This is a genomic window from Streptomyces kunmingensis (assembly GCF_039533535.1).
GTDB classification, from domain to species: domain Bacteria; phylum Actinomycetota; class Actinomycetes; order Streptomycetales; family Streptomycetaceae; genus Streptomyces; species Streptomyces kunmingensis.
In genome coordinates this window covers 1-55,933 of sequence record NZ_BAAATS010000016.1, presented here as the reverse complement: position 1 = coordinate 55,933, position 55,933 = coordinate 1, and the positions used below count along the sequence as shown (strand labels likewise).

Here is a 55,933-nt window from a genome sequence, read left to right as displayed (position 1 = left end):
GCGGCGGTCAGCAGCGAGCGGGTGGCCCTGGCCCCGGACTCGCCGGAGAAGTCCGTGTCCGTCTGCCGCCCCGCACCCAGCCCCAGTTCACCCATGGCCGCGGTGAACGCGGTGCGCCGGATCGCGCTGTGGCCCAGCTCCGGGGCGCCGCCGACCCGGGCGATGGCGCGGTGCCCGAGCGCCGCCAGATAGCGCACCGCCTCGCCGACGGCCGTGGCGTCGTCGGTCCACAGCGAGGGGAACGGCCCGGTCAGCGAGGGGTGGGCGACCGCGACGGCCGGGATGCCGATCCGGGCGAGCAGAGGTCCGCGCGGGTCGTGCTCGCGGAAGTCGACCAGGACCGAGCCGGCGATCCGCCGGGTCCGCCACCAGTGGCTCTGCAGGTCGATCTCCTCGTCCAAGGTCTTCACCAGGCGCAGGAGCAGTGCGCCGGAGTGGGCGGAGACGACGCTCTGGAGGCCGGAGACGAACTCCATGTAGAAGGGTTCCAGGCCGAGTTGGCGCGCGGGCCGGCGGATGACGAGGCCGATCGTGCCCGCCCCCTGCCGGTCGAGGGACCGGGCCGGACGGTGCGGCTGCCATCCCATGTCCCGGGCCGTCTCCAGAATGCGGGCACGCGTCTTCCCGGCCAGCCCCGGCTTGTCGTGGAATGCGAGCGACACGGCGGCTCGGGAGACCCCGGCGCGGGCCGCGACCTCCGCGATGGTCACCCGTTGCTCGTTCATGAGGCGCTCAGCATAGACCGGTCGAGCCCCCTGGGCCGCGTCACGCCCGCCCCAATCCGTCGCTTTACTGGCTCTTTACTTAACTTGCTCAACGTCTAGACAACGATGTCCACGGTGTGCAAAGTGTCCCGCCAGCACGGTTCCTCGGCATCTCACCCCCGACGGAAGGGAACTCTCCATGCACAGAACCCCCGTGTTCCGAGCGCGCGGTCTCGCGCTGCTCGCCGCACTGCTCACCGCCACGCTCGCGGCTCTGACCCTGACCCCCGACGCCGAGGCGTTCCCCAGCCGTTCCAAGCAGCAGGTGATCGACTACCTGCGCTCCATCAGCGGTTCGAACATCGTCTCCGGGCAGCACAACAAGGAGCCGGCGAGCAATCCGGGCCAGTACACCCAGCAGGTCAAGGACGTCACGGGGCAGTACCCGGGCCTGTGGGGCGGCGACCTGATGTTCAACGCCACGGACGTGGCCAATCGGCAGCGGGTGATCGACCAGGCCAAGACCGAGTGGACCAATGGCTCGCTGGTGGCGCTGACCTGGCATGTCTGCCCGCCGACCATGGGCAGCTCCTGCGCGTTCGAAGGCGGCGTCAAGTCGAGCGTCAGCGACACGCAGTTCAACCAGATCGTCACCGACGGCACGGCGCTGAACTCCGCGTGGAAGCGCCGCCTCGACGAAGCGGTGCCCTACCTCGACCAGTTGAAGACGGCGGGCGTGCCCGTCCTGTTCCGGCCGCTGCACGAGATGAACGAGACCTGGAACTGGTGGGGCCACCGCCCGGGGACGAACGGCAGCGCGAAGCTCTACCGCATCACCCACGACTACCTCGTCGCCAAGGGCCTGACCAACCTGATCTGGGTGTGGAACGTCCAGGACAACCCGGCGGGCGGCTGGTCCAGCTACTACCCCGGCGCGAGCTACGTCGACGTGGCGTCCCTCGACGTCTGGTACAAGAACTACCCGAGCAGCTCCGACTACCAGCAGTTGCAGAGCATCGCGGCCGGCAAGCCGATCGCGCTGGCCGAGATGGGCAAGGTCCCCAACGCCGCCCTGCTGGACAGCCAGACCCGCTGGGCCTACTTCATGATGTGGTCCGAGCAGCTACGGGGGAACAACAGCAACGCAGAGATCCAGTCCGGCTACTTCCACCCGCGCGTCCTCAACCAGGGTGAGGTGAAACTGCCGTAGCGGACAGCGATGTGGCCCGTCCCTTCCGGGGCGGGCCACATCCTCGTGCGCGCGGATCAGTCGCGCCGCGGGCGCGGCGCGGCCGTGGAGGCGCGCGGGGTCAGGGACGGCATGGGCACCGGGTGGGAGGTGACCGTCCGGCCCTCGATGAGGTCGAACAGGACCCGCGTCACGTCCGCGCCGAAACCGTGCACGTCATGACTCATCGCCGACAGGGTCGGATGCGTGAGACGGCACAGCTGTGAGTCGTCCCAGGCCAGCAGGGACAGCTCGTCCGGCACGGACACGCTCATCTCGGCGGCGACCCCGAGACCGGCCACCGCCATGATGTCGTTGTCGTAGACGATGGCGGTGGGCCGCTCCGCGCGCAGCAGCAGCGACCTGGTGGCCCTCGCCCCTTCCTCCCCGGCGAAACCGGAGGCGACCTGGAGCGTTCCGTCGAGCCCGAGCGACTCCAGCGTGCGCCGGAACGCCGCCTCGCGGATGGCGCTGTGCCCGAGCCCCGCGGGGCCGCCGACCCGTCCGATCCGGCGGTGGCCGAGGGCGGCCAGATAGCGGACGGCCTCGGCCATGGCGGTGGCGTCGTCCGTCCACACGGACGGGATGCCGCCGGTCAGGTCGGGATGGCCGACCGCCACGGCGGGCATGCCCAGCTCCTTGAGCGGACCGATCCGCGGATCGTCCTGGTCGAAGTCGACGAGGACGGACCCGCCGACCTGCCGCTCGCGCCACCAGGTCTGCTGCAGTGCGATCTCCTCCTCCCTGCTGCTGACCAGGCGCAGGAGCAGGGAGCACGAGCGCTCGGACAGCACGCTCTCGATGCCGGAGATGAACTCCATGTAGAACGGCTCAAGACCGAGGAGCCGGGCCGGGCGGCAGAGGGCGAGGCCGATCGTGTCCGTGGTCTGCCGGGAGAGGCTGCGGGCCGACGAGTTCGGCGCCCAGCCCATCTCGCGGGCCACCGCGAAGATTCTCTCCCGGGTCGACTCGGACAGCCCGGGTTTGTGGTTGAACGCGATCGAGACCGCGCCCTTGGACACTCCGGCGGCGGCGGCGACGTCCTTGATGGTGACGCGCTGCGGGGGTGCGCTCACGCGGGTTCCACGCAGAAGAGGGCGGCCCTGATGGTGTTGGCTCCGGCGCCCTGCGTGCCGTGCAGGCGGATGCGGGTGCTCTCGCCGGGCAGCAGAGTGGTCAGTCCGCGCTCGGCACGGGCGTGCGGTGCGATGCGGTCGGCCTGCAACAGCAGGTCGCGTACGAGAGTCTGGGCGGTTACCACGACGTCGACTGTATCCCGCTCCTGGCCGACGGTCTCGACGGCGATCTCGAAGCGGGGCTCCGGGTAGCCGAACTCGTGGTCACGCGTCTCGAAGTGGAGCGCGCGCAGACCGTCGGCGTCGGCGACCAGATACTCCTTGGCCGAACCGGTGGCCGGGGTCACCTCCGGCGGGACCGGCAGCCGTACGACCTCGCGGGCCGGTGCGGTGAGCCCCAGGGAGACACGCGCGGCGAGGGTGCCGTCGGCCCGCATCAGCCGCAGCGTCACATCACAGCTCCACGGCTCGGCGCCCTGGTTGGCCAGGACGAGTTCGGGGCCGTCGGCGCCGGGTTGCAGGGTGAGCAGGCGGTCGGCGTAGAGGCGGCGCAGTTCGTGGTAGAGGGGCTTGAGACGGCCGTCGCCGTCGATCGCCGCCCAGGAGCTGACGGGCCAGCAGTCGTTGATCTGCCAGACGATCGTGCCGGCGCAGCGCGGCCAGTTCGCGCGCCAGTGCTCGATCCCGGTGGCGACGGCGCGGGCCTGGACGACCTGGGTGAGGTAGTGCCAGCGGTCGAAGTCGCCCTCGGGCAGGGCGAAGTGGCGGGCGACGCCGCGGTTCAGCTTGCCGTTGCCGTCCTCGGCCTTCTGGTGGTGCAGCATGCCGGGCGAGTCGGGGGCGAGGTCCTCGCCGGGCAGGGCGCGGCGCAGTGTGGCCATCGCCGGGGGTGCCTGCCAGCCGAACTCGGAGACGAACCGCGGCACGTTCGAGCGGTACTCGGTGTAGTCCTGCCGGTTCCACACCTCCCACGAGTGGTAGGTGCCGTGGTCGGGGTCGTTGGGGTGGTGGTCCCAGGATCCGGACCAGGGGCTGCCCGCCATGTAGGGGCGCGTGGGGTCGAGTTCGGCGACGACGCGCGGCAGGAGTCCGAGGTAGTAGCCCTCGCCCCAGGAGTTTCCGTCCAGGGCCTCCTCCCAGTCCCAGTCGCGGAAGCCCCACAGGTTCTCGTTGTTGCCGTTCCACACGACGAGGCTGGGGTGCGGCATCAGGCGTACGACGTTGTCGCGGGCCTCGGCCTCGACCTCGCCGCGCAGCGGCTGCTCCTCGGGGTAGGCGGCGCAGGCGAAGAGGAAGTCCTGCCAGACCATGAGGCCGAGTTCGTCGCAGGCCGTGTAGAAGGCCTCGTCCTCGTAGATGCCGCCGCCCCAGACACGGACCAGGTCGACGTTGGCGGCGGCGGTCTGCTCGAGGCGGGTGCGGTAGCGCTCGGGGGTGATGCGGGAGGGCAGGACGTCGTCGGGGATCCAGTTCACTCCGCGGACGAAGATCCGCTCGCCGTTGACGACGAAGGTGAAGCCGGTGCCGTGCTCGTCGGCGTCGCGGTCGATCTCGACCGTCCGGAAGCCGACCCGCTGCTGCCAGGCGTCGAGGGGCCCGTCGTCGGCGGTCAGCGTCAACTCGACGTCGTACAGCGGCTGTTCGCCGTATCCGCGCGGCCACCAGAGTCGTACGTCGGGGACGTCGAGGACCAGGGTGACGGTGTCGCCGTCCGCTTCGGCGCGTGCCGTGGTCCCGGCCACCGTGGCCTGCGCGACGAGCCGTCGGTCCGCGCCGGTGGCGGTGCGCTCGAGATCGACGCGCAGTTCTACGCGTCCTCGCGTGCCGTCCACGGTGACCAGCGGGCGGACCTGCGCGATCCGCGCCGTCGACCAGCGTTCGAGCCGCACGGGGCGCCACATGCCGGCGGTCACGACCGTCGGGCCCCAGTCCCAGCCGAAGCTGGACGCCATCTTGCGGATGTACTGGAAGGGCTCGGGATAGGCGTTGGGCCTCTGCCCCGCCGACGCCTGTACCGCGGCGGCCTCGTCGTAGGCGGAGGCGAAGGTGACGCCCAGCTCGCCCGAACGGCCGGTGACGTCGAAACGGTAGGAGCGGTGCATGTTGCGCGTGCGGCCCAACTCGGCGCCGCCCAGCGTCACTTGGGCGGCGGTGTCGAGGCCGTCGAAGACCAGGTCCGTCCGCTCGTGGGCCTCGTCGGAGGTCTGTGCCGCCGGCAGGTCGCGGGTGTAGGTCCAGGCGCGACGGCCCACCCAGGCGATGTCCCGCTCGTTCCGCCCGATGAACGGGTCCGGAATCAGGTCGGCGGCGAGCAGGTCGGTGTGCACGCAGCCGGGGACCTGGGCGGGGAGATGCGTCCCGTCGTGCTCGAGACTCCATCCCTCGCCGATCTGGGCGGTGTGCTTCATAGTACGGCTCCAATCGGACGGACGCGGGCCCGGTTCGTATGAGACGCCCGCCAACCTAACCTCTGCTTCATGAACCGGTCTAGTCCTCGAAGCGCTTCCGACGTCAGCGACAACCAGCCTGGTGAGACGGCTACTTGTCTCTTCGCCCGCGAGAAGCCGGTAACGATTGAGTATCGCGGCGGAAATCGAGGCTTTACCGGTTCATTGATGGCTGACATAGTGCCGTCAGCCCGCTGGGCCTGAGCCGTAACCCTTGGAAGGAGTTGGGCACATGAGGACGAAGCCGCTGAGCGCGATGGTGCTTGCCGCCGCACTGCTGACCGTCGCGGGGTGCGGGGGCGGAGGGGACTCCTCGGGGGAGGCGGCCGGGTCTCCCTCCGACCCCGCCAAGGTGTCGGGCACCATCACCGTGCTCACCAACCGCACCGACCTCGTGCAGGACAGCACGATGAAGAAGTACGCGGCCCAGTTCAAGAAGACGTACCCCAAGGTGACCGTGAAGTTCCAGGGCATCACGGACTACGAAGGGGAGGTGAAGATCAGGATGAACACCGACAACTACGGTGACGTCCTGCTGATCCCCGGGGTCATCGCCAAGGGTGACTACCCGAAGTTCTTCGCACCGCTCGGCGCCACCAAGGAGATGGCCAGGACCTACCGATTCACCGGCAAGACCGACGTCGAGGGGAAGACCTACGGCATCGCCAACTTCGGTACCGCCAACGGCTTCGTCTACAACAAGGCCGTGTGGAAGAAGGCCGGCATCGACGACTGGCCCACCACCCCCGCGCAGTTCCTCGACGACCTGAAGCAGGTCAAGGAGAAGACCGGCGCGACGCCGTACTACACCAACTTCAAGGACGGCTGGCCGCTGAGCGGCGCCTGGACCAACAACGTCGGCTCGGTCAGCTGCGACGGCAAGGCGTGGGACGCGCTGGCCGCGAGCGAGAAGCCGTGGAAGTCCGGCAGCGAGCTCAACGTCAACGACACGCTCCTCTACGACATCGTCCACGAGAAGCTGTCGGAGAAGGACCCGACGACCACCAACTGGGAAGCGTCCAAGACCCAGCTGGCCAAGGGGAAGATCGGGAGCATGATGCTCGGCTCCTGGGCCGTCAACCAGATGAGGGGCGCCGCCACGGCGGCCGGTGAGAACCCGGACGACATCGGCTTCATGCCGTTCCCGGCCCAGAAGAACGGCCAGTTCTGCGCCACGCTGGTCTCCGACTACCAGCTGGCCGTCAACACGCACTCGGACCACAAGCCGGCCGCCCGCGCCTGGATCGACTGGTTCACCGAGAAGTCCGGCTTCGCCGCCAAGGAGGGCGGGGTCTCGGCCCTCACCTCCATGAGCTTCCCCGAGGTCCTGAAGCCCTTCCAGGACAACGATGTCAAGCTCGTCGAGCGCTCCGAGGCGACGACGGAGCAGGTCAACGCGATCGACAACGCCGCCGAGATCGGCCTCTCCAAGCCGGACTACCGGCAGAAGCTCATCGACATCGCCCGCGGAGCCCAGAAGGGTTCCCTGCAGGACTACTTCGCCGACCTCGACAAGCGCTGGGCCGAAGCGGCCTCGGTCGCCGGGAACTGACCGAGCGCCTGTGTACGGGGCCCGCGCCGCCCGCCGGGGCCGGGCCCCACGTCTGCCAGCCGCTCGTCGCGGACCACGAAAGGGCCGTCCCGCATGACTGACACCACCTCGAAAGCGCCACCGGCACCGGGCCGGCGCGCCTCGCCCGCCCGGAGCGGCGCGCGCCACGGCGCACCGCTCGCCCGGTCCTGGCGCGACCACCCGCTCCGCAAGATCACCCCGTGGCTGTTCCTGCTGGCGCCCCTCGCGTTGCTGATCACGTTCACCTACGTCCCCGTGGCCAACATGGTCTTCTACAGCTTCACGGACTGGGACGGCGTGAGCCCCGACCGGAACTTCACCGGGCTCGAGAACTACACACAGCTGTTCACCCGCCCCGAGCTGTTCCGGGTGTTCTTCGTCAGCTTCTACTATCTGGCCGCGTCGGCCGTACAGATCGTGGTCGCGCTGTACTTCGCGACGATCCTCAGCTTCGACCTGCGCTTCCGGAACTTCTTCAAGGGGATCCTCTTCTTCCCCTATCTGATCAACGGTGTCGCGATCGGGTTCGTCTTCCTCTACTTCTTCCAGGACGGCGGCACCCTGGACTCGATCCTGTCCTGGTTCGGCGCCGGCGGCGACCACGCCTGGCTCGGCGATCAGGACTCGGCCAACACCTCGCTGGCCGGGGTCTCCGTGTGGCGGTACACGGGCCTGAACTTCGTGCTCTTCCTCGGGGCCATCCAGTCGATCCCCGGTGAGCTGTACGAGGCCGCGCAGCTCGACGGCGCGAGCCGCTGGCAGCAGTTCCGGCACATCATCGCGCCGAGCATCCGGCCCGTCCTCAGCCTCAGCGTCATCCTGGCGATCTCCGGCTCGCTGGCCGTCTTCGAGATCCCGTACATCATGACCGGCGGCGCGACCGGCACCTCGACCTTCGTCATCCAGACGGTCAAGCTCGCCTTCCAGTTCAACAAGACGGGCCTGGCCTCGGCCTGCGCCGTGGTGCTGCTCCTGATCATCCTGCTCGTCACCTGGATCCAGCGGCGGCTCGTGCCCGACGACAAGGTGGACCTCGTATGACCACGCTCACCACCGCCGACGACCGGCCGGCCGCCGCCCGCGGCCGGCTGCGCATCGGCACGACGCTGACGTATCTCTCGCTCGTCGTCGCCTCCCTCGTGGTCCTCGTACCACTGGTCGTCATCTTCCTCACCTCTCTCAAGTCGTCCCGCGAAGTGGCCGACGGGAGCGGCGCGCTGCGCCTGCCCGACGACTGGTTCAACCTGTCCAACTACGCCACCGCCTTCAGCGACGGCCATATGCTGACGGCGTTCGGGAACACGGCGTTCATCCTGCTGTTCTCCATCACCGGCACCGTGCTCATCGGCTCCATGACGGCGTACGCCATCGACCGGTTCGAGTTCCGGTTCAAGAAGACCGTGATGGCGCTGTTCCTGATCGCGACGCTCGTGCCCGGCGTGACGACGCAGGTCGCGACCTTCCAGGTGGTCAACAGCTTCGGTCTGGTGGACTCCCGATGGGCCCCGATTTTGCTGTACATGGGCACCGACATCGTGTCGGTCTACATCTTCCTGCAGTTCATCCGCGGGATCCCGACCTCGCTGGACGAGGCCGCACGGCTCGACGGGGCGAACACCTTCACCATCTACCGCAAGATCATCCTGCCGCTGCTCAAGCCGGCCATCGCCACCGTCGTCATCGTCAAGGGCATCACGACGTACAACGACTTCTACATCCCGTTCCTCTATATGCCTTCCGAGGACAAGGGGACGATCTCCACCGCCCTGTTCCGCTTCAAGGGGCCGTTCGGCGCGCACTGGGAGGCGATCTCCGCCGGAGCGATCCTGGTGATCCTGCCGACCCTGCTCGTCTTCCTCTTCCTTCAGCGCTACATCTACAACGGCTTCGCCCAGGGGGCCACCAAGTAGGCGTCCGGTCGCGGGGGCGGTGCGGCGCCCGAGCCGGGCTCGGGCGCCGCCGGGTTCGGGGCGAGGCGGTCAGGCGCCCGGCCGGTACCGCCGCTCGATGTGGCCCTTGAGGTCCTCCGGGTAGAAGTAGACCGGGCGCAGGTCACCCCTGGCGTAGCGGCCGGCCTGGTCGTTGAAGTGCGGGGAGCCGGGATGCCCGCTCGCGCCGCCGGCGGTCACCGCCCAGGCACGCAGGCGCGGCCCGAACTCCACCACGGCGACGAAGCTGTTGCCGCTGGTGCCGTAGTAGCGCTTCGTGCCCGGGTACGCCTTGGCCCCGAACGAGGCGAGGGAGCCCCAGCGCGAGGACGCGAAGGGCACGGGGATGCTCGGCTCGGCGTCGTCGAAGTGCTGGACGATGGCTCCGTCGTTGCGCTGGTAGCGGTTGATGGAGCCCCAGGGCACTTTCCAGCTCCCGAAGTCCCGTGTCAGGCGCCGGACCGCTGTCTCGAGTGCGTCGAGCCGCTGAGTGTCGCTCGCGCGGCCGGCTATGTAGTCCCATCCCGACATACGTGCTTTCGCCGCCGCTTCGGAGGTGAGCGCCCAGATGTCCTCACCCCAGAACACGGCCAGCGACGTGGCGGTCGACTTCGCGGCCCAGCGATGGTCCCAGTAGCGCAGCAGGCCGACGGGAGCGGCCAGTCGCGCCTTCTGCCCGTCGCCGTGCGGGAGTTGGTCCCACGCGGCGACGAGCCCCGGCAGCAGTCGCGCGAAGGCGGTGAGATACGTGTCGAACGCGGCCTCGATCAGTGTCCGCGGTGTGAAGTCGTCACGCGCGCTCAGCACCCGCTCCGCCTGCGGTCCGCGCGGGTTCTCGCCCACCTTGTCGAAGTAGCGCGGATAGTCGGCCGCTTCGGGGCTGTCCTTGCCGGCGGCGGTCCAGGGCCAGTTGTTCGTGTTGAACGCCCAGCCGTTCTTCGGGTTCACGACGTGCGGCATGCTCTCCAGACTGTGCAGACCGTGCCAGTCGGTCGCCGGATCGCTGCCGTCGACGGGCTTGAGGTAGTCGAACCGGTCGTCGCGCACCGGCATGAACTGCGGCATCAGGAAGGCGGTCTCGCCCTTCGAGTCCGCGAAGAGCGTGTTGTTGGAGCTGTTCGCCTTCAGGCCCGCCACTCGCAGGTACTGCGCGTAATCGGACGTCGTGGTGCGCAGGAAGCTCTGCTTGAGTGCCTCGACCGGCTTGTTCATCAGCGCGCACGCGATCCACTTGCCGTCCGCCGCACGCACGATGGGGCCGTGGTGCGTGGCGAACGTCGTGAAGCTGCGCTTCTCCTGTCCGCCGTCCTCGGTGCGGAAGGACAGGGTGATCTTCTTGGTGGTGACGGGGCGCAGTGCGTTGCCGTAGCGGTAGGAACGGGTGCCGTCCGCCCGGGTCACGATGGTCTCGGCGAACTCGTCGATGTTGTCGACGCCGCTCGTCGTGTGCATCCAGCCGGTGTGTGCGTTGAAGCCCTGATAGATGAAGAACTGGCCCCAGGTGGCGGCGCCGTAGACGTCGAGCCCCTCTTTGCTCGTCACATGTTGTTCCGAACGGAAGAAGAAGCTGGTGTGCGGGTTGATCAGGAGCAGGGCGTGGCCGTCCCGGGTGTGGCTCGGGGCGATGGCGAAGCCGTTGGATCCCGTGGGTTCGCGCAGGACGAGGCCGCGCTCCTCGTCGGTGACCGGCACGGAGCGGCCCGTGTAGAAGGCTTCCAGCTGGGTGAGCAGCACCGACTCGATGTCCCCGCCGATGCTGCCCTCCGAGAAGCTCAGCGGCATCCAGGGTTCGAACCGGTCCAGGACGCGTGGCCGTACTTCGGGGTGGGTCGCGAGGTAGTAGTTGAGCCCGTCCGCCCAGGCCCTCGTCAACTCGCGCAGCCAGGAGGGGCACTTCGCGTAGTCCTTCTTCAGCGCCGCCGGGTCGAGGAAGAGCCGCTGCCGCAGGTCCTGCCAGATCGCGCTCTCCCCCTCGGCCTCGGCCAGGCGGCCCAGGGCGACGAGGTAGTTGTGCTCGACCCGGTCGAAGTCGTCCTCGGCCTGGGCGTACATCATTCCGAACACCGCGTCGGCGTTGGTCTCGCCCATGATGTGCGCAACGCCCCAGTCGTCCCGCGTGATCGTGACCCGGGCTGCGTGCCTGCGCCAGCGGGCCTGCTCGGGCAGTGTCCGCTGCGGTGCCGCGAACGCGGCGGCCGGCGGTACGGCCGCCGCCGCGGACACCGCGGCTGCCGTGCCCAGAACGTGCCGCCGGCTGACCGGCGTCCTGCGCGCCTGACTCATGAGCTGCTCCACCTTCCATCGGGACATCAACGGATCGTGCGGTGCACGCGCCGGCCGGTCCGGTCCCACAGTGATGCCGTCCGGCGGCGCAAGATCTCGGCCGAAAAAATGTACATGGGTCATCAACTCGGCGTAGGTCGAGACCAGTTGCGGCACTCACCGCTTGCGGATGGGTTGTGCAGAAAGTGTGAGCGAATCAGTATGGGGTTCAACGTCTCGCAGACGCTTTTCGACCGATCCAGGTCGCATTCCGATCGCTTTCCCTTTACTCCTCTCCCTGCCTCCTCCCTGAAGGGGTTCGACATGCCGGAAGCTCCGCCCCCGCTCTGGCTCCAGGGCCGATCCGCGGTGATCGCCGCCGCGGACGCGGCCGACTGGCGCGAGGGCGTACCGGACTACCACCTGTCCCACACGGTCATGCCCGGACAGCGCACCACCGAGCACGCTCCCGGGTCCCTCGAGGCGATCGTCGAGGGAGTCGTCCAGGTCTTCGAGATGGAGGTCTCGCACAAACACGACCCCGCCACCTGGGTGTCCATGGTCACGGACCGGTTCCGTACGCGGATCAACGGCGGGCCGTGGGCGGACGCCGGCGAGATCATAGAGCGCGGCAGCTACAACGTACTCATCGGCGACAGCGTCTTCTACGGCGCGGAGTCCTTCGAATCCTCGCACCACGTCTTCCACCAGGCCTTCCCCGGCGGCTTCTACTGGGAGGTCACCGAGGTGGTGTCCGGGCCGCCGACGATCGCGTTCAAGTGGCGGCACTGGGGGGCGTTCGAAGGGGAGTACAAGGGGTTCGCGGCGAGCGGCGAACAGGTCGAGATGTTCGGGATGAGCATCGCCCGGGTCGACGACGAGCTGCGGCTGCTGGAGGTGGAGCACTACTACGACCCGAACGCGTTCCTGGGCAAGCTGACCGGTGGCTGCCCGGTCAGCGGTGCGGCGGGGAGCGCGGGCGCGTGAGGTGTGACCTGCCGGGCGGAGCGGCCCCCGCCCGGCAGGTGTGACCGGCGTATCAGTCGTTGCGGCGGCTCAGCAGCCCGGGCCACCAGGCCTTCGGGCCGATGTCCCTCACGAGCGCGGGAACCAGCAGCGACCGGACGACCAGCGTGTCGAGCAGCACGCCGAACGCCACGATGAACGCGATCTGCACGAGGAACGCGAGCGGGATGACCCCCAGCGCCGCGAACGTCGCGGCCAGCACGACACCGGCCGATGTGATCACTCCGCCGGTGGCGACGAGTGCCTTGAGGATGCCGTCGCGCACCCCGTGTTCCAGCGATTCCTCCCGCGCCCGTGACATCAGGAAGATGTTGTAGTCCACGCCGAGCGCGACGAGGAACACGAACCCGTACAGCGGCACGGAGGCGTCGGTCCCGCTGAAGCCGAAGACATGCTGGAAGACGAGCGAGGAAATGCCGAGGGTGGCAAGGAAGTTGAGGGCCACCGTCACGACCAGGAGCAACGGCATGAGGACCGAGCGGAGCAGTCCGACGAGGATGACCAGGATGATGAGCAGGACGACGGGGACGATCAGTGTGCGGTCCCGTTCCGCGGTGTGCTGCGTGTCGTACTGCTGCGCCGTGTAGCCGCCGACCAGAGCGTCGGCGCCGTCGATGCCGTGCAGCGAGGCGCGGAGTTTTGCGACCGTCGCCTTGGCCGCGTCGCTGTCCGCCGGGTCCTTCAGCGTGACGTCGACCCGGACCTTGCCGTCCACGACCCGGGCCGGGCCGGCGCCGGGCCGCCCCTTCTCGTTCAGGACCGCCGCGTCGGCCACACCCTCGGTCGCCTCGGCCCGTGCGGTGACCTCCTTCTCGTGCCGTGCTTCGGCGATCACCACGGCCGGGTTGCCGGAGCCGCCGGGGAAGTGTTCGGCCAGCGTCGCCTGTGCGGCGACCGACGGCGCGTCGTTGACGAAGATCTCGTCGAGCGGCACCCCCTTGGAGTCCAGGGTGGGAGCGAACGCCGCACATACGAGCAGCCCGCCCAGCGCGACGGCCCAGATCTTGCGCGGCGCCTTCTTCACCGCGTGTGCGACGCGGGGCCACACCCCGTGGCCGCCGCCCGCCGCGTCGGCCGGGCGCGGACGCGCGGGCCAGTACGCGGCGTTGCCGAGCAGCACCAGCACGGCGGGCAGGAACGTGAGCGTGCTCAGCACGGCGCAGACGATGCCGATCGCGCCGACCGGGCCGAGCGCGCGGTTGTTGGTGAGGTCGCTCAGCAGCAGGGCGAGCAGTCCGAGCGCGACGGTCGCCGCGCTGGCGACGATCGCCCCGGTCGAGCGGCGCAGCGCGGCCCGCATCGCGGCGAACCGGTCGGTGCGGGCAGCGAGTTCCTCCCGGTAGCGAGCGGTCAGCAGCAGGGCGTAGTCGGTGGCCGCGCCGATCACGAGGATCGAGAGGATCCCCTGCACCTGTCCGTCGACGCGCACGACGTCGTGGTCCGCGAGGACGTAGACGATCGCGCACGCCGCCCCCAGGGCGAAGACCGCTCCGAGGATGATCACGAAGGGCAGCAGGACGCTGCGGTAGACCAGCAGCAGGATCACCAGGACCGTGACCAGGGCGACCAGGAGCAGCAGTCCGTCGATGCCCGCGAAGGCACCCGAGAGGTCGGCCTGGCTCGCCGCCGGTCCGGCGACGGCGACCGTGGTGCCGGTCGCTCCGTCCGCGACGCGTTCGATCCGGTCGAGGGTGGGAGAGAGTTCGTCGCCCAGATCGGGTCGGAGCTGGACGATGCCTTCCAAAGCCTTGCGGTCGCCGGAGGGCACGGCGGGTGACACCTCGCCGACCACGCCGGGTGTCCCTTGGAGTTTCGCGAGTGCGCGGGTTGCCTGGCTTCGCTGGTCGGCGCTGACGGGGCCGTCGTCATCGGCGGTCCAGACGACGATCGTCGGCAGGGTCTCGTCCTCCTGGAAGGCACGCTGCGCGTCGATCACGCGGGTCGACTCGGCGTTGCGCGGGAGGAACGCCGCCTGATCGTTGGTCGCGACCTCGCCGAGCTTGCCCGCGTAGGGCCCCAGTGTGCCGCCGACGGCGAGCCAGACGATCAGCAGGACGAGGGGCACGAGCCAGCGTGTACCTCGTGTGGTGCGGGACATGGGTCTCCCAAGGCAGTCAACGGAGCGGAACAACAAACTCAATGAAAAAGTATCTTAATGATTGAGTTAAGTCGGGAGCGGGGTCGCCCCTCTCCGAGACTTCCACCCGAACCGCCGCATCGGATGCAGGCGGCCCCCTCACACCCCGCTATGTCTGCGCGAGTTCCTCGTTGAGGTCGCCCAGAAACCTCAGCACGACGGCCAGCTCGGAGTCGCTGTAACCGCTGCGGACCCGGTCGGTCGCGCCCGCCAGCGGCCCGAAGTACTGCCGCGCACGCGCCTGCGCACCCGGTACGTAGTGCAGGTGGACGACGCGCCGGTCCGCGCTCTCGCGGACCCGGTTGACGTGTCCCGCCCGCTCCAGCCGGTCCACACAGGCGCTGACCGCGCCGGAGGTGAGCCCCAGCCGGTGGCGCAGCGCGCTCGGGGTGAGCGGATCCGCGGAGTCGAGGATGGCGGCCAGCGCCTGGACGTCCGTGGGGTGCAGACCCTCACCGGCCGCGAAGCCGTGGACGAGGCGGTTCAGTTCACCGTTGAGCCGGCGCAGCTGGACGCCGAGGGACCGCAGATCGGGGTGGGGATCCGCGCTCGTCCTGTCTGGTTCACGACTTTCCACCCGGACACCCTATCGACGCTCCTGAGGCCTGCGCGTCCGGCGTGGATCACCGGGGCCGGAATCCGCCTCGGAGCCATGGCCGGGGCCCGCGCCGGACTCGGCGCCGGACGACTCCTGTTCGGCCTCGGCCGCTTCGTCCGCGCCGACGAGGTACTCGAAGGTGCCCGTGATGGTCAGCAGCCGGTTCAGACGCGGCGAGCGCTCGGCGATGTGCAGGCTCGCCCCGGCCGCGTCGAGTCGGCGGCGCAGCCCCAGCAGCGTGGACAGGCCCATGGAGTCGACGCCGCTCAGTCCGGCGCAGTCCAGACGCAGGACGCGCAGTCCGGGATGGTCGGCCAGGGCCCGGCTCGTGTACGCGGTGAAGTGGCCGCTGGTGTCGTAGTCCAGGGCTCCGACGACCTGGAGCGTGAGCGCCCCGTCACGTGCTTCGGCGACGGCGAGGTTCAGTGCGGCGTAGGTGGTCATGCGGGCTGTCCAGGTCCGGGAACGGTCAGGGCTCCGCGGGCTTCGGCGAGGATGCCGGTGGCGCGCGGGAAGTCGTTCAGCTGGTGCAGCAGCGAGTCCAGGGCGGGGAGCAGGGACCGCGCGGGGACGCCTCGGGCGCCGAGTATGCCGGCGGTCCAGGCGACGAACGTCGTGAACAGCTCGGCGTCGTCGACGTAGAGGGCGGTGATCAGCGAGGTGACGATGTGGTCGATGTCCTCGGCCGTGCGCTCCCGTTGCAGTTCGCTGTACGAGCGCATCGGCGGGAAAGCGTCCTCGATGTCGGCGAGCGTCTGTTTGACCAGCTGCCGCTTTCCCTGCCTGACCAGGGTGTACTCCTGGTCGGTGAGGTGCGGCAGGTCCAGGTCGGGCAGGCGGGCCGCGTCGACGGCGGGCCGGTCGAGGCCCTGCTCCAGCAGCGTGTGCGCGCCGACGGCGTCCGGGGCCCAGGCCGCCCGCATCCGGTGGGCGTAGCGGCCCTGCGGGCCGAACGCGGCGCCGCCGGCCATGACGGGGATGCCGGTGGCCTGGCAGGCGCTGATCGCCGCGTGGGCCGTGGGCAGGTGCGAGGGTATCGAGGAGGACAGCAGTACGGCGTCGGACGTGCGCTGATGGAGATGGGCGATGAGGTGCTCGGTGGGGACCTGCGCTCCCAGATAGTCGACGCCCCATCCCCGTAGCCGCAGGACTTCGGCGACCAGGCGGGCGGGCAGCGCGTGCCATTCGCCGTCCACGCACGCGACCGTCACCCGGCCCCGCGCCGGACCGGCGAGGGCGGGGGCCGCCGCATCGGCGACGGCGGAGATGCATCTCTCGTTGATCGCGGTCGCCGCGTGCTCCTGCGCGACGGTGATCCGGTCGGCGGCCCACTCGATGCCGACACGTTCCTGCACCGGCGCGATCAGTTCGAGGAGCACCCGCTCGGCCGCCGCCGCTCGACCGGCGGTCCCCTCTCCCACGGCGAACCGCACCAGGGCGACAGCATGTGTCTCGTCGCAGTCGAGCAGCGCACGCCACAGCTGCTCGCGCAACTCTGTGTACGTCAGTGCCTCGTGGGCGCCCGTGGTCGTCTCACTTGTCGTCATGCTGTGAACCTGCCCCGGGTATGTCCGTCCACCGCGGTGAGATGGTTGTTGCGCGGCGCGGTGATGGCCAGCAGGGCGATGTCGTCGTGCGCGCCCCCCTGGATCCACTGCGAGGCGATCATCTGGACGTACTCGGTGACCGCTTCGGCCGGCAGGCCCGCGCACTGCGCCAGCGTGTTGCGCAGCCGCTGCTCCCCGAACATGGCGTCGCCGAGCGGGCCTCCGTGCGCCTCGGTGATGCCGTCGGAGTACAGCAGGCACGTCTCCCCCGGCGCGAGATCCACGGTCGCGGTGGTGACCTTGAGCATGTCCGTGGGCAGCGCCCCGATCAGCATGCCCATCGTGTCCGCCTCCTCCACCTGCCCGTCGCTGCGCACGATCAGCGGTGTGGGATGGCCGGCACTGGACACGCGCAGCCGCACCCGGCTCCCCTCACGCTTCACGGAAGCCAGGGCGAGGGTCGCGAACCGCGTGTGATGCGAGGTCAGCAGCGCGTTGTTGAGGAGCGTGAGCACCCGGTGGTGATCGGCGGCGAACGGCAGCAGCGCCTCGATCGTGTTGCGGATCTTCCCGGTGAGCACGGCTGCTTCGAGACCCTTGCCGCACACGTCGCCCAGGACGGCGAACGTCTCGTCCTCGTCGCTGTCGGCGGGATACACGTCGTAGAAGTCCCCGCCGACGCGTTCGCCGGCGGCGGCCGCGCGGTAGCGGCCGGAGAAGTCGACGCCGCGCACACCCTGCAGCACCGGCGGCAGCAGTTCGCGCATCAGCACATCGGTGATGTGGGTCTGCTCGGCGTATATCCGGGCGGCCGACAGCGCGGCGCCGGCGCGGGCGGCGAACAGCCGGGCGAAAGCCTCCTCGGCGTCGGTGAACGCGGCTTCCTGGTTGTGGCGCATCATCACGATGGCCCCGGCGGGCAGTCCGTGGCCGGGCAGGGGGACCACCACGACCGAGCCGATCCGCCCGCCCTCGGCCGCGAACTCGGCCGGGATCGCCCACTCAGGGACCTGCGCGGGATCGATCCAGCGCGAGGGCACCGGCGGAAAGCCCAGCAGCGCCTCCGACAGGCCCGGCAGCTCCCCGGGCTCCAGCGCGATCTTCTCCTGCACCACCGGTCCGCCGGTGGTGCAGCGCGTGACGGGGTACGTGCGGCCCGAGCGGACACCGACGATGACCGCCGCGTCCGCGAGATGCTGCGCGGCCATCCGGGCCGTCACCTCCATGCACCGGTCCGCGTTGAGCGACGCCAGCAGCTCGCTGGAGATCTCCTGCAGGACCCGCGAGCGGGTGCGCTCGCTCTCCAACTGATCGTGGGCGGAGCGCAGATCGCCGTCGTCGACCAGCCACCAGGACACCGCGCCGTCGGTCCCGCGGCTGGGGAAGGCGTCCACCGTCCTGTCCTTCACGCGGCCCCGGGCCACCGGCGGGTTCGGGTCCGTGCCCCTGAGCACCTCGGCGTGCGCCTCGGCCAGCCAGGCGGGCGCCGTGTCCATCAGCAGCACGCCGGCCCTGAGCCCTTCGAGGAGGGCGCCGGCCCGGTCGTTGCAGAACAGGACCCGGCCCGCTTCGTCCGCCGTGACTGTCGCGTACGGATCGCGCGGGCCGACCGCGGCCGCTGCCTCTACGGCTGGGGAGCTCACCGGCTCCGTGGGGGAAACCATCACGCGGGAACGACCCGCGCACAGCGGGCTCCCATCACCTTTCGTCCGGGACCTCAGAACAACAACCGACCCTGCGGGTTACGGCGTTGTCGTGGACCGACGGCAGCAAGAACACATACAGTTTCCATAGGGCAACAGTTGCACGGAAGAGGGGTCGCGGGCAACCACGTCCACCCCCGCAAACGGCCGACCGTCGCGGCCTCGCACCGTCCCCCTGAACGGAGTACCGCAAAGCGGGAAGGTCATGCCTCGATGTCGCGACCGAACCAGTCCAGACACACGACGAGCGCGTCGTCGTCCGCGACGGCGTTCAGGTGGTCCGCCAGTTCCAGCAGGATCGCGCGGGGCACCGCCGAGGCCGGCAGAAGGCTCGCGGCCTGGATCGCACGCGCGAGCATGCGCTCGCCGTACTCCTCCCCGGTCTCGGAGAGCGCGGCGTAGACGCCGTCACTGACGAACAGCAGACGATCGCCCCGGCGGACCTCGAACTCCTGCGCGACGTAGTCGGTCTCCTCGAACATGCCCAGGGGCAGCTGGGCCTCGAAGGGGATGTGCTCCACCGACATGCCGCGCTGCCGCCACAGCTGCGGCGAGCCCGCGTCCACCGCCTGTACGCGCCCCGTCTCCAGCTCGAAGGTGAGCAGCAGGGTCGAGACGTACTCCTCGCCGCGGTGCTGGGCGTAGAGCGCCTGGTCGGCGAGGGCCGCCTGATCGGCGATGCCGATTCCGGCGCGGCGGGCGTTGCGCAGGGCGTTCACGGCGAGATTGGTCAGGAGCGCGGCCCCGATGCCCTCCCCCATGCCGTTCGTGATCGTGAGGGTGAGCGTCTCGCTGGTCACGGCCCAGTCGAAGTTGTCGCCGTGGATGGCGTACGCGGGCTCCAACTGGGCGCCGATCGCGTACTCGGTACGGGTACAGGCCCGCCCCGGCAGCAGCTGCCACTGCATCTCGGCCGCCAGGGTGAGCCGGCTGGCCCGGCGGGCCTGCAGGTAGACGTCGGTGTCGCGGTCGGCGACGACGATCTCGCGCCCGAGGATCTCCGCGAGAGCGGTGAGCTCCGCGACCTCCTCGGGCGTGCATCTCTCCTCCGGAACCCGTACGGACAGGACACCGAGCCGGTCCCCGCGCACGGTCACCGGCAGGAAGAGATCCACCGCTCCCGCGCCGTCGACGGCGTGACTGCCCGGGTCCTGGCTGGCGAAGGCCCGGCCCGCAGGGGTGTCGTGGAGGGGCAGGGGCGCGGCCGTGTGGGGCAGCTCCGTCACCGGTTGCAGCACGGTGAGTCCGTAGTCGGCCATCAGGAGTTCGACGCCGATGGCGTCGTAGTGCTCGACCAGTGCCGCGCGCACCGCGTCCAGCAGCTCGAACGGCGCGGCGGCGCGGACAGCGCGCTCCGCGGCCAGAAAGTTCTTCACAGCAGCCTTCTTCAAAGGTCGGGCCGGCTGCTGAGCGGGAGACGAGATGGCCACGACCACGATTCCTGCACCGCACCTACGAGCCGAGCGGGAACGCAACGCACCGAACACACGCACACAGCGAACGCATCAAATAAACATTGCTACACAGCAACTGTCGGGGAAGTGTATCCCGCGCGCGCACCCGCTCGGCAGGCCAGCTCCGGTCAGGCGATCGCTTCGGAGGATCCCTCGGCGTCGCCCCGGACCGCGCTCGGGGCGATGTGCGCCGCGGCGGCGTCCTGGAACTGCTCCAGGCCCTCGGCCAGCGTCCGCAGCTGGGCGGGCGACATGGTCTGCAGCACCGCTTCGATCTCCCGGGCGCGCGAGGCACGGAAGTCGTCGAGGACCGCGGCTCCACGGCGGCTCAGCCGCAGATCGACCTCCCGGCGGCTGGTGGGACTGGCGAGCCGCTCCACCAGGCCGGCGGCCTCCAGCCGGTCGCACAGGCGGCTCACCGAAGAGGGCCGTGATCCGAGCGCCTCGCCCAGCGCGCGCTGATTGACCCCCTGCTGGTCCTCGATCACCGTCAGGGCCCGGAACTGCGAGGGCGGGAGCGGGCCGGCCGATGTGGCTTCCTGACCGCGCCCCCACAACACCTCGAGCAGCTCGGACACATGGCACGCCACCTGCGCCACGTGCTCAGCGCTGCGGAGGGGCAGACTCCGGGGCATCCCAGCACCCTCTCGTCCGAAAGTGGGGTCAACGGTTCAAGAGCCTACCGTCGCCGAGCGCCGTGGGTCAGCCCCGGCCCCCTTCTCCTCTTGAGGCGGCACTAGGAAGTACGTCCCAACCGCGGAGCCAGGTACGGCGCGGTGGCGCTGCGCCTCGATCGCGCGATCTTCGCCGGGGGCCCGGCCGCGATCACCCGGCCGCCCGCGTCGCCGCCGCCGGGACCGAGGTCGATGACCCAGTCGGCCGTGGCGATCGTGTCGAGGTCGTGCTCGACCAGGACGACCGTGTTGCCCGCGTCGACGAGACGGTGCAACTGGCGCAGCAGCAGGGCGATGTCGGCGGGGTGCAGTCCCGCCGTCGGTTCGTCGAGCAGGTAGAGCGCGTGGCCGCGGCGGGCTCGCTGCAATTCGGTGGCCAGTTTGATGCGCTGGGCCTCGCCGCCGCTCAGCTCCGTCGCCGGCTGGCCGAGCCGCACGTACCCCAGGCCCACCTCGCGCAGCGTGTCGAGGCTGCGGGCCGCGCTCGGCACGTCGCCGAGGAACTCGGCGGCGGTGTCGACGGACATCGCCAGCACGTCGGCGATGTTCTTTCCCCGGTAGGTCACCTCGAGCGTCTCGGCGTTGTACCGCGTGCCCTCGCAGGCCGGGCAGGGCGCGTAGGTGCCGGGCAGGAAGAGCAGCTCGACGGCGACGAAGCCCTCCCCCTGGCAGGTCTCGCACCGCCCCTCGGCGACGTTGAAGGAGAACCGCCCGGCCGTGTAGCCGCGTGCTCGCGCGTCGTCCGTCCCCGCGTACAGCTTGCGCACCGCGTCGAACATGCCCGTGTACGTCGCCAGATTGGACCGGGGGGTGCGTCCGATGGGCCGCTGGTCGACGCGGACCAGCCGGTCGAAGGTCTCCACGCCGGAGATCTCCCGCACCTCGGCCTCGCCCGTCTCCTCCTCGTCCTCCTCCGGCGCCATCGCGAGCTGAGCGCGTACGACGTCGGCCAGTACCTGGGAGACCAGCGTCGACTTTCCCGACCCCGACACCCCGGTGACCGCCGTCAGCACACACAGCGGTACGGACACGGACACGTCGTGGAGGTTGTGGCGGCTCACGCCGTCCAGGCGCAGCCAGCCCTTCGGGGTGCGGGGGTGATGGTCGAAGGGTTCCGCGCGGCCGAACAGATACCGGCTCGTGGCCGACTCCGCCACGTCTTCCAGGCCGGGCACCGGACCGCTGTAGAGCACGCGGCCGCCACCCTCGCCCGCGCCGGGGCCGATGTCGACGACCCAGTCCGCCCGGCGTACGACGTCCATGTCGTGCTCCACGACGAACAGCGAGTTGCCCGCCGCCTTCAGCCGGTCCAGTACGTCGAGCAGGGGTTTCGCGTCGGCCGGGTGCAGGCCCGCGGAGGGTTCGTCGAGCACGTACACCACGCCGAAGAGCCCCGACCGCAGCTGGGTGGCGATCCGCAGCCGCTGTGCCTCGCCGGGCGACAGGGTCGTGGAGCGACGCCCGAGACTGAGATAGCCCAGGCCGAGGTCGAGGAGCACCTCCACGCGCGCGACGACATCGGCGCAGATCCGGACCGCCACCTCGGTCCTCTCCCCCGAACCGGCGCTCTCCGTGGCGGCCGCCGCGTCGGACAGCTCCGCCACGGGCCGCAGCAGCCGCACCACGTCGGTGAGCGGCAGCGCGTTGATCTCGGCGATGCTGTGACCGGCGAACGTGACCGCCAGTGCCTCCGGGGTCAGGCCGCTGCCCTCGCACTCCGGGCAGGGCACGCTCCGCACGAAGCGCAGGGCCCGCTCGCGCATGCGGTCGCTCTTGGAGTCGGCCAGCACGTGCATGACGTGGGCGCGGGCGCTCCAGAACTTTCCGTAGTAGCCGTAGTCGATACGGCCCTCTTCCGGCTCGATGAGGACGGAGGGCTGTTCATCGGTGTAGAGGAGCCACTCCCGGTCCTTCTTCCTGAGCCGGCGCCACGGCTTGTCGATGTCGATGCCCAGGCCCTGCACGACACTGCGCAGGTTCGCTCCCTGCCAGGCACCCGGCCAGGCGGCGATCGCCCCCTCGCGGATGCTCAGCGACGGATCGGGGACGAGCAGGTCCTCGGCGACGTCGTGCACGACACCGAGGCCGTGGCAGTGCGGGCAGGCGCCGGCCGCCGTGTTGGGCGAGAACGCCTCGGCCTCCAGGCGCGGGGCGCCCGGCGGGTAGGTCCCGGCGCGCGAGTAGAGCATCCGCAGGAGGTTGGAGAGGGTGGTGAGGGTGCCGACCGTCGACCGCGAGGTGGGGGCTCCGCGCCGCTGCTGGAGCGCCACGGCCGGCGGCAGGCCGGTGATCTCCTGGACGTGCGGGGCGCCGACCTGCTGGAGCAGTCGGCGGGCGTACGGCGCGACGGACTCGAAGTAGCGGCGCTGGGCTTCGGCGTAGAGGGTGCCGAAGGCGAGCGAGGACTTGCCGGAACCGGAGACACCGGTGAAGGCGACCATCGCATCCCGGGGGACGTCGACGTCCACGCTCCGCAGGTTGTGCTCATTCGCGCCCCGCACGTGAACAAAGCGGTCAGAAGTGTCGTTTTCCACCTCTCCTGCCTACCTGATCCGGCACAGAACCGCGCTCCGGGCCCCTTCCGCCTCTACCGGTCCGGGAGGGCGTGGTCGGCGAGGCCGCCCGCGCCGAGCGGACCCGACTGTTCCGCGGGGCGGCCCGCCGCCCGGCGGGCATAGTGGGCTCGCGCGCGGCGGCTGATGACCGGCGCCAGCAGGCCACGGCCCAACTGCGCGAGCCGCACCCACTCGGGTACGTAGACGGAGGTGCGGCGTCGCTCCACCGCTCGGGCGAGCCGGTGCGCGACCGGGGCCACCGGCAGGACGCGGCGGGCCGGCGGCGGCAGCATGGCGCGCAGATCGCCGAGCGCCGGGTGGCTGTCCGCGTCGTGGATCATGTCGGTGTCGACCCAGTTGAGATAGGCGATGCCGACCGCCACGCCCTCGTGGGCGATCTCGGCCCGCAGGGCCTGCGCGAAGGACTCCGCGCCCGCCTTGGAGGCGCAGTACGCGCTCATCATGGGGACGGCCCCGACCGCGGCCAGGGACGCGATCTGCAGGTAGTAGCCGCGGGTGTGCACCAGGTCCGCCAGGAAGGTCTGCGCGGTGAGCGCGCTGCCCGTGAGGTTCACCTCGACGACCCGTCGCCACGAGCGCGGGTCCGCCGTGCTCAAGGGGCCGGCTTCCGCGATACCCGCGTTGGCGACGACGACGGACGGCCGCCCCAGTTCGGTCCGCACGATGTGCGCCGCCGCCCGGAGCGCGTCGATGTCGGTGATGTCGGTCTCCAGCGCGAGCGCCGGGGTGGGCAGCGCGGCCGCCACCCGTTCGAGCGCCGCTTTCTCGTGGCCGAGCAGAGCGACTTGGGCGCCGCGGTCGGCGAGTTCCCCGGCGAGGGCTGCGCCCAGGCCCCGTGCGGCACCGGTCACCACGACCGTGCGGCCCCTCAGCGGGCTGTCGTGCATGCCTGTACGCCCTTCGTCGACGCTTCGGGTGATCCGGTGGCGACCGGCTCTGTCACGGCTGCTTGCGGCCGGTGCGGTCGCGGCGTGCCAGCATGCGCTGCGCCGCGGCCAGCGGGGCCGGTGCCCGGCGGCGCAGTGCGGCCCGTGCCGCGTTGGCTCCCGGGGCACCGTGCACGCCGCCGCCGGGGTGGGCGCCGGCGGACGCGAGGAACAGGCCGGGCACCGGGGTCTCCGCGCGGCCGGTACCGGGCGCGGGCCGGAAGACCAGCTGCTGGTGCATGGCCGCGGTGCCGCCGTTGATCGCGCCGCCGTGCAGATTGCGGTCGAGGGCTTCCAGGGTGGGCGGCGCCAGGATGCGGCGGGCGCGGATCATGGACCGGAAACCCGGGGCGAAGCGCTCCACCTGCCGCTCGACCCGGTCGGCCATGACCTCCTGCTCCTGCTGGTCCCAGGCTCCGGAGATCTTCTCGTCGCCCGCGTCGCCCCGGATCTTCTGCGGTACGTGGGTGTAGGCCCAGGCCGATTCGGTCCCGCTCGGCGACCGGGAGGGGTCGGAGGTGGTCATCTGCCCGAAGAGCACGAAGGGCTTGTCGGGCACCTGTCCCATGGCGACCTGTGCGGCGAACCGGGTGAGTTCGTCGACCCCGTCGGCGAGGTGGACGGTGCCCGCGTGGGCCGCCTGCTCGGCCTCCCAGGGCACGCGGCCGTCGAGCGCCCAGTCCACCTTGAAGGTGCTGAAGTCCCACTGGAAGCGGCGCAGGTCGTCCGCGAGCTGGGACGGCAGGTGCTCCGGGGCGACCAGACCTCCGTACAGCGAGGGGACGGACACGTCCGCGAGTACGGCGCGGGCGGCGGTCACGGTGTCACCGTCGGCGGTGCGCACCGCGACGGCCCGCCCGCCGCGCACGACGATCTCCTCCGCCCTGCGGCCGCACTGCACCGTGGCGCCGCGGGCCTCGAGCCGGGCGACCAGGGCCCGGACGAGCTCGCCGGAGCCACCCACCGGCACGGGGAAACCGTAGGTCTGTCCCAGCATCGCCATCAGCCAGCCGAAGCCGCCGCTGCCCGCGGCCTCGGGCGCGAGGTCGGCGTGGAGCGCGTTGCCGGCGAGCAGGATCCGGCCGCCCTCGCCGGCGAACTCCTCCTCGCCCAGCCGGCGGGCCGGCAGGACCAGCGAGCGGGCCAGACGCAGACCGCCGGCGCTCCGCAGCCGGTAGGCCAGCTTCGCCCCCGAACGGAGGGGCGGGAACGGGGTGAACAGCGCCCCCAGGATGTCCGGGCGCACGTCCTCCCACACGTCGTGCAGACGCCGCCAGGCATCGCCGTCGCCCGCCTCGAATTGGTCGAGCGAGGCGGCCGTGACATCGACTCTGCGGTCCAGAACGGCGCAGCGGCCGTCGGTCAGGGGATGCGCCAGCACGTGCGGCGCGTGGCTCCATTGCAGGCCGTGCTCGTGCAGTTTCAGCTGCTTCAGGACGGGGGACGCGGCGGCCAGCGGGTAGAAGGAGCTGAAGAGGTCGTTGACGAAGTCGGGGTCCACGCCCCGGTCGTGGCGGACCGCGCCGCCGGGCTCCGGCTGCTCCTCGAGGACGGTCACGCTCCAGCCCTCGTCCGCCAGCAGGTTGGCGGCGACAAGGCCGTTGGGCCCGGCCCCGATCACCACGGCGTCAGGCATGGCTTTCTCCGCCCCCGCTGTAGCGTGCGGCGTCCGCGGCGCTCTTGGGGTGTGCCTGTTCGTCCTCGCAGACGCTTGCCAGACGGGCGAGCATCGCGCGGTGGCGCAGCTGGATGACGGCCTCGACCCCGAAGTTGTGCAGGGCGCCGGCCGCGCCGTGCAGCGGGTGTTCGTCGACCATGACCAGACAGTGCTCGCCCCACGGCCGTAGCTGCAGGGAGATGCGAGCGGTGCCCAGCGGGCCCGCTTTCGCCTCCAGTTCCAGCAGGGAGCCCTCTTCGCAGTGCCGGACGATCGTCTCGTTGGTGAGGTGGACCGGGCCGAGCTGCACCTCGTACTCGAGAGCCGCCCCGACCTCCGGCCACTGTCCGCTCAGGGGCCGCGACGAGGCGGTTCCCACCACCCAGTCCGCGTACCGGCGGCCGTCCGCGAGGACGGCCCACACCGCCGCCGGGCTCGCCTTGACCATTCGATGACGCCGCGCCATTCCTGCCTCCCGGGTTGGTGTGGGCGGTCCGCTGCCCGTGCTCCCCCGCCGAGTGCCCCGATCCTCACTCCTCAACATCGCGTACGGGAGGGCGGCGCTCCGGTCCCGTTCCAGTAAGGCACGGCCCGATCAGGGCCGCACATTCCGACGGTGCGGTCAGTCGGGCCAGACGCCGGTGAGGCGCTTCGTGGTCCGCGCGCCACCCCGTTCGACGGCCGCCCGGACCACGGCGAAGATGGCTCCCTGGAGAGCGGCGGCAAGCAGGATCTCGCGCCAGTGGCGCTGCTCGTCCGTGGCATCGGGCGCGTCGTCCTCGTGGCCCAGACGCTTCCAGACCTGGTTGAAGACGGTGCCCGCGACCGCTCCCGCCGCCATGCCGAGACCGACACCGAACGGCTTGTAGGCGATCTTCACCATGTTCATTGCTGCCTCCGTTTCCTGTCGCCTCATACTGCGGCCGGGCGCCATGACCGGCACGTCCGGCGGGCCGTCCGACCGCCCCCACCGCGTGCCCCGCTCTGTCGGCACCGAACCGCGGATTCGTCAGAGACCAGGTTCTTCCCGGTAGTGCTCGTCGATCCGCGCGCGGTAGCCGGGGTCGGTGACACGCATGTCCCTGTCGAAGCGCGGGGCCGCCTTGATGCGGTCCCGCAGGCGGGCCACCTGCACCGTCCGCTGCGTCTCGTCGATACGCGCGACGGCCCACCGCGGCAGCAGCACCTTCTTGCTGAGCAGCGGTCCGCCCGTGTCGACGACGAGGTGGTCCGGGCCCACTTCCCCGGAGTGGGCGTCGACCGTGCCGATCGGGCCGTCACTCGCCTCGACCGCGTAGCCGATGAGGTCCAGCGGTGTGAGGTGCTCACCCGGGGCGCTGGTGGGCTCGAAGGTGTGGACTCTGTCGTTCATCGGTCTGATCCTCTCCGCTCTGCTCGGTCTGCCCTCCCACTTGTCCGCGGCGACCGCGGCGAAACGTCCCCTGGAGAGTGACAACAGCACGTGGCGGCAGGCGAGTTGGGCAGAGCGGGTGAACCGCCGCGAACAGGGGCGTTGCGGGATCTTCACATCGTCGGATCGCTGAAGAGGAGAACGAGGGGCAGTCGAGTGGAGACGCTGCGGGGAGGACGCCGCCGATGCTGATAGTCGCTCTTGCACTGCTGCCGGTCATGGGACTGCTGCTGATCTGCATGGACCGTATCGAGGACCACCTGACCGGTGCGGCCCGGCCACCCGCCGGCCGCCACCGTGTGCGGCACCTGAGGCTCGTCGCCGGGCACGGGCGCTCGGAACGCCGCGGGAAGCCGGTCTCCGAGCGCCACCACGGCGAAGCCGCCTGATCCGGCGCTCGCGCCGGATCCTGGTTCAGCCGACTCGCGCGTGCCTGGTTCAGCCCAGAGCCGTGGCCAGCGTGGCGACGCCGTCGCCGTGCAGCCCGGCCACCGCGTCCCGCCGCCCGGAGACGGCCAGGAGCAGGGCCAGCGCGCTTCCGGTCACTTCTGGCGCCCGGCCGGTGGCGCCGATCGACAGGTCGGCATCCGTAGCGGTCAGCCGGACCCGGGTCAGGAGCTGCTTCGCCCCGCCGAACGACTCGGACGTACGTGCCTGGAGGCGGAGCGACCTGACGACGGCCTCCGGCGTATAGGTGTGGGCGAGACCGAGGGGCCGTCGGATGTCCTCACCGTGGACGACCTCCTCGACGAGCCGCGTGTCGAGGGGCGCCGGGGGCGTCGAGGTCCGTGTCGCCACGTGACGCAGCCGCTCCAGGGTCTCCTGCGGCGACGCACCGCGCTCGCGCTCGACACCGACGCGGTTCTGCCGGTCGAAGTCGAACCGCGCCCGGGCGAGACCTGCGAGGAAGCCGAGCCGCGTGGTGCGCGCGGTGTCGACCAGATGAGCGACCACGTCGTGCACGGTCCAGCCCGCACACAGCGAGGGCGTTCGCCACTGCTCGGCATCCAGGTGCGCGAGATCCTCGATGAGCGCCGCGCGCTCCGTGTGCACCATCCGCCAGACGTCGTTCCGCACGGCTGCCTCCCGCTCGCTCACACCTCGGTCACACCTTCCACCAGGAGAGACCGACGGTCCGGCGGGAACTCATCGCCCTGGGACACAGCGAGTTGAGAGGGGCCGGCCTCCGCCGAACACTCTCTGCAAGGCCCTGGCCAATGACATAATCACGACGTTCCCCACGGTCTCGCCGGGGCGCCGGTCCCGCATGGTGAGCCGGTCAGCGATCTAGTGCACGCTGGAGTCAGGCATGACGGCACAGTCCTCCGCAGGCCGTATCGACACGAGCAGGCCCCATCCGGCACGTGTCTACGACTGGCTGCTCGGCGGTAAGGACAACTACCTCGTCGACCAGGAAGTCGCGGAGAAACTGCCGCCCGAGGCGCGGCTCAACGCCATGCGGAACCGCGCGTTCATGCACCGTGCGGCGGCCTGGCTGGCCGGTATCGGCATCGACCAGTTCCTCGACATCGGCACGGGCATCCCGACCGAGCCGAACCTGCACCAGATCGTGCAGAACATCAGGCCGTCGGCGCGGATCGCGTACACCGACAACGACCCGATCGTGCTGCGGCACGCGGAGGCCCTGCTCGTCAGCAGCCCGGCGGGGGCCACCGACTACGTGGAGGCCGACGTCCGGGAGCCCGGCGCCATCCTCGAACACGCCCGCAACTTCCTGGACTTCGACCGGCCCGTCGCCCTGTCGATGATCGCGCTGATGCACTTCGTCACCGACGACGAGGACCCGTACGGCCTGACGCGGACGCTCCTCGAAGCGCTGCCCTCCGGCAGTTACTTCATGTTCTCGCACGGCACCACCGACGAGCACCCGCACCTCGTGAAGTCGGTGACCACCACCTACCGCAAGGGCGAGATCCCGTTGCGCATGCGGACGCGCGACGAGATCGAGCCGTTCTTCGAGGGTCTTGAGCTGATCGACCCGGGCCTGGTCACCGCGACCAAGTGGTACAAGGACACGCCCGCCCCGCGCGAGGAGCTGTCCGGCTTCTACGTCGGCGTGGCCCGCGTCCCGTAGAGCGGACCGCGGCCCGGACGGCACTCGTCCGGGCCGCGCTCATTCGCGGCGGGCGCCTTACGCGGTGCCGAGGGCCGTACGCAGGGTGGCGACGGCCTGGTTGATGGCGGCTTCGGCGGCGTGCGTCTCGCGCAGGGCGTTGAGCATCACGAAGTCGTGGATGACGCCCTGGTAGCGCACGGCGGTGACCGGGACGCCGGCCTGCCGGAGCTTGCTCGCGTAGGCCTCGCCCTCGTCGCGCAGGACGTCCGCCTCGCCGGTGATGACGAGGGCCGCAGGCAGGCCCTGGAGCTGCTCGGTCGTGGCGCGCAGCGGCGAGGCGGTGATCTCGGCGCGCTGCTTCTCGTCGGTCGTGTACTGGTCCCAGAACCACTGCATGCCGTCGCGGCGCAGGAAGTACCCCTCGGCGAACTGGTGGTAGGAGGGGGTGTCGAAGGACGCGTCGGTGACGGGGTAGAACAGCACCTGCTGGACCAGGGGCACGTCGCCGCGCTCCTTGGCCATCAGGGTCAGCGCGGCGGACATGTTCCCGCCGACGGAGTCGCCGGCCACCGCGATCCGCGTGGCGTCCAGGCCGTTGTCCGCACCCTCGCGGACGACCCACTGGGCCACGGCGTAGATCTGCTCGATGGCGACCGGGTAGCGGGCCTCGGGCGACAGGTCGTACTCGGGGAAGACGACGGCGGCCCGGGCGCCGACGGCCAGTTCGCGCACGAGGCGGTCGTGGGTGTGGGCATTGCCGAAGACCCAGCCCGCGCCGTGGACGTAGACGATCACCGGCAGGGTGCCTTCGGCGCCGGCCGGGCGGACGATGCGCGTGCGGACCGATCCGGTGGGACCGCCCTGGACGGTGATCCACTCTTCGGCGATCTCCGGCTTGGCGATCTCACCGGACTGCACCTCGTCGACCGTCTTGCGGCCTTCGACGGGGCCGAGGTCGAAGAGGTAGGGCGGGTTCGCGGTGGCCTCGGCGAAGGCCGCGGCGGCGGGCTCGAGTACCGGGGGCGTGACGGATTCGGACATGGGGGTGCTCCTCAGGGTCGCGTCGGCGGCCTGGGCGGCCGTCCGACGGGGACAGGAGAAACGTACCTCTCGATTTAGTCGCGCACAACTTAATCGAGCGGTATACAATCGTGGGCATGCAGAATGGTACGGTGGACGCCGCCGAGACCTCGACGTAAGGACCGAAGTGGTGGACCGCACCGCAGACGACGGCTCGCTCCTCCTCCAGGACCAGTTGTGCTTCGCCCTGTACGCCGCCTCGCGGTCGGTCATCGCGCGCTACCGGCCCCTGCTGGACGAGCTGGAGCTGACCTATCCGCAGTATCTGGTGATGCTGGTTCTCTGGGAGCAACAGACTGCTTCCGTACGGGAGTTGGGCGCCGCCCTCCAGCTGGAGTCGAGCACCCTCTCCCCGCTCCTGAAGCGCCTGGAGGCGGGCGGCCTGATCCACCGTCAGCGACGCGCGGACGACGAGCGATCCGTCTCCATCACCCTCAGCGAGGCGGGCGCGGAGCTGCGCGAGAAGGCCCGCGCCGTCCCCCTGGCCATCGGTGAGGCCATGGGCCTGACCCCCGAGCAGGACGCCACGGCCAAGCACCTGCTCCGCCTGCTCACCGCCAACGTCAACCGAACCGCCTGATTCAGCGGGCGACTTCGCTGCGTGACCGTGGCGTGCGTCGATATGATGCGCAGGGTCGCACACGCCCTGCGGTGGGGTCTTTGAGCGCTCCGGCCCGACGGGAGTGTGCCGTGAAGTCACCGACCGACCACTGGCAAGCGCTGACCGACACCGACGGCACCACCGTCGGCTGGCAGTTCCAGCGGCCAGGCCTCGCGTTGCGAGCTGTTCCGTTCGCCCTGGTCACCGTGGTGGCCACCGTCAGCGTCCTGGTGCCGGACCTCCGGCCGAAGTCCTGGCCGACCTACCTGACGAGCGTCGCGCTCCTGATCGGCTGCGCCGGATCCTTCCTGCTGCCGTGGCCGCGACTGCCCGCCTGGACCCCGGTACTGGTCCCGCTGCTCTACACGGCGTCCGTCCTGGCGCTGATCCTGGCGTCGGGCGTGGCCTCCGGCGTGGGACTCGTGCTGCTGGTGCCGTTGATCTGGTCGGTGCTCTTCCACCGGCGGTGGGAATCGGCGTGCGTGGTCGTGGCGGTGGTGGCCGTCCAAGGGGTGTCGTCCGTCGCCCAGTCGACGCCGGGCAGCGTGACCGGCAGACGCATGGTGCTCTGGAGCGCCCTCAGCCTGCTCATCGCGGTGGCCGCACACGGACTGCGGGACCGCATCAGAGGCTCACTGGTGGCCAACGCGGCACTGCAGGCCGAGGTGCGCGAGCTGTCCCTGGCCCGGGAGCGGGACCGGATCGCCGCCGACCTCCGCGAGAGCGTGGTCCGCAAGATCTTCGAGGCCGGCCTCAACCTGCACGGCACGGCCGCGATGATCGGCGAGGGTCCCGCGCACCGACGGCTGATGCGCGGCGTGGCCGAGCTCGACGGGGTGATCCGGGCGCTGCGCGAGAGCGTGTTCGACCTGGGCGAGGGCCCGGACTCCGCGACCGGCACCGCCGAGGAGGAGCCCGCACCCGACGAGCACTGACCAGCGCCGCCGACCGCGGCCCGCGCGAGCCCCGGCCCGCGGTCCGCGACCCGGTCAGTGCTTGAGCTGTCCGTCCAGCCACTCCAGCACCTCGGGAGTCACGGGGTCGGTGATGTCGGCGTACTCCTCGTGCTTCTTCAGGAACTTCGCCACGTACGGGCAGACCGGCACGATCCGGATGCCCGCGCGGCGTACGTCGTCCAGCGCCTCCCGTACGAGGACCGAGGCCAGGCCCTGTCCTGCGTAGGCGTCGTCGATCTCGGTGTGGAAGAACACCCGCCGGTCGTCGCGGTCACGGTAGGCGGTGAAACCGGCGATGCTGCCCTCGACCTGGATCACGTACCGGTGACGGGCGTCGACGCGCTCGACGGTGGGCGGGGTGGTGGCGGGCTGGGTCATGGCGGGCCTTTCAGTGCCGTGGCGGGTCAGTGCCGTATCGGGTCAGTGCCGTATCGGGTTCTTGCGCGGGGTGATCGTGGCGTGCGGGAGTTCCGGCGCGGGGAGGCGGTCGCCGGGGTAGCCCTCGACCGTGCCGAACCGGTCGGAGGCGTCCTGCCAGGACTGGCGGGCCTCGACGATGTCCTGGTGGCTGCGGCCGATGAAGTTCCACCACATGACGATCTCCTCGCCGAAGGGCGGCCCGCCCAGCAGGATCGTGCGCGCGCTCGCGTCCGTCTCGTTGGTGAGGGTCAGGGTGGAGCCGCCCGGCGCGACGTAGCCCAGCTCGGCCCGCCGCAACCGGGTGCCGGCCATCGTGACCTCGCCCCGGTCGACGAGGAGGCCGTGTTCGAAACCGGCGTCCACGGCGAGGGTGACGCTCGCGCGCGGCGCGAGGAGGAGTTCGGCCCCGAGCAGCGGCGTGAACGTACGCACCGGCGAGGTCGCGCCGGCCAGCGAGCCCAGGAAGACCCTGACGTCGGCGCCGCCGTCGACCGGGACGGACTCGGGCACGTAGTGCTGGAAGTCCCGCTCGGTGAGCCGGTGCCGGTCCGGCAGCGCCACCCACAGCTGAACGCCGTGCAGCACGGTGGTGTCGGGGGTGGAGACCTCCGAGTGACTGACGCCGAGGCCGCCGGTCATGAGGTTCAGCTCGCCGGGCCGCACCATGGCGTGGCTGCCCAGGCTGTCCCGGTGCTCGATCTCCCCGCTGAACAGCCAGCTCACCGTCTGCAGCCCCGTGTGCGGATGCGGCGCGACGACCATGCCGCCGGTGCCGGCCACGTCGTCGGGACCGTAGTGGTCGACGAAGCACCAGGCCCCGATCAGCGTCCGGGCCCGCTGCGGCAGTGTGCGCCGCACCGTCATCGCGCGCGGGCCGCCCAGCGGCACGTCGCGGGCGGTGAGCACCTCTGCGTCACTCATCCCTGCCCCTCCCACCCCAAGTAATTTGACATTCAACAATCATGGACGATCATAAGCCCCAGTACGGCGCGAAGCGAACCAGGCTCCGCAACCGCCCCGCGAGGAGACCAAGTTGAGCGACACGGCACCGGCCCCCACCCCGGCCCCGACCCCTGCCGACGGGCGCGTCTACATCGACAAGCAGAGCCCGAAGGCGTACCACGCCCTGGTACAGACGTCGGAGGCGGTCCGGGCGACGGCCGCGGACGCCGGGCTCGACCGGCAACTCGTCGAACTGGTCAATCTGCGCGTGTCGCAGATCAACAAGTGCGCCTTCTGCCTCGATGTGCACACCCGGGCCGCACTGCGCGCGGGCGAGAGCACCCAGCGCCTGGACACGCTCGCGGCCTGGCGCGACACCGAACTGTTCACGGAGCGGGAGCGGGCGGCGCTCGCCCTCGCCGAGGCGACCACCGTCCCCGCGGACGACGCCGCCCAGGAGAGCGCCTACGCGGCGGCCCGCCGGGTCCTGGGCGACGACGAGATCTCCGCGGTGATCTGGGTGGCCCTCACCATCAACGCGTTCAACCGGGTCTCCATCCTCAGCAAGCACCCCGTGCGCGCGGCACGCCCCTGACCAGAGGCGTCGGGCCTCAGTGTCCCGCCGCCCAGCGGAGCAGTCGTCCGATCTCGGGATGGAAGACGTGGTGGTGCCCGCCCATGGGTACGTCGTCGGAACGGACCACCTCGGAGGCGTCCACGTTCAGGTAGGGCAGCTCCCAGGGATCCTCCTCCGTCACGCCGCTCAGAGCGACCGGCGGCGGCCCGTCGACGCCCTGGACGCCGTCGAAGCCGAGGGCGCCCCATTTGCGCGCGGTCGTCGCCAGTTCGGCGGAGTCGCCCATCATCTGGGCCGACAGCGGGTACAGCACGCCCAGGTGCGAGTCGAGGTGCGAGAACGTGCAGAGCAGCGGCCCCTGGACGAGCCGTTGCCTGTTCCAGAGCGCCCCGTGCCCGGAGACCTGCTGCGGCAGGATGTCGGCGAAGGCGAAGTGCGACATCTCGCCCTGCAACAGGGTGAGGGAGGAGAGCGTGACCGGCTCCGCTCCGCCCGTCTCCAGGCCCCGTAGCGCGAACCCTGCCAGCCGGGCGCCGAGCCCGTGGCCGACGAGGTGGAGGCGTATCTCGGCGCCTTCCGCCAGCACCGGCAGACACGGACCGAGGCCCTCCTGACCGATCAGTCCCGCCCGGCGGCGCAGTACGTGGCGCACGACCTGCCGGAAGAGTTCATGGGCTCCCTTCCACAGCTCGGCGAGGTCCGTCGCGCGGGCCTCCTCCCCCAGCGGGCCGCCCGCGACGACCGTGCCGGTCCTGCCGACCCGCTTGCTGAGCGGTCGCGCGGGGCGCGGCCCTGCCGTCCGGGTCTCCTGGAGACTTCCCCCGTCGGACACGTCCGACTTGTCGACGTCGTTCTCGTGCCGCGCGGGCTTGCCCTCCCCGGCCTCCAGAGCATGCCGCACGTCCCGCAGCGCGCCCGCGAACTCGGAACACATCGTCCTCGTGTCCTCGAACAGCATGAGGGGGTCCGCCTGGGGCAGCACCTCGCCCTCCGTGTCCGCGGTGAACTCCGCGGCCGGGTCCTGCAAGGGAAGCTCCGCGAGCGAGCGCAGGGCCGAGCCGAAGTCGTCGAAGGCCAGCTGGCGCTCCGGCCGCTCGTCCAGCAGCTCGGCGATCCTTTTCAACGGCGCGACGCTGTCCGGGAGTTGTCGGCACAGGTCCTCGATGGTCGCCCGGCTGAGCGACGGCCGGGGGTCCCCGTCCTGGGCGTCCCCCGTCGGCTCGGTGAGGCCGGGGACGCCCTCGTCGCGGAAGCACAGCGACGGCCAGTGCACCCCCAGCATGCCCTTGTCGCGGGCGTCGTCGCCCCAGGCCTCGGTGAGCAGATCCCGGAACGCGCCGTCGACGGCTGCGCCGGTCGCCGCGTCGTTGTGCGCCCCATGGACGACCACGTACAGGTCGCGCACCCCGCTGCCCCGCACCGCCTCGCACACCTCCTCCAGGTGTCCGGGCTCGAACTGCGCCCGGCTGCCGAAGCACAGGGCGCCGAGGTCGTGGAACGCGGTCGGCTGCGGCATGGCTCACTCCCCTGGGACGCCGCCCCGGGCGGCTGGTCGGGGCCGGCCCTGCGCTCGCCCCGCGAAGCAGTCCGCCTTCCCACCGCGCTTGCGCGCACGTACCGCGGAGCGCGATGTACGGCGTTTCTACGCCACTGAACCCTGGAGGGCGCAGACACCGGTCGGATCCTCACCGGTGAACCCCGGATGCACGGAGACCTGACGGATCCCGGTGCCCGAGCCCGCTATCCGTGCAGTGACCGCTATCCGTGCAGTGACCGGTAGGCGGCGAGCGCTCCGGGGTGCAGGGCGATGCTGCCGGTGCCGATCAGGCTGCGGACGTCGAGGAACTGGGTGCCGACGGCGTTGCCGGGGACGAGGGACGTCGCGCGCCGGACCAGCAGGCGGGTGAGCGCCCCCGCCACGTCGCGGTCGAGGTCGGGGCGGCACACGAGGAGGTTGGAGACCCCGATGGTGGCGACCCCGCCCGCTTCCCGGTACGCACCCTGCGGCAGCGTCACCTGCTCCAGGCCCGCCCCGGCCCGCCCCTCCCGGCCGCCGAGCCGGGGCAGCGACTCGGCCAGCGGCAGGAAGCGCAGGCCGGGCCGTATGTCCAGGTCCTTGAGGGCGGGCAGGGGCACACCGCCCGCCACGAGCAGCCCGGAGACGGAGCCCGCCCGCATCGCGCGGGCCGCGTCGTCCAGCGGCAGATGCCGCACCCGGACATCCGTCCCGGCCACGAGGCCCGCGGCGCGCAGGAGCCGCTCGCCGAACACGGCCGCGCCCGACCCCGGGGCGCCGAGCGAGACGGTGTGCCCGGCCAGGTCGGCCACGCCGCGCACCCCCGCGTCGGCGCGGACCGCGAACTGGAGGTAGGTCTCGTACACCCTGCCGATCGCCCGCAACGGCACCGGTCGCGGGAACAGGCCGGTGCCCGCGGCATCGCGCGCGGTGGCGGTGAGGACGAGCGCGAGGTCGACGCGGCGCTCACGCAGCAGCTCGATGTTGTCGACGCTGCCCGCGGTGGTGCGGACGCGGCAGCTCAGACCGGGGTGCTCCGCCGCGAGTTGCTCGGCGAGGAGCCGGCCGAACGCCTCGTAGAACGCTGTCGGTTCGCCGGTCGCGAGGCGCAGGACGCCGCGGGGTCCGCGGTTCTGCCCGGCGAGGTCGCCGGCGAGCGCGCCCCCGAGGACGACGGCGGACGCGGTGCCGAGTGCGGCACGCAGGGCGGTACGGCGCTTCACCGGGCCCCACCCTTCTCTCCCGGGCCTCCGACTACGGCGCCCTCTGCGGCGGCGCCTTCTTCTCCTGCGGCGCGGGGCACGACTGCCCGCACGCGCAGGCCGTGCGGCCGCGCGGGGCGCAGTTCGAGGCTGCCGCCGCGGCCCGCGAGGAGCCGCTCGGCGATGGCGAGGCCGAGCCCGGTGCCGGCCGTGCCGGACTGGCGGCCCGCGCGCCAGAACCGCTCGGTGGCCCGGGCGAGCTCCCCGGCGTCCAGGCCGGGCCCGTCGTCCGTCACCGTCAGGACCGCGTGCGGCCCCTCGGCCTCGCAGCGGAGCGTGATCCGGGCGCCCTCGCCCGCGTACTTGATGGCGTTGTCGAGGAGGATGTCCGTGATCTGGGTGAGCTCGTGCTCCGTGCACGCGGCCGGGACCGGCCCGTCGGCCCGCGTACTGAGGTGTGCTCCCGTGCGGCGGGCGACGGGCTCCCACCACCGGTGCCGGCCGGCCGCGACGGCTGCCGCGTCGCAGTGCTCGTACGGGTCCTCGGTCATGGTCAGTTCACCGGCCCGGTGCTCCGCCGTGGCGAGGGCGAGCATGTCGTCGAGCAGGGTCTCGAGGCGGTCGAGTTCGGTCGTGACGCCTGTGTACGTACGGTGCGCCGACGCGGGCAGCTGGGTGTGCAGGGCGTCGACGCGGAGCCTGAGCGCGGCCATCGGATTGCGCATCTGGTGGGAGGTGTCGGCGACGAGCCTGCGCTGCTGTTCCAGGGCGGTGGTGACGGTGCTCGCCATGCGGTTGAACCCGGTGGCCAGTTGCCGCAGTTCGGGCGGTCCGCCGGCGCGGGTGTGCTCGGGCGGGAGTCCCGCGGCGAGCTGGCCGACGGCGCGGTCGAGGCGGCGCAGCGGCCTGACCACCCAGCGGGTGACGGCGCGTGCGAGGCCCGTGCAGGCGAGGGCGACGAGCGCCGCCGCGGCGAGGACGGCTGCCCAGCGCCACATGATGGCGTCCGCTGCGGTGCGTACCGAGGCCCGCAGGACCACGGCTCCGTTGACGCGTGTGCCGGTGCCCGCCGGCTCGGCGAACATCCGGTCCCCCCGCGACCACGGGTGCAGCGCGGCCGCGGGATGGGCGGTCTGGTTGCGCAGGGCCGCGTCGATCAGGCGGGAGACGGCAGGATCGGCGGCGCGCATGCCGCCGGTCTCGACGACCGGCTTGTGGCGTGCGTCGGTGACCACGAGCGCTTCCCCGTAGAGCTGGGTGTAGCGCCGCGCCTCCGCCTCGACGGCGGAGGTGTCGCCGGTCGTGGCGGCCTGGTCCATGAGCGAGGCGAAGCGGTCGAGGTCGGAGCTGCGGGCGAGCACCAGTTCCTGGGTCCTGTCGGACGCGGTGAACACCAGGAGCGGGACGGCGAACGCGGCGACCGCCAGCACCACGAAGGCGAGGAGCGCGGCCTGGACCCGGTTGCGCACGCGTACGTCCCTAGCTCGCGGGGTCGTCGGAGCCGAAGCGGTAGCCGAAGCCCCGGATCGTCGTCAGCAGGTCGGGGCGGCCCAGCTTCGCCCGCAGCTGGGTGAGGTGCACGTCGAGCGAGCGGGACACGCCGTGGTGGGTGTCGCCCCACACCTCGTCCAGGACCTGCTCACGGCTGACGGCGGTCCCCGTGCGCGCGGCGAGGACGGCGAGGATGTCGAACTCCTTGGTGGTCAGCTCGACGTCCGCCCCGCCGGCCAGGACCCGCCGTGCGTCGAGGTCGATCTCCACGTCACCGACGTGGACCTTGCGCGCCGTGACGGCGTTCCTCGCGGCGGCCCGCCGGGTGACGGCGTCGATCCGGGCGAGCAGTTCGGCGAGGCGTACGGGCTTGACCAGGTAGTCGTCGGCGCCGAGCCGCAGCCCGCGGACCACCGACCGCTCGTCGCCGCGCGCCGTCAGCACGACCACCGACATGTCGCTGACCGCCCGCAGGGAGCGCAGCACGTCCAGGCCGTCCATGTCGGGCAGGCCGAGGTCCAGGAGGAGCAGATCGGAGCTGCGGTGGTAGGTCAGGACATCTCTGCCGTGGGTGACCCGCCGGGTGACATGGCCGTGGTCGTACAGGACCTCGAGGAGCGCCCCGGCCACCCCGTCGTCGTCCTCGGCCAGCAGGATCTGCACCGTTCACCGCCTCTCATCAGGGTCTCTGTGCGGATACCGCTGCGCCTTCGAATGTAGACCATGCACCTCTGCGGGCTCCGGGGGCCGGAATGTTAAGGGACGGTTAGGTCCGTGTCCGCGGCTGTCACGGCGCCCGGCGGGCGGGGTGAGGCTGCGGTCGTCGACGACGACGAGCCGGACACCGAAGGACACCCATGATCATCGACTGCCACGGGCACTACACGACCGCACCGCCGGCGCTCGGAACCTGGCGCGAGCGGCAGATCGCCTCGCTCACCGACAGTTCCCTCTCCCCCGACCGCGGGGGCCCGCGCATCAGCGACGACGAACTGCGGATGAGCGTCGAACCGAACCAGCTGCGGCTGATGGACGAGCGCGGCATCGACCTGACCGTCTTCTCGCCGCGCGCCTCGTTCATGGCGCACCACGTCGGGGGCTTCGAGACCTCGGCGGCCTGGGCGCGGATCTGCAACGACCTGTGCCACCGGGTCGCCCGGCTGTACCCGCAGCGGTTCGCTCCCGCCGCGATGCTCCCGCAGTCCCCGGGCGTCGACCCGGCGACATGCGTCCCCGAACTCATCCGCTGTGTCGAGGAGTTGGGGGCGGTCGCGCTCAACCTCAACCCGGACCCGTCGGGCGGCCAGTGGACGGCCCCGCCGCTCACCGACCGCTCGTGGTACCCCGTCTACGAGAAGATGGTCGAGTACGACATCCCGGCGATGGTCCATGTCAGTACGAGCGTCAACCCGGCCTTCCACACCACGGGCGCGCACTACCTCAACGCGGACACCACGGCGTTCATGCAGCTCGTCCAAGGTGATCTGTTCGCCGACTTCCCCACCCTGCGGCTGATCATCCCGCACGGCGGCGGCGCGGTCCCCTACCACTGGGGCCGGTTCCGGGGCCTGGCGATGGCGCTCGGCAAGCCGCCGCTGGAGGAGCACGTGCTCGGCAACGTCTTCTTCGACACCTGCGTCTACCACCAGCCCGGCTCGGACCTCCTGTACGACGTCATCCCCACCCGGAACATCCTTTTCGCCTCGGAGATGATCGGCGCCGTCCGGTCCGTCGACCCGTGCACCGGCCATCACTTCGACGACACGCTCCGGTACGCCGAAGCGGCCGCGCTGCCCGCGCAGGACCTGTCGGCGGTCCAGGAGCACAACGCCCGCGCCGTGTACCCCCGTCTGGACGCCCTCCTCAAGAGCCAGGGCCGCTAAGAGCCTGTCTCCGAAACCCCGCCTGCGCCCCGACGCCCCCTCTCCCTGTCCCCTCTAGGAGTACAGAGCCGTGCACACTCTCGCCCCCAAGACCCCCGGCTGGCTGGACTGGTACCAGGACCCGTCCGTCCCGGCGCTCCGGCTGCCGGCCGGGGCCGTCGACGCCCACTGTCATGTCTTCGGCCCGCAGGCCGAGTTCGCCTTCGCGCCCGAGCGCAAGTACACGCCCTGCGACGGTGGAAAGGACCAACTCTTCGCGCTCCGCGACCACTTGGGCCTGGCCCGCAACGTGATCGTGCAGGCCACCTGCCACGGCGCGGACAACTCCGCCATGCTCGACGCCGTCCGCGCCGCGGGCGACCGGGCCCGCGGCGTCGCCACCGTCCGGTCCGACATCAGTGAGAAGGAGCTGCGGCAACTGGACGCCGCGGGTGTGCGCGGAGTGCGGTTCAACTTCGTACGACGTCTGGTGGACGCCTCGCCCAAGGACGCGCTGCGCACGATCGCGCGGAAGATCGCCCCGCTCGGCTGGCACAGCGTCCTCTACTTCGAGAGCGCCGATCTGCCCGAACTGGAGCCGTTCTTCGCCGCGTTGCCCACTCCCCTGGTCGTGGACCACATGGGCCGCCCGGACGTCGGCAAGCCCGTCGACGGCCCCGAGTTCACCCGCTTCCTGCGCTTCGTGGACCACAACGACGTCTGGGTGAAGGTGACGTGCCCCGAGCGCCTCACCGTCACCGGGCCCGCCGCACTCGACGGCGAACAGCACGCCTACACCGATGTCGTCCCCTTCGGCCGCCGCGTCGTCGAGGAGTTCCCCGACCGGGTGCTGTGGGGCACCGACTGGCCGCACCCCAACCTCACCGACCACATGCCCGACGACGGGCTCCTGGTCGATCACATCCGGCATGTGGCGGTCACCGCCGAGCAGCGGCACAAGCTTCTCGTCGCCAACCCGACGCGCCTGTACTGGCCCGGCGAGGACGCCTGAGTCCCCGGACAGGCTCCATGAGCGCCGCTCACCCCGACCCATCTGACAAAGGCGTCACCATGTACCACTCCAACGCGCTGAACAGGCTCGACCGGCTCCCCATCGGCCGGTTCCACAAGCTCACGCTGCTCGCCGTGTCCTTCGCGTACTTCTTCGAGTTCGCGGACATCAACAGCTTCGCGACCACCGCGCCGAAACTCATCGACCTGTGGGGCATCACGGTCGACCAGGTCGCGTACGTCACCTCGTTGTCGTTCGTCGGCATGTTCATCGGCTCGATCGCGGGCGGGACCGTCGCCGACCGCTGGGGACGCAAACGGGCGCTGCTCCTGACGACGTTCTTCTTCGCCTTCTTCTCTTTCGCCTCGGTGTTCTCCTGGGACCTCGTGTCGCTCGGCGTGTTCCGCGTCCTGACCTCGGCGGGGCTCTCCGCGATGACCGTCGTGGCCGTCGTCTACGTCAACGAGATGTATCCGGCGGCCGTGCGCGGCAAGTACCAGGCCTACGCCATCGTCATCGGCATCTGCGGCACCCCGGTCACCAACCTCATCGCCAGCCTGGTCGTCCCGCTCAGCGACTGGTCCTGGCGCCTGGTCTACCTCTGGGGCTCCCTCGGCATCCTGCTCGTCCTGTTCACCCGGCACCTCAAGGAGTCGCCGCGCTGGCTGGCGAGCCGCGGCGACCACGCGGGCGCCGACGCGGTTCTGCGCGAGATCGAGGCGCAGGTCGCCGCGGAGAAGGGCCCGCTCCCCGAGCCCGCCCCGCCGGTCGAGGAGGTGCCCGTCGCCAAGGCGCCGCTGCGCCTTCTGCTGCAGAAGAAGTACCTGTACCCGACGCTGCTGCTCACGGTCTTGTGGGTGACCCAGACCATCGGCTTCTTCGGCTATTCGAGCTGGGCGCCGACCCTGCTGGCCAAGGAGGGCTTCAGCGTCGAGAAGTCCGTCTTCTACGTGGCCCTGACCACGGTGGGCGCCCCGCTCGGCTCCTACCTGGCGTCCCTGGTCACGGACCGCTTCGAGCGCAAGTGGTCGATCGCCGTGTTCGGCACGGTCATCGCCGTGTGCGGTCTGCTGTACGGGCTCACGTTCAACCCGGTCTTCATCATCGTGTTCGGCTTCCTGGTGAACTTCTTCGAGCGCGGCTACACCGCCCTCGCCTACGCCTACTCCCCCGAACTCTTCGACACCGCCGGCCGGTCCCTCGGCACGAGCGTCTCCTACGGACTGGGCCGGCTCTCGAACGCCGCGGGACCCTTGATCGTCGCGGCGCTCTACAACAGCAGCGGCTACCGGAGCGTCTTCTACTTCATCGCCGGTACGTGGATGGTGGGCGCCGTCGCACTGGCCCTCTTCGGCCCGCGCACCCGCCAGGCCCGGATCGCCGCAACTCAGCGGCAGGCTGCGGCTGTTGAGGCACCCGCTCCTTGAGCACCTGTCATCCACCGGAGCGTGGGTTCACTCCGTCGAGCGGACCCGCGCCAGCAGGTTCTCCAGGTGGCCGCGCATCGCGGCGCCCGCCTCCTCGGGCGCGCCCGACCGGAAGGCGTCCAGGACCGCCGAGTGCTCGGCGCAGCTCTCCCGGGCGTCGCTGATGACGTGCTGGTCGAAGGCCCGGTAGCGCTGCATGTATCCGTTGAACGAGTTGAAGACCTGCTCGAGGAACGGGTTGCCGGTGTTGGCGGCGATGAGGCTGTGGAACGCCCAGTCCGCTTGCAGGAAATCCTTGAAGTTCGCGTAGTTCGGACCCGTCGGCGCCGTCCGCTGGGTCTCCACGGTCTGCGCCAGCGACTCGACCAGAGCCTGGTCGGCGCGGGCGCAGGCCTTCTCCGCGTTGGCCGGTTCGAGCAGCAGGCGCAGCTCCACGAACTGGGCCATCTCCTCCCGGGTGGGCACGTCGGCGACGCGGTAGCCGCGCCGGGCCAGCCGGCGCACCATGCCGGTCGCCTCCAGACGGGCCAGCGCCTCGCGCACCGGCGTCGCCGACACCTGCAGATGCTGGGCGAGGGCCTCGGTGCGCAGCGGCTGGCCGGGCTTGAGCGATCCGTCCACGAGCATGGCGAGCAGCGCCTCGTGGACGCCGTCGGTGAGGACCTGCCGTCCGTTGAGGAACGGCGGGGGGTCGGGCAGTTGCATGGTTCTCCTCGCTCGGGTCTTCCCACTCGGGTCGTCCCACGTGAAGTCAATCAGGTGTTGACGCACGATGGCAGGCGGGCTAATTTTCTATAGAAAATTATCTATCGCGGAGTGCGCGTCACGCGTCATCAACACTCCGCCACGCAGGAGCGCACATGAGCAAGGCTGGTTCTCACTCCACCCCCGGCTGGGAGGAGTGGCCCATCGCCGCCGCGATGCTGCAGTTCGCGAACACCACCCCGGACGGCGGCTCGATCCAGGACGCCGACCCGGAGGTCTGGGCGGAGGCGCTGCGCGAGGTGGCCGGGGCCGGCTTCGAGCAGGTCGACCCCACGGACTCCTGGCTGCGGGTCGCGGACCTGTCACCGGCACGCCGGGACGACTTCACCCGCGTGGTGAAGGAGGCCGGTCTCACCGTCCCCGCCCTCTCGACGGCCCGCCGCAGCGTCATCGACCCGGTCCACGGCGCGGACAACCTCGCCTACAGCCACCGAGTGGTGGACACGGCCGCCGAACTGGGCGCCGCGGTGGTCTCCTTCGGCCTGTTCGAAGCACTGGCCCCGGCCCAGCGCGAGGCCCTCTGGTTCTGGACCGCCCCCGGGCCGCGCAACCCCGACGACCCGGAGACCTGGCGGCTCGCCGTCGCCCGCATCCGCGAACTCGGCGAACACGCGCAGAGCGTCGGCGTGGACGTCTCCCTGGAGATGTACGAGGACACCTACCTCGGCACCGCCGACGACGCCGTCCGCTTCGTGCGGGCCGTGGACCACCCCCGGGTGGGGCTCAACCCCGACCTCGGCAACCTCCAGCGGCTGCACCGGCCGGTCGAGGCGGCCCGCGTCATGGTCGAGAAGACCCTCCCGTACGCCAACTACTGGCACGTCAAGAACTACTTCCGCGCCGAGGACGCGAGCACCGGCGCGGTGCTGACCTTCCCCGCGCCCATGGAGTACGGCGTGATCGACTACCGGCACGCCCTGCGGTACGCCGTCGAACACGGCTTCCGGGGCGCCTTCTGCGTCGAGCACTACGGCGGCGACGGACTCAGCGTCAGCGCCACCAACCGCGCGTACCTGCGCCGCCTCCTCTCCCAGACCCCGGGCGTCGGCCCCCGGCCCTGAGATCTCCCCTTTGTGAAGAACGTCTCGATCCGCGCTCGTCCGCGCCCGAGCGTCGTAACGTCGCACCCGTACGAAGGAGCACCCGCTCATGTCCGAAGCACACCGTCCCACGCTGGCCCTGACGCTGGGCGACCCGTCCGGCATCGGCGGTGAGCTCGCCGCGAAGCTGCTGGCCTCCGGTGAGCCGCAACGACTGGCCGACATCCTGGTGATCGCCTCCCGCGAGGAGCTCGACCGCGCCGCGGGCCAGGCCGGCGTCGAGCTCGACGTCGCCGACGCCCCCGACGACAGCCGCCCCGGCCGCGCCGTCCTGCGCGACCCCGGACGGCCCGGCCCGCTGCCCACCGTCACCGGCCGCGTCGACGTCGAGTGCGGGGCCTGGACCAAGGCCGCCCTGGAGTTCGCCGTCCGGCTCGCCGAGGCGGGAGAGATCGACGGCATCTGTTTCATGCCGCTGAACAAGGCCGCCCTGCACGAGGCCGGCATGCACGCCGAGGACGAACTGCGCTGGTTCGCCGACCTGATGAAGTACACCGGGCCCACCTCCGAGATCAACGTGCTGCCCCAGCTGTGGACCTCCCGGATCACCTCGCACATCCCCATGGCCGACGTCGCCGACCGCATCACCGCGGCCCGCGTCACCGAGATCGTCGTCATGTTCGAGGAGATGCTCCGCGACTCCGGCATCGCGGCACCCCGCGTCGGCGTCGCCGCGCTCAACCCGCACAACGGGGAGAACGGCATCTTCGGCCGCCACGAGATCGACGAGATCGCCCCCGGCGTCGCCGCCGCGCGGGCGAAGGGCATCGACGTCCAGGGCCCCTTCTCGGCGGACACGATCTTCCTCAAGGGCCGCGACGGCGTCTTCGACGGCATCGTGACGATGTACCACGATCAAGGCCAGATCGCGATGAAGCTGCTCGGCTTCGACGGCGGCGTGACGATCCAGGGCGGCCTGCCCGTACCGGTCACCACCCCCGCGCACGGCACCGCCTTCGAGATCGTCGGCAAGGGTGTCGCCGACACCAACTCCGCGAGCAACGCGTTCGAGATCGCCGCGACGATCGCCTCCCGGCGCCTCGCCCGCGCCTGACGCGCCGCCCCGCGCCCAGCGCGGCCACCCCCTCCCCCTGCTCCCTCCTTCTCAACGACGAGATGAGGACGTATGCACTCGTCCCTGTACATCCTCGCCAGCGGCGTCCTCGCCGTCGGCCTGCTGGTCCTGCTCATAGCCAAGGCGAAGCTGCACCCCTTCATCGCCCTGCTGATCTCCACCCTGCTGCTCGGTCTGGCCAACGGCCTCGGACCGACCAAGACGGTCGAGACCGTCACCGACAACTTCGGTTCCACGCTGTCCGTCACCGGACTCGTCATCGCCATGGGAACCGTGCTCGGCGGGCTGCTGCTCAACTCCGGCGGCGCCGACCGCATCGCCGACGTCCTCGTCGGCAACCGCGCCGCGGTCTGGATGCCGCTCAGCATCGGCCTGGCGGCCGTCATCATCGGCCTGCCGAACCTCTTCGAGGTCACGTTCGTCCTGCTGGTGCCGCTCGTCTTCTCCGTGGCCCGCAAGTACAACCGCAACCTGCTCGCCGTCGGCCTCCCCATGGCCGCCGGCCTGATGACCTCGCACGCGCTGCTGCCACCGGGCCCCGCCACCGTCATGGCCGCCCAGGCCTACGACGCCAGCCTCGGCGTCACGATCCTCTACGGGATCCTCGTCGGCGTCCCCGTCCTGCTGGTCGGCGCGCTGCTGTTCCCGCGTCTGATCGCCCGATGGAACATCACCGGCAACAACGGCGCCCTGGAACTGCTCGGCGACTCCGGCGGCTCGGGCGGCACACCCGCGGGCCCGGCCGGCTCCCCGGACAAGGACGGCCAGGCCAAGGGCACGGACACGGGCACCAACACCGGCACCGGCACCGGCACCGGCGGCACCGCCCTTGCCGTCCGCTCCGAGGTCAAGGCACCCGCCACCCCGCAGCCGACGCTCGCCGCCTGCCTCAGCACCGTCCTCGTCGCCCCCCTCATGATGATCGTCGGCACCCTGCTGCCCGACGCACTGCCCGACCACGGCTGGTACAGCCCGGTCCTGGACGCCATCGGCAACCCCGTGATCGCCCTGCTCGTCTCGGTGCTCTACGCCTACTGGGCGCTCGGCATCCGGCTCGGCTCGAACGGCGCGCAGTTGCTCGCCAACACCAAGAAGGGCCTGACCCCGGTCATCAGCCTGCTGCTGATCATCGGTGCGGGCGGTGCGCTCAAGGGCATGCTCAACGGCATCGGGCTCAGCGACATCATCGCCGACAACACCCAGAGCTGGTCGATCTCCCCGATCCTCTTCGCCTGGCTGATCGCCGCGATCTTCCGCATCGCCCTCGGCTCGGGCACCGTCGCCGTGGCCGCCGCGACCGGCATCATCACCCCGGTCCTCGCCCAGCACCCCGGCACCCCGGTGGAGCTGATCGTGCTCGCCACCTGCACCGGCGCCATGATCTTCTCCCACGTCAGCGACGGCGCCTTCTGGATCTTCAAGGAGTACTTCGGGCTGACCGTCCCCGAGACGCTCAAGACCTGGAGCCTGCTGGTCACCGTCCAGGCGGTGGTGGGTCTGGTCAGCATCCTCATCGTCGACGCCGTCGTCCAACTCGTGTGATTCCCGCGGAGATCCGACTCATGACACGCCTGCTCAACGATCCGGACGCCTTCGCCCAGGAGGCCCTTGAAGGGTTCGCCGCCGCCCACGCCGACCGGGTACGCGCCGTACCCGGCGGGGTGGTCCGCCGCGGCCGCCCGGCACCCGGCCAGGTCGCCGTCGTCATCGGCGGCGGCTCCGGCCACTACCCCGCCTTCACCGGCCTGGTCGGCCGCGGCCTGGCCCACGGCGCGGCGGTCGGCGAGGTCTTCGCCTCACCCTCCGCGCACCGCGTCCGACAGGTGGCGAAGGCCGCGCACGGCGGCGCGGGTGTGCTGCTCGCCTACGGCAACTACGCCGGTGACGTCCTCCACTTCGGCGAGGCCGCGCAGCGGCTGGCCGCCGAGGGCATCGAGGTACGCACCCTGGCCGTGACCGACGACGTGGCCAGCGCACCGCCGCAAGAGGCGCACCGCAGGCGCGGCGTCGCCGGCGACCTGGTCGTCTTCAAGGCCGCGGCGGCCGCCGCCGAATCCGGTGCGCCGCTCTCCGAGGTCGCCCGGATCGCCGAACGCGCCAACGCCCGTACGCGCACCTTCGGCCTGGCCTTCTCCGGCTGCACACTGCCCGGCGCCCCGCACCCGCTCTTCCAGGTCCCCGAGGGCCGGATGGCGGTCGGACTCGGCATCCACGGCGAGCCGGGCATCGCGGAGGAAGCCGCGCCCACCGCGGACGAGGCGGCCGGACGCCTCGTCGGCAGGCTGTTGGCCGAGCTGCCCGACGACGTGGAACGCGCCGCCGGACAGCGCGTGGGCCTGCTGCTCAACGGACTCGGCGCCCTCACCCATGACGAGCTGTTCATCGTGTACCGGCGTGTCGCGGAACTCCTCGCCGAAGCGGGCGTGACGGCCGTGCTGCCGGAGGTCGGCGAGCTGTGCACCAGTTTCGACATGGCGGGCCTGTCGCTGACCCTGGTCTGGCTCGACCCTGAACTGGAGGCGCTGTGGCGGGCCCCGGTGGACGCTCCCGCCCTGCGCCGGGGCAGCCTGCCCGCTCCCGTGGACGTCGTCGAGGACCCGGCATCCGGCCTCGGCACGGTGTCCGACGCCCCGGCCACCTACCCCGCGGCGACGCACGACTCGCGGCTGCTGGCCGGCCGCGTCGTCGACACCCTCGACACCCTCGCCCACACCTTGGACGAGCACGCCGACGAGTTGGGCCGCATCGACGCGGTCGCCGGTGACGGCGACCACGGCATCGGGATGCGGCACGGCTCGGCGGGAGCGCTGGCGGCGGCCCGTGCGGCACTGGCCGGCGGCGCGGGCGCGGGCACCCTGCTCGCGGAAGCCGCGGACGGCTGGTCCGACCGGGCCGGCGGTACCTCGGGCGCGCTGTGGGGCGTCATCCTGCGCGCTCTCGGCACCGCGGTCGGCGACACCGAACGGCCCACGGCCGTCACGGTGGCCGCGGGCGCGACCGAAGCGGCCGAGGCCGTGATGCGGCTCGGCGGGGCGGCGGTCGGCGACAAGACCATGGTCGACGCCCTCGTGCCGTTCGCCGACACCCTGCGGGCCGCGGCCGGGCGCGGTGAGCCGCTCCCCGACGCCTGGGGGACGGCCGCGGCAGCGGCCACCGACGCCGCCGCGCGCACGGCCGACCTGCTGCCCCGGGCCGGACGCGCCCGCACCCATGCGGGCAAGAGCCTCGGCACTCCCGACGCGGGGGCCCATTCACTGGGCCTTGTCGTGCGCACGGCACACCTGGCGCTCTTCGCCCCGGCGCGACCCGCATGACCGGCATGACGCGCGCCGGCACCTTCCCCCGTTCATGACTGCACGCCCAGCACAGGAGAGCACCACCATGACCACCCCCCTCACGATCGTCGTCGGTTCGGACGACGCCGGTCACACGTACAAGGAAGCACTCAAGGCCGACCTCGCCGCCAGCGACCTGGTCGCCGAGGTCATCGACGTCGGCGTCGACACCGACGGTCACACCCCCTACCCCGAGATCGGCGTGGCCGCCGGACGGCTCGTCGCCGACGGACGTGCCGACCGGGCGCTCCTGGTGTGCGGTACGGGTCTCGGCGTCGCCATCGCCGCCAACAAGGTGCGCGGGATCCGCGCCGTCACCGCCCACGACTCGTTCTCCGTCGAACGGTCGGTCAAGTCCAACAATGCCCAGGTCCTCACCTTCGGTCAGCGCGTCGTGGGCCTCGAACTCGCCCGCCGCCTGGCCACGGAGTGGCTGACCTACCGCTTCGACGACTCCTCGCCGTCCGCCGCCAAGGTCCGTATCCTCGACGACTTCGAGGCACAGGCCCGCAGCGAGGACTCCGGCGAGCGAGACGCCGTATGACGGCCCGTACGGTTCTCGGCGTCAGCCTGAAGATGTATCTGGGGCACCGGCAGACCCTGGAGTGGGCGCGCGGTGTCGCGGACGTCGCCCGCGCCCACCCCGCTCTCGCCACCGGCGGCGCCGAGCTGTTCGTCCTGCCGTCCTTTCCCGAACTCGTCCCCGTGCTGGACGCGTTGGCGGGCAGCGGGGTGCATGTCGGGGCGCAGGACCTGGCCGTCGAGGACCAGGGTCCCTACACCGGTGAGGTCAGCGGAGCCTCCCTGCGGGAGATCGGCTGCCGCTTCGCCGAGGTGGGGCACGCCGAACGGCGCCGGCTGTACGGCGAGGGCGACACCATCGTCGCCGCCAAGACCGCGGCCGCCCTGCGCAACGGACTGACCCCCGTCCTCTGCGTGGGCGAACGCGATCCGCTGCCTCCCGCCGGCGCCGCCGAGCGCACCACGGCGGAGCTGGAACGTCTGCTGGCCACGGCCGAGACGTTCGGCCCGCTCGGACCCGTCACCGTCGCCTACGAACCTCAGTGGGCCATCGGCGCACCGCGGCCGGCGACACCCGAACACATCACCACCGTCTGCCGCGCCCTGCGGACCCATCTCCGCGGCCGCCCGCACCTCGCGGGCAGCGCGGTCATCTACGGCGGCAGCGCGCAGCCGGGGCTTCTCACGCAACTCGGCGCCGATGTGGACGGCCTCTTCCTCGGCCGGTTCGCCCACGATCCGCAGGCCGTGGCGGCGATTCTGGACGAGTCACTCGGCCACCGGAACGCGGCTTCGGTGCGTGCCTGTTGACAGACGTCATGAACCGTCTGAGGGTTCACTCGATGAGCGCTGGGGAGATCAATCGAGCAGGCGCTCCCCTAGACTCCTGCAATCATCAGCGCCTCAGCCGTTCCCGTTCACCCCCGGACCAGCGCATACAGGAGGTTTCCATGACGGATTCCCAGCCCGGAAACTCGGGTGTCAAGCAGCAGTACGCGGCGCAGGTCGCGGCCGACCTCGAACGCAACGCCAAAGAGCAGGAGCAGATCGGCACCGAAGTAGAAGCACTGCAGGCCCAGTTGCGGGCGCTGCAGGAGGACCAGGCGATCCTGGTCAACATGCAGCAGGCCCTGGGCACGAAGGAGAGCGCGAGCGCGCCGGCGAAGGGGAGCACGAGCGCGCCCACGAAGCCGCAGCGCAAGTCCGCCGCCGCAAGCGGCGCGAAGAACAGCGCACCGAAGCGCAAGACGGCGCGCGGCGCCAAGTCCGTGCCCGCGCCCCGTCAGTCGGACAAGGGAACGGCCAGTACGCAGCCGACACTTGTCACCCTCGTACAGGAGTTCCTCAAGCAGCAGACGGAACCGCGCTCGGCGGCGGAGCTGACGGACGCGCTCGCCGCGGCGCACCCCGACCGGACCTTCAAGAAGCCGGTCGTGCGCACCACTGTCGAGGGCCAAGTGGCCAAGGGGCTGGCGCAGCGCAGCAAGCAGGGGTCGTCGGTCTTCTACAGCTCGCCGGAGCAGGCGCAGTCCCCCGAGCCGGCGCCGGAGCAGTAGGCCCCGTCCCGTGGCCCCGGGGCGGTTTTTCCCGGTGGGTGGCTGTCAGGTGCGGGCGGCGGCGCTAAGCTGCAATCGAAGTGTGCAGCCGGCGGCCGCCGCGCCGCTCTGGAAGCACCGACGAAAGCGTGTGGATATGCGTTCCACGGTCCAGGAGCTCCTGGACAGCCTGCATGCGGCGGCTACCGAGGAGGAGCGCCGGTCGTGGGCGGTCGCCTCCGCCCAGGCCCTGGGCCTGGGCGGGATCGCCGTCTCGCTGGGGCAGGAACTGGTGTGGTTCAGCGATGACACCAGCGCACGTCTCGAGGACCTCCAGTTCGTCCTCGGGCAGGGCCCCAGTCAGCTCTTCAAGGACGAGCCGGGTACCCGCGAGGTCCCGGATCTCGGCAAGGTACTGGCGCAGCAGTGGCCCCAGTTCACCGCCGAGGCGGAGGAACTGGGGATCGCGGCGCTGTTCGTCTGGCCGGTGCACATCGGCGCCGCCCAGATCGGCACGATGACCGGCTACCGTCGCACGACCGGCCCGCTCAGCGCGGAGCAGTCCGCGCAGGGCTGGCTGGTCGCCGACGCGCTGGCACAACAGGTGCTGAGCCGCTGGCCGGCCGGCGACGAGTGCGCCCCCAGCAGTGTCGCGGGGACGGTGGGACTGCACCGGGCCGAGGTGCACCAGGCCACCGGAGTCCTCAGCGAGAAGCTCGGTGTGCCGCTCGCCGAGGCTCTGGACCGGCTGCGCGCCCAGGCCTACGCGTCCGGACGGTCCCTGTCGGACACCGCCCACGCCATCATCGAGCGGGAACTGCCGCATGACTCCGCATGATCCGATCGACCGCACCGGTGACGCTCAGCGCGGGCAAGGAGTACAGCCATGAGCAGGGAACAGCACATCGCCCGTACCTTCGTGGAGCTGGCCGACACCCTGGTGGAGGACTTCGATGTCATCGACTTCCTGCACCAGATGACCGTCCGCTGCCAGGAGTTGTTGGACGTCACCGACGCCGCGGTCTTCCTCGCCCACCCCGGGCCTCTCCTGCACAGCCCGGCCCCCTGCGATCCCAGCCCCTCCCTCCAGCGCGTCCTGGACGCCGCCTGCACCGAAGGTCCGGCCGTGGACGCCTACCGCACCACACGGTCGGTCGCCGCGGCCGATGAGGCCGAGACGGCCGCGCGCTGGCCGGAGTTCGCCCCGCAGCTCCAGCAGGCCGGCTACAGCCTCGCCACCGCCCTGCCGATGCGCCTGCGTCAGGAGAACATCGGCAGTCTCCTCCTGCTGCGTACGGGGAGCCGGCCGCTGAACGCGGACGACCTCGCTCTGGCGCAGGCCCTCGCCGACGCCGCCACCATCGGTCTGATCCAGGCCCGCACCATCCACCAGCAGCACACCGTCAACGAGCAGCTGCACACCGCCCTGCAGAGCCGCATCATCATCGAGCAGGCCAAGGGCGTCCTCGCCGCACGCAGCAACATCACTCTCAACACGGCGTTCGAGGCGCTGCGCCATCACGCCCGGCACCATCGCATCATGCTCAGCGACGTGGCCCAGGACGTCATCCACAACGGGCTCACGCCGGCCCCGGCACCCGCCCGGTCCCAGGCAGCCGCGGCCGACCCGGAGTAGCACCGGGCCCGGCCTTCACGGGTGCACGGGTCAGGTTTCACGCACCGGAGTCAGCCAGATCGCCGCCAGCGGCGGCAGCCGCAGGGTGAGCGAAGCGGGGAAGCCGCCCCGGGGCTCCGGCTCCAACGGCAGCGGACCGGTGTTGCGGACATCGCTGCCGCCGTACCGCGTCGCGTCGGTGTTGAGGATCTCCTGCCACTCCCCCGCCGCCGTGAGCGGTACTCCGAGCCGGTAGTCGTGGCGGACCACCGGCGCGAAGTTCACCACGGCCAGCAGGGGGCTGCCGTCGGCGGCCTTGCGTACGAAGGCGAAGACGTTGTCCTCCGCGGCGTCCGCCTCGCTCCACACGAAGCCGTCGGGGCTCGTGTCCTGTTCCCACAGGGCGGGGTGGGAGCCGTACAGGCGGTTGAGATCGCCCACCAGTCGCTGGACCCCGCGATGGTCCCCGCCGGCGGGGTGCTTCTCGTCCAGCACCCACCACTGCGGCCCTTCCTCCTCCTCCCATTCGGCGCCCTGGGCGAACTCCTGGCCCATGAACAGCAGCTTCTTGCCGGGGTGGGCCCACATGTACCCCAGGTAGGCGCGGTGGTTGGCACGTTGCTGCCACCAGTCGCCCGGCATCTTGGAGACCAGGGCCTTCTTGCCGTGGACAACCTCGTCGTGGGAGATGGGCAGGACGAAATTCTCGCTGTACGCGTACACCATCGAGAAGGTCATCTCATTGTGGTGGTACTTGCGGTGCACGGGCTCGTGCGCCATGTAGTCGAGCGAGTCGTGCATCCAGCCCATGTTCCACTTCAGGCCGAAGCCGAGGCCGCCGAAGCCGTCGGGGCCGATGTCGTGGGTCGCCCGTGTCACCCCGTTCCAGGCGGTGGACTCCTCGGCGATGGTGACGACGCCGGGGACGCGCCGGTACAGCGTGGCGTTCATCTCCTGGAGGAAGGAGACCGCGTCGAGGTTCTCCCGGCCGCCGAACCGGTTCGGGGACCATTGCCCGTCCTCGCGCGAGTAGTCGAGGTACAGCATGGAGGCGACGGCGTCGACGCGCAGGCCGTCGATGTGGAACTCCTCGCACCAGTAAAGGGCGTTCGCCACAAGGAAGTTGCGGACCTCCTTGCGGCCGTAGTCGAAGACGAGGGTGCCCCAGTCGGGGTGCGCGGCACGCTGCGGATCCTGCGGCTCGTACAGGGGGCGCCCGTCGAACTGCGCCAACGCCCATTCGTCACGCGGGAAATGGGCGGGGACCCAGTCGAGGATGACCCCGATGCCGGCCTGGTGGAGTGTGTCGACGAGGTACTTGAAGTCGTCGGGGGTACCGAGCCGGGCCGTCGGCGCGTAGAAACCCGTGACCTGGTAGCCCCAGGAGCCGCCGAAGGGGTGCTCGGCCACCGGCATCAGCTCGACATGGGTGAATCCCAGCTCGGAGACGTACTCCGTGAGTTCGTGCGCCAGGCTGCGGTAGGTCGCCCCCGGCCTCCAGGATCCGAGGTGCACTTCGTAGACGGACATGGGGGTGGCATGGGCCGGGCGGTCGGCCCGCTCTCGCAGCCACTTCTCGTCACCCCAGGTGTAGTGGCTCTCCGCCACGACCGAGGCGGTCGCGGGCGGCGCCTCCGTGCTGCGGGCCATCGGGTCGGCCCGGTCGAACCGTGCCCCGTCGGGGCCGGTCAGCTCGTACTTGTACTGGGCGCCGGGGCCGACCTCGGGGACGAACAGCTCCCACACCCCGGAGGAGCCCAGGGAGCGCATCGGCAGCGACGTCCCGTCCCAGTGGTTGAAGTCGCCGCGGACCCGGACACCACGCGCGTTCGGCGCCCAGACGGTGAAGCGGGTCCCCGGTACACCGCGGCATTCCAGTACGCGGGAGCCGAGAGCCGTCCACAGTTCCTCGTGGCGGCCTTCGGAGATGAGGTGCAGGTCGAGCTCGCCCAGGGTCGGCGGGAACGCGTAGGGGTCGTCCGTCTCGGTGACCGCCTCGGGGTAGGTCACGCGCAGGCGGTAGGGCGCGAAGCCCTGACCCGGGATCCTGCCCCCGAACAGGCCGTCGCCCTCGTCGCGGAGCTCCCACAAGCAGGTGCCGATGACGACGGACACCGCCAGCGCGTGCGGCCGCAGACAGCGCACCGCGAGCCCGTCCCGCAGCGGGTGGGCGCCCAGGACGGAGTGCGGGTCGTGGTGGGCGCCGCCGAGAAGCCGGGAGCGCACGTCGTCGTCCAGCGCGGCGAGGGGCGCGACTCGGGCGCGCTGGTCGGCCTGCAGGACGGGGTCGGCGACACTCATGTCAGGTCTCCTGGAGGGGACGGTCACAGGGGGCGGACGGGATGGGCGGGGGTGTTCCGGGGGCCGCGCACAGCCGTGCCACCGCGTTCATCGGGACCATGAGCCGGTCGGGGCGGTACACCGACTCGTAGACCACCTCATAGACGGCGCGGGCCGCCTCGTGGGCGCGCAGCGCGGCGGGGACGGCGCGCGGATCGAAGCCGCCCGACTCGGCGTAGCCCGCGCAGAAGGCGTCGCGGCAGCGTTCGGCCCACCGCGGGTGGAACGCACCGCCGGACTGGGCCGCGTAGTCGAAGGACCGCAGCATGCCGGCGACGTCGGCGATCGGTGACCGGTCGGCGCGGCGCTCCGGCACGGGTTTGGCCGGCTCGCCCTCGAAGTCGACGATGTGCCAGCGTCCGTGGGCGTGCAGGACCTGTCCCAGGTGCAGGTCGCCGTGGGTCCGTTGCAGCGGGGGCTGGCCGCCGCCCGTGACGGCGGCCGCGTAGATCTCCTGGAGGGGCGGCACGTACGGGCGCAGCGCCGGTACCCGTGCGGCCGCGCGCAGCAGTTTGTGGGTCATCGCGTCGGCCAGTCGCGCCGGCTGGTCCACCGGGCCGATGTCGGTCGGGAACGCCTTGGCGAGGGCCATGTGCAACTCGCCTGTCGTGCGGCCCAGTTCATGTGCCTCGTCGGTGAAGCCCGTGCGGCGCCGGCCGGAGTCCAGGGCCAGCTCCCAGCCGTCCGTCGATTCGGTGAGGAACGGCTGCACCATGCCGAGGGTGCTCCAGAACGGCGCCTCCGTCTGGAACCAGCCGACGGGCGCGGGGACCTGGGTGAAGCCGTGCCGCGCCAGCGCGCCCGTGACCTCCAGGTCGGGGTTGATGCCGGGCTGGATGTGACGGAAGAGCTTCAGTATGAGTTCGTCGCCGTACACGATCGACGTGTTCGACTGCTCGACGTCGAGGACGCGCGGGGTCAGACCGCACGGCACCGACGTCCGCGGCAGCGACTCGAAGCGCAGGTGCCCGGTGGAGCCGCCTCTGCGGAGCCGTTCGAGCAGCACGATCGCCGCGCGGTGGTCGTGGACGGCGTCGTAGACCATGAGCCGCTCGCCGGGCCGCGCCTCCACCTCGCCGATCAGGCTCGGCCACATCCGCGGCGGCACCTGGGCGGCGACGCCGAGCAGCACCTGGTAGTGGTCGCCGTCCGCGGAGCCGCGTTGGTCGACGCGGACCACCAGGTGGTAGCAGTCGGCCGTCAGCGCCGTCGCCGCGGCGACGCTGACGCCGGTCATGTCGCGGCCTTGTCCGGTGAACCACCGCTGGCGCGGGAGCCAGCGCGCCAGGAGCGCCGCGAGGGAGGACGCGGGACCGACGCCTATATCGGACAGCAGAGGCGAAGTCATGGATCAGGTCCAATCGTGGTGAGCCATGCGTGGCGTCAGGCTCGTGCCACGCAGCCGGAACCAGTAGAAGCCGTGTCCCGCCAGGGTGAGGAGGTAGGGCAGTTCGCCGATCGCGGGGAAGCGGATGTTGCCGATCAGCTCCACCGGATGCCGGCCGTCGAAGGCCTGGAGGTCCAGCTCGGTGGGCTGGGCGAAGCGGGAGAAATTG

51 protein-coding genes (1 of these 51 cut by a window edge) are annotated in these 55,933 nt (G+C 71.1%); 22 read left to right on the top strand and 29 right to left on the bottom strand.

Annotated features, from left to right (window positions below):
- Window positions 1-725 carry the 5' portion of a LacI family DNA-binding transcriptional regulator gene (locus ABD366_RS18725; RefSeq protein WP_324767781.1) on the bottom strand. It extends 307 nt beyond the left edge of the window, so the window shows 725 of its 1,032 coding nt (coding positions 1-725); the start codon lies at window positions 723-725; its stop codon lies beyond the left edge, outside the window.
- A gap of 178 nt (window positions 726-903) precedes the next feature.
- Here ABD366_RS18725 and ABD366_RS18720 point away from each other — a divergent pair, with 178 nt between their 5' ends.
- Window positions 904-1,914: a glycosyl hydrolase gene (locus tag ABD366_RS18720; protein ID WP_324767782.1), complete on the top strand. Its 1,011-nt coding sequence runs from the start codon at window positions 904-906 to the stop codon at window positions 1,912-1,914.
- A gap of 56 nt (window positions 1,915-1,970) precedes the next feature.
- Here the strand turns inward: ABD366_RS18720 and ABD366_RS18715 are convergent, their stop codons facing one another.
- Together ABD366_RS18715 and ABD366_RS18710 are read right to left on the bottom strand one after the other, a co-directional pair.
- Window positions 1,971-3,008, bottom strand: a complete 1,038-nt coding sequence (locus ABD366_RS18715) for a LacI family DNA-binding transcriptional regulator (RefSeq protein ID WP_324767783.1) — start codon at window positions 3,006-3,008, stop codon at window positions 1,971-1,973.
- Window positions 3,005-5,416, bottom strand: a complete 2,412-nt coding sequence (locus ABD366_RS18710) for a glycoside hydrolase family 2 protein (RefSeq protein ID WP_324767784.1) — start codon at window positions 5,414-5,416, stop codon at window positions 3,005-3,007. Before ABD366_RS18710 ends, ABD366_RS18715 begins: the two co-directional genes overlap by 4 nt.
- 271 nt (window positions 5,417-5,687) lie before the next feature.
- Here ABD366_RS18710 and ABD366_RS18705 point away from each other — a divergent pair, with 271 nt between their 5' ends.
- From ABD366_RS18705 to ABD366_RS18695, 3 genes are all read left to right on the top strand, one after another.
- Window positions 5,688-7,007: an ABC transporter substrate-binding protein gene (locus ABD366_RS18705; protein ID WP_324767786.1), complete on the top strand. Its 1,320-nt coding sequence runs from the start codon at window positions 5,688-5,690 to the stop codon at window positions 7,005-7,007.
- A gap of 93 nt (window positions 7,008-7,100) precedes the next feature.
- A complete protein-coding gene (locus ABD366_RS18700; RefSeq protein ID WP_324767787.1) occupies window positions 7,101-8,069 on the top strand; it encodes a carbohydrate ABC transporter permease in 969 nt (322 codons plus the stop codon).
- Window positions 8,066-8,938 (top strand): carbohydrate ABC transporter permease, encoded by an 873-nt coding sequence (locus ABD366_RS18695; RefSeq protein WP_324767788.1) that lies wholly within the window; start codon window positions 8,066-8,068, stop codon window positions 8,936-8,938. The genes ABD366_RS18700 and ABD366_RS18695 overlap by 4 nt, the downstream gene beginning before the upstream one ends.
- A gap of 69 nt (window positions 8,939-9,007) precedes the next feature.
- Here ABD366_RS18695 and ABD366_RS18690 read toward each other — a convergent pair whose 3' ends face one another.
- Window positions 9,008-11,266 (bottom strand): penicillin acylase family protein, encoded by a 2,259-nt coding sequence (locus ABD366_RS18690; RefSeq protein ID WP_324767790.1) that lies wholly within the window; start codon window positions 11,264-11,266, stop codon window positions 9,008-9,010.
- Window positions 11,267-11,542: 276 nt separating this feature from the next.
- Here ABD366_RS18690 and ABD366_RS18685 point away from each other — a divergent pair, with 276 nt between their 5' ends.
- Window positions 11,543-12,205 carry a SnoaL-like polyketide cyclase gene (locus ABD366_RS18685; protein WP_324767791.1) on the top strand — a complete coding sequence of 221 codons (663 nt, stop codon included), beginning with the start codon at window positions 11,543-11,545 and terminating at the stop codon, window positions 12,203-12,205.
- A 52-nt stretch (window positions 12,206-12,257) separates the two neighbouring features.
- On the opposite strand, the gene ABD366_RS18680 is transcribed toward ABD366_RS18685, so the two are convergent.
- The 13 genes from ABD366_RS18680 to ABD366_RS18620 all read right to left on the bottom strand — a co-directional run bounded on the left by ABD366_RS18680 (window position 12,258) and on the right by ABD366_RS18620 (window position 26,888).
- Complete coding sequence (locus ABD366_RS18680; protein ID WP_324767792.1) at window positions 12,258-14,342, bottom strand: MMPL family transporter; 2,085 nt, start codon at window positions 14,340-14,342, stop codon at window positions 12,258-12,260.
- Window positions 14,343-14,490: 148 nt separating this feature from the next.
- Complete coding sequence (locus ABD366_RS18675; protein WP_324767793.1) at window positions 14,491-14,958, bottom strand: MarR family winged helix-turn-helix transcriptional regulator; 468 nt, start codon at window positions 14,956-14,958, stop codon at window positions 14,491-14,493.
- A gap of 9 nt (window positions 14,959-14,967) precedes the next feature.
- Window positions 14,968-15,423, bottom strand: a complete 456-nt coding sequence (locus ABD366_RS18670) for an STAS domain-containing protein (RefSeq protein ID WP_324767794.1) — start codon at window positions 15,421-15,423, stop codon at window positions 14,968-14,970.
- A complete protein-coding gene (locus ABD366_RS18665) occupies window positions 15,420-16,526 on the bottom strand; it encodes a cobalamin B12-binding domain-containing protein (protein ID WP_324767795.1) in 1,107 nt (368 codons plus the stop codon). Before ABD366_RS18665 ends, ABD366_RS18670 begins: the two co-directional genes overlap by 4 nt.
- Window positions 16,523-18,190, bottom strand: a complete 1,668-nt coding sequence (locus ABD366_RS18660) for a PP2C family protein-serine/threonine phosphatase (RefSeq protein ID WP_411293661.1) — start codon at window positions 18,188-18,190, stop codon at window positions 16,523-16,525. Before ABD366_RS18660 ends, ABD366_RS18665 begins: the two co-directional genes overlap by 4 nt.
- Before the next feature lie 242 nt (window positions 18,191-18,432).
- Entirely contained in the window at window positions 18,433-19,605 is a 1,173-nt protein-coding gene (locus ABD366_RS18655; RefSeq protein ID WP_324767797.1) for a PP2C family protein-serine/threonine phosphatase, read from the bottom strand.
- Window positions 19,606-19,811: 206 nt separating this feature from the next.
- Complete coding sequence (locus ABD366_RS18650; RefSeq protein ID WP_324767798.1) at window positions 19,812-20,318, bottom strand: MarR family winged helix-turn-helix transcriptional regulator; 507 nt, start codon at window positions 20,316-20,318, stop codon at window positions 19,812-19,814.
- 101 nt (window positions 20,319-20,419) lie between these two features.
- The gene (uvrA, locus tag ABD366_RS18645; protein ID WP_411293662.1) at window positions 20,420-22,825 is read right to left on the bottom strand and encodes an excinuclease ABC subunit UvrA; all 2,406 of its coding nucleotides are present in this window, start codon (window positions 22,823-22,825) and stop codon (window positions 20,420-20,422) included.
- Between the two features lie 119 nt (window positions 22,826-22,944).
- Window positions 22,945-23,820, bottom strand: coding sequence for a short-chain dehydrogenase/reductase (locus tag ABD366_RS18640; RefSeq protein ID WP_324767800.1), 876 nt, complete (start codon window positions 23,818-23,820; stop codon window positions 22,945-22,947).
- A 52-nt stretch (window positions 23,821-23,872) separates the two neighbouring features.
- Window positions 23,873-25,495, bottom strand: coding sequence for a phytoene desaturase family protein (locus ABD366_RS18635; protein ID WP_344442120.1), 1,623 nt, complete (start codon window positions 25,493-25,495; stop codon window positions 23,873-23,875).
- Entirely contained in the window at window positions 25,488-25,982 is a 495-nt protein-coding gene (locus tag ABD366_RS18630; RefSeq protein ID WP_324767241.1) for an SRPBCC family protein, read from the bottom strand. The genes ABD366_RS18635 and ABD366_RS18630 overlap by 8 nt, the downstream gene beginning before the upstream one ends.
- A gap of 156 nt (window positions 25,983-26,138) precedes the next feature.
- Window positions 26,139-26,405 (bottom strand): DUF4235 domain-containing protein, encoded by a 267-nt coding sequence (locus tag ABD366_RS18625; protein WP_324767243.1) that lies wholly within the window; start codon window positions 26,403-26,405, stop codon window positions 26,139-26,141.
- 120 nt (window positions 26,406-26,525) lie between these two features.
- On the bottom strand, window positions 26,526-26,888 hold the full coding sequence (locus ABD366_RS18620) for a PRC-barrel domain containing protein (protein WP_324767244.1): 363 nt from the start codon (window positions 26,886-26,888) through the stop codon (window positions 26,526-26,528).
- 224 nt (window positions 26,889-27,112) lie between these two features.
- Here ABD366_RS18620 and ABD366_RS18615 point away from each other — a divergent pair, with 224 nt between their 5' ends.
- Entirely contained in the window at window positions 27,113-27,316 is a 204-nt protein-coding gene (locus ABD366_RS18615; RefSeq protein WP_324767245.1) for a hypothetical protein, read from the top strand.
- 49 nt (window positions 27,317-27,365) lie between these two features.
- Here ABD366_RS18615 and ABD366_RS18610 read toward each other — a convergent pair whose 3' ends face one another.
- Entirely contained in the window at window positions 27,366-27,983 is a 618-nt protein-coding gene (locus ABD366_RS18610) for a maleylpyruvate isomerase family mycothiol-dependent enzyme (RefSeq protein ID WP_324767272.1), read from the bottom strand.
- A 253-nt stretch (window positions 27,984-28,236) separates the two neighbouring features.
- Between ABD366_RS18610 and ABD366_RS18605 the strand changes: the two genes are divergently transcribed.
- On the top strand, window positions 28,237-29,022 hold the full coding sequence (locus ABD366_RS18605; protein ID WP_324767247.1) for an SAM-dependent methyltransferase: 786 nt from the start codon (window positions 28,237-28,239) through the stop codon (window positions 29,020-29,022).
- Window positions 29,023-29,079: 57 nt separating this feature from the next.
- Here the strand turns inward: ABD366_RS18605 and ABD366_RS18600 are convergent, their stop codons facing one another.
- The gene (locus ABD366_RS18600; RefSeq protein WP_324767248.1) at window positions 29,080-30,045 is read right to left on the bottom strand and encodes an alpha/beta hydrolase; all 966 of its coding nucleotides are present in this window, start codon (window positions 30,043-30,045) and stop codon (window positions 29,080-29,082) included.
- A 169-nt stretch (window positions 30,046-30,214) separates the two neighbouring features.
- Here ABD366_RS18600 and ABD366_RS18595 point away from each other — a divergent pair, with 169 nt between their 5' ends.
- Window positions 30,215-30,664: a MarR family winged helix-turn-helix transcriptional regulator gene (locus tag ABD366_RS18595; protein ID WP_324767250.1), complete on the top strand. Its 450-nt coding sequence runs from the start codon at window positions 30,215-30,217 to the stop codon at window positions 30,662-30,664.
- Between the two features lie 110 nt (window positions 30,665-30,774).
- On the top strand, window positions 30,775-31,620 hold the full coding sequence (locus ABD366_RS18590; protein ID WP_324767252.1) for a sensor histidine kinase: 846 nt from the start codon (window positions 30,775-30,777) through the stop codon (window positions 31,618-31,620).
- Between the two features lie 54 nt (window positions 31,621-31,674).
- Here the strand turns inward: ABD366_RS18590 and ABD366_RS18585 are convergent, their stop codons facing one another.
- Both ABD366_RS18585 and ABD366_RS18580 read right to left on the bottom strand, forming a co-directional pair.
- Complete coding sequence (locus ABD366_RS18585) at window positions 31,675-32,019, bottom strand: GNAT family N-acetyltransferase (RefSeq protein WP_324767253.1); 345 nt, start codon at window positions 32,017-32,019, stop codon at window positions 31,675-31,677.
- A 42-nt stretch (window positions 32,020-32,061) separates the two neighbouring features.
- The gene (locus tag ABD366_RS18580) at window positions 32,062-32,982 is read right to left on the bottom strand and encodes a pirin family protein (protein ID WP_324767254.1); all 921 of its coding nucleotides are present in this window, start codon (window positions 32,980-32,982) and stop codon (window positions 32,062-32,064) included.
- Between the two features lie 112 nt (window positions 32,983-33,094).
- On the opposite strand from ABD366_RS18580, the gene ABD366_RS18575 reads away from it, so the two are divergent.
- The gene (locus tag ABD366_RS18575; RefSeq protein WP_324767256.1) at window positions 33,095-33,598 is read left to right on the top strand and encodes a carboxymuconolactone decarboxylase family protein; all 504 of its coding nucleotides are present in this window, start codon (window positions 33,095-33,097) and stop codon (window positions 33,596-33,598) included.
- Between the two features lie 16 nt (window positions 33,599-33,614).
- Here ABD366_RS18575 and ABD366_RS18570 read toward each other — a convergent pair whose 3' ends face one another.
- From ABD366_RS18570 to ABD366_RS18555, 4 genes are all read right to left on the bottom strand, one after another.
- Complete coding sequence (locus ABD366_RS18570) at window positions 33,615-35,096, bottom strand: hypothetical protein (RefSeq protein WP_324767257.1); 1,482 nt, start codon at window positions 35,094-35,096, stop codon at window positions 33,615-33,617.
- Window positions 35,097-35,338: 242 nt separating this feature from the next.
- Entirely contained in the window at window positions 35,339-36,319 is a 981-nt protein-coding gene (locus tag ABD366_RS18565) for a TAXI family TRAP transporter solute-binding subunit (protein ID WP_324767258.1), read from the bottom strand.
- Window positions 36,316-37,767 carry a sensor histidine kinase gene (locus ABD366_RS18560; RefSeq protein WP_324767259.1) on the bottom strand — a complete coding sequence of 484 codons (1,452 nt, stop codon included), beginning with the start codon at window positions 37,765-37,767 and terminating at the stop codon, window positions 36,316-36,318. Before ABD366_RS18560 ends, ABD366_RS18565 begins: the two co-directional genes overlap by 4 nt.
- Window positions 37,768-37,777: 10 nt before the next feature.
- Entirely contained in the window at window positions 37,778-38,452 is a 675-nt protein-coding gene (locus ABD366_RS18555; RefSeq protein ID WP_324767260.1) for a response regulator transcription factor, read from the bottom strand.
- A gap of 194 nt (window positions 38,453-38,646) precedes the next feature.
- On the opposite strand from ABD366_RS18555, the gene ABD366_RS18550 reads away from it, so the two are divergent.
- The 3 genes from ABD366_RS18550 (at window position 38,647) to ABD366_RS18540 (ending at window position 42,090) form a co-directional block, all read left to right on the top strand.
- Window positions 38,647-39,672: an amidohydrolase family protein gene (locus tag ABD366_RS18550; RefSeq protein WP_324767261.1), complete on the top strand. Its 1,026-nt coding sequence runs from the start codon at window positions 38,647-38,649 to the stop codon at window positions 39,670-39,672.
- A gap of 70 nt (window positions 39,673-39,742) precedes the next feature.
- Window positions 39,743-40,663, top strand: coding sequence for an amidohydrolase family protein (locus tag ABD366_RS18545; protein ID WP_324767263.1), 921 nt, complete (start codon window positions 39,743-39,745; stop codon window positions 40,661-40,663).
- Between the two features lie 59 nt (window positions 40,664-40,722).
- Entirely contained in the window at window positions 40,723-42,090 is a 1,368-nt protein-coding gene (locus ABD366_RS18540; RefSeq protein WP_324767264.1) for an MFS transporter, read from the top strand.
- A gap of 27 nt (window positions 42,091-42,117) precedes the next feature.
- Here the strand turns inward: ABD366_RS18540 and ABD366_RS18535 are convergent, their stop codons facing one another.
- A complete protein-coding gene (locus ABD366_RS18535; protein ID WP_324767265.1) occupies window positions 42,118-42,795 on the bottom strand; it encodes a GntR family transcriptional regulator in 678 nt (225 codons plus the stop codon).
- Window positions 42,796-42,950: 155 nt separating this feature from the next.
- Here ABD366_RS18535 and ABD366_RS18530 point away from each other — a divergent pair, with 155 nt between their 5' ends.
- From ABD366_RS18530 to ABD366_RS18490, 9 genes are all read left to right on the top strand, one after another.
- Window positions 42,951-43,916 (top strand): sugar phosphate isomerase/epimerase family protein, encoded by a 966-nt coding sequence (locus ABD366_RS18530; RefSeq protein WP_324767266.1) that lies wholly within the window; start codon window positions 42,951-42,953, stop codon window positions 43,914-43,916.
- 88 nt (window positions 43,917-44,004) lie between these two features.
- The gene (locus ABD366_RS18525) at window positions 44,005-45,009 is read left to right on the top strand and encodes a 4-hydroxythreonine-4-phosphate dehydrogenase PdxA (RefSeq protein ID WP_324767267.1); all 1,005 of its coding nucleotides are present in this window, start codon (window positions 44,005-44,007) and stop codon (window positions 45,007-45,009) included.
- 72 nt (window positions 45,010-45,081) lie between these two features.
- On the top strand, window positions 45,082-46,572 hold the full coding sequence (locus tag ABD366_RS18520; protein WP_324767269.1) for a GntT/GntP/DsdX family permease: 1,491 nt from the start codon (window positions 45,082-45,084) through the stop codon (window positions 46,570-46,572).
- A 20-nt stretch (window positions 46,573-46,592) separates the two neighbouring features.
- Window positions 46,593-48,344: a dihydroxyacetone kinase family protein gene (locus tag ABD366_RS18515; protein ID WP_344442111.1), complete on the top strand. Its 1,752-nt coding sequence runs from the start codon at window positions 46,593-46,595 to the stop codon at window positions 48,342-48,344.
- Window positions 48,345-48,411: 67 nt separating this feature from the next.
- Entirely contained in the window at window positions 48,412-48,909 is a 498-nt protein-coding gene (locus ABD366_RS18510) for a ribose-5-phosphate isomerase (protein WP_324770019.1), read from the top strand.
- Entirely contained in the window at window positions 48,906-49,697 is a 792-nt protein-coding gene (locus ABD366_RS18505) for a triose-phosphate isomerase family protein (RefSeq protein WP_324770017.1), read from the top strand. The genes ABD366_RS18510 and ABD366_RS18505 overlap by 4 nt, the downstream gene beginning before the upstream one ends.
- Before the next feature lie 140 nt (window positions 49,698-49,837).
- The gene (locus tag ABD366_RS18500) at window positions 49,838-50,443 is read left to right on the top strand and encodes a hypothetical protein (protein WP_324770015.1); all 606 of its coding nucleotides are present in this window, start codon (window positions 49,838-49,840) and stop codon (window positions 50,441-50,443) included.
- A gap of 136 nt (window positions 50,444-50,579) precedes the next feature.
- Complete coding sequence (locus tag ABD366_RS18495) at window positions 50,580-51,260, top strand: ANTAR domain-containing protein (protein WP_324770014.1); 681 nt, start codon at window positions 50,580-50,582, stop codon at window positions 51,258-51,260.
- Between the two features lie 48 nt (window positions 51,261-51,308).
- The gene (locus ABD366_RS18490; RefSeq protein WP_324770013.1) at window positions 51,309-52,058 is read left to right on the top strand and encodes an ANTAR domain-containing protein; all 750 of its coding nucleotides are present in this window, start codon (window positions 51,309-51,311) and stop codon (window positions 52,056-52,058) included.
- A gap of 30 nt (window positions 52,059-52,088) precedes the next feature.
- Here ABD366_RS18490 and glgB read toward each other — a convergent pair whose 3' ends face one another.
- The 3 genes from glgB to ABD366_RS18475 all read right to left on the bottom strand — a co-directional run.
- Entirely contained in the window at window positions 52,089-54,338 is a 2,250-nt protein-coding gene (gene glgB, locus ABD366_RS18485) for a 1,4-alpha-glucan branching protein GlgB (protein ID WP_324770012.1), read from the bottom strand.
- A gap of 1 nt (window position 54,339) precedes the next feature.
- Window positions 54,340-55,725 (bottom strand): maltokinase N-terminal cap-like domain-containing protein, encoded by a 1,386-nt coding sequence (locus tag ABD366_RS18480; protein ID WP_324770010.1) that lies wholly within the window; start codon window positions 55,723-55,725, stop codon window positions 54,340-54,342.
- Window positions 55,726-55,728: 3 nt separating this feature from the next.
- On the bottom strand, window positions 55,729-55,933 hold a 205-nt coding region (locus ABD366_RS18475; RefSeq protein ID WP_344442106.1), incomplete at its 5' end, for an alpha-glucosidase C-terminal domain-containing protein.

Bases quoted from the DNA above. Each gene is read 5' to 3' on its own strand.
- ABD366_RS18500 (WP_324770015.1), top strand. From the start codon at position 49,838: ATGACGGATTCCCAGCCCGGAAACTCGGGTGTCAAGCAGCAGTACGCG.
- ABD366_RS18660 (WP_411293661.1), bottom strand. From the start codon at position 18,190: ATGGTTTCCCCCACGGAGCCGGTGAGCTCCCCAGCCGTAGAGGCAGCG.
- ABD366_RS18530 (WP_324767266.1), top strand. From the start codon at position 42,951: ATGAGCAAGGCTGGTTCTCACTCCACCCCCGGCTGGGAGGAGTGGCCC.
- ABD366_RS18605 (WP_324767247.1), top strand. From the start codon at position 28,237: ATGACGGCACAGTCCTCCGCAGGCCGTATCGACACGAGCAGGCCCCAT.
- glgB (WP_324770012.1), bottom strand. From the start codon at position 54,338: ATGAGTGTCGCCGACCCCGTCCTGCAGGCCGACCAGCGCGCCCGAGTC.
- ABD366_RS18670 (WP_324767794.1), bottom strand. From the start codon at position 15,423: ATGACCACCTACGCCGCACTGAACCTCGCCGTCGCCGAAGCACGTGAC.
- ABD366_RS18540 (WP_324767264.1), top strand. From the start codon at position 40,723: ATGTACCACTCCAACGCGCTGAACAGGCTCGACCGGCTCCCCATCGGC.
- ABD366_RS18680 (WP_324767792.1), bottom strand. From the start codon at position 14,342: ATGTCCCGCACCACACGAGGTACACGCTGGCTCGTGCCCCTCGTCCTG.
- ABD366_RS18710 (WP_324767784.1), bottom strand. From the start codon at position 5,416: ATGAAGCACACCGCCCAGATCGGCGAGGGATGGAGTCTCGAGCACGAC.
- ABD366_RS18695 (WP_324767788.1), top strand. From the start codon at position 8,066: ATGACCACGCTCACCACCGCCGACGACCGGCCGGCCGCCGCCCGCGGC.
- ABD366_RS18625 (WP_324767243.1), bottom strand. From the start codon at position 26,405: ATGAACATGGTGAAGATCGCCTACAAGCCGTTCGGTGTCGGTCTCGGC.
- ABD366_RS18505 (WP_324770017.1), top strand. From the start codon at position 48,906: ATGACGGCCCGTACGGTTCTCGGCGTCAGCCTGAAGATGTATCTGGGG.
- ABD366_RS18550 (WP_324767261.1), top strand. From the start codon at position 38,647: ATGATCATCGACTGCCACGGGCACTACACGACCGCACCGCCGGCGCTC.
- ABD366_RS18640 (WP_324767800.1), bottom strand. From the start codon at position 23,820: ATGCACGACAGCCCGCTGAGGGGCCGCACGGTCGTGGTGACCGGTGCC.
- ABD366_RS18525 (WP_324767267.1), top strand. From the start codon at position 44,005: ATGTCCGAAGCACACCGTCCCACGCTGGCCCTGACGCTGGGCGACCCG.
- ABD366_RS18600 (WP_324767248.1), bottom strand. From the start codon at position 30,045: ATGTCCGAATCCGTCACGCCCCCGGTACTCGAGCCCGCCGCCGCGGCC.
- ABD366_RS18650 (WP_324767798.1), bottom strand. From the start codon at position 20,318: ATGCCCCGGAGTCTGCCCCTCCGCAGCGCTGAGCACGTGGCGCAGGTG.
- ABD366_RS18535 (WP_324767265.1), bottom strand. From the start codon at position 42,795: ATGCAACTGCCCGACCCCCCGCCGTTCCTCAACGGACGGCAGGTCCTC.
- ABD366_RS18690 (WP_324767790.1), bottom strand. From the start codon at position 11,266: ATGTCCCGATGGAAGGTGGAGCAGCTCATGAGTCAGGCGCGCAGGACG.
- ABD366_RS18510 (WP_324770019.1), top strand. From the start codon at position 48,412: ATGACCACCCCCCTCACGATCGTCGTCGGTTCGGACGACGCCGGTCAC.
- ABD366_RS18705 (WP_324767786.1), top strand. From the start codon at position 5,688: ATGAGGACGAAGCCGCTGAGCGCGATGGTGCTTGCCGCCGCACTGCTG.
- ABD366_RS18480 (WP_324770010.1), bottom strand. From the start codon at position 55,725: ATGACTTCGCCTCTGCTGTCCGATATAGGCGTCGGTCCCGCGTCCTCC.
- ABD366_RS18700 (WP_324767787.1), top strand. From the start codon at position 7,101: ATGACTGACACCACCTCGAAAGCGCCACCGGCACCGGGCCGGCGCGCC.
- ABD366_RS18570 (WP_324767257.1), bottom strand. From the start codon at position 35,096: ATGCCGCAGCCGACCGCGTTCCACGACCTCGGCGCCCTGTGCTTCGGC.
- ABD366_RS18685 (WP_324767791.1), top strand. From the start codon at position 11,543: ATGCCGGAAGCTCCGCCCCCGCTCTGGCTCCAGGGCCGATCCGCGGTG.
- ABD366_RS18585 (WP_324767253.1), bottom strand. From the start codon at position 32,019: ATGACCCAGCCCGCCACCACCCCGCCCACCGTCGAGCGCGTCGACGCC.
- ABD366_RS18720 (WP_324767782.1), top strand. From the start codon at position 904: ATGCACAGAACCCCCGTGTTCCGAGCGCGCGGTCTCGCGCTGCTCGCC.
- ABD366_RS18615 (WP_324767245.1), top strand. From the start codon at position 27,113: ATGCTGATAGTCGCTCTTGCACTGCTGCCGGTCATGGGACTGCTGCTG.
- ABD366_RS18515 (WP_344442111.1), top strand. From the start codon at position 46,593: ATGACACGCCTGCTCAACGATCCGGACGCCTTCGCCCAGGAGGCCCTT.
- ABD366_RS18610 (WP_324767272.1), bottom strand. From the start codon at position 27,983: ATGGTGCACACGGAGCGCGCGGCGCTCATCGAGGATCTCGCGCACCTG.
- ABD366_RS18495 (WP_324770014.1), top strand. From the start codon at position 50,580: ATGCGTTCCACGGTCCAGGAGCTCCTGGACAGCCTGCATGCGGCGGCT.
- ABD366_RS18635 (WP_344442120.1), bottom strand. From the start codon at position 25,495: ATGCCTGACGCCGTGGTGATCGGGGCCGGGCCCAACGGCCTTGTCGCC.
- ABD366_RS18665 (WP_324767795.1), bottom strand. From the start codon at position 16,526: ATGACGACAAGTGAGACGACCACGGGCGCCCACGAGGCACTGACGTAC.
- ABD366_RS18620 (WP_324767244.1), bottom strand. From the start codon at position 26,888: ATGAACGACAGAGTCCACACCTTCGAGCCCACCAGCGCCCCGGGTGAG.
- ABD366_RS18580 (WP_324767254.1), bottom strand. From the start codon at position 32,982: ATGAGTGACGCAGAGGTGCTCACCGCCCGCGACGTGCCGCTGGGCGGC.
- ABD366_RS18520 (WP_324767269.1), top strand. From the start codon at position 45,082: ATGCACTCGTCCCTGTACATCCTCGCCAGCGGCGTCCTCGCCGTCGGC.
- ABD366_RS18630 (WP_324767241.1), bottom strand. From the start codon at position 25,982: ATGGCGCGGCGTCATCGAATGGTCAAGGCGAGCCCGGCGGCGGTGTGG.
- ABD366_RS18490 (WP_324770013.1), top strand. From the start codon at position 51,309: ATGAGCAGGGAACAGCACATCGCCCGTACCTTCGTGGAGCTGGCCGAC.